The sequence below is a fragment of the Mycobacterium ostraviense genome (assembly GCF_002705925.1).
Classification (GTDB): Bacteria; Actinomycetota; Actinomycetes; order Mycobacteriales; family Mycobacteriaceae; genus Mycobacterium; species Mycobacterium ostraviense.
In genome coordinates, this window is record NZ_NKRE01000001.1 from 4,722,093 (window position 1) to 4,779,763 (window position 57,671).

At 65.6% G+C, this 57,671-nt stretch carries 45 protein-coding genes and 3 tRNA genes (1 of these 48 only partly in view); 38 read left to right on the forward strand and 10 right to left on the reverse strand.

Translation table 11 applies throughout. The features are described from left to right. The first annotated feature begins 133 nt into the window (after positions 1–133). The 11 genes from CDN38_RS22050 to CDN38_RS22100 all read left to right on the forward strand — a co-directional run bounded on the left by CDN38_RS22050 (position 134) and on the right by CDN38_RS22100 (position 13,012). Positions 134–1,720 (forward strand): AMP-binding protein, encoded by a 1,587-nt coding sequence (locus CDN38_RS22050; protein ID WP_180276371.1) that lies wholly within the window; start codon positions 134–136, stop codon positions 1,718–1,720. Between the two features lie 122 nt (positions 1,721–1,842). Continuing rightward, positions 1,843–2,586, forward strand: coding sequence for a CoA transferase subunit A (locus tag CDN38_RS22055; protein ID WP_075512905.1), 744 nt, complete (start codon positions 1,843–1,845; stop codon positions 2,584–2,586). Continuing rightward, complete coding sequence (locus CDN38_RS22060; protein WP_075512906.1) at positions 2,586–3,233, forward strand: CoA transferase subunit B; 648 nt, start codon at positions 2,586–2,588, stop codon at positions 3,231–3,233. The genes CDN38_RS22055 and CDN38_RS22060 overlap by 1 nt, the downstream gene beginning before the upstream one ends. After that, positions 3,230–4,813 (forward strand): carboxyl transferase domain-containing protein, encoded by a 1,584-nt coding sequence (locus tag CDN38_RS22065; protein WP_075512907.1) that lies wholly within the window; start codon positions 3,230–3,232, stop codon positions 4,811–4,813. The genes CDN38_RS22060 and CDN38_RS22065 overlap by 4 nt, the downstream gene beginning before the upstream one ends. Before the next feature lie 4 nt (positions 4,814–4,817). Continuing rightward, a complete protein-coding gene (locus CDN38_RS22070) occupies positions 4,818–6,791 on the forward strand; it encodes an acetyl/propionyl/methylcrotonyl-CoA carboxylase subunit alpha (RefSeq protein WP_099319454.1) in 1,974 nt (657 codons plus the stop codon). Then, positions 6,788–7,954, forward strand: coding sequence for an acyl-CoA dehydrogenase family protein (locus CDN38_RS22075; RefSeq protein WP_075512908.1), 1,167 nt, complete (start codon positions 6,788–6,790; stop codon positions 7,952–7,954). The genes CDN38_RS22070 and CDN38_RS22075 overlap by 4 nt, the downstream gene beginning before the upstream one ends. After that, on the forward strand, positions 7,951–8,508 hold the full coding sequence (locus tag CDN38_RS22080) for a MaoC family dehydratase (RefSeq protein ID WP_099319175.1): 558 nt from the start codon (positions 7,951–7,953) through the stop codon (positions 8,506–8,508). Before CDN38_RS22075 ends, CDN38_RS22080 begins: the two co-directional genes overlap by 4 nt. Beyond that, a complete protein-coding gene (locus CDN38_RS22085) occupies positions 8,505–9,326 on the forward strand; it encodes an HpcH/HpaI aldolase/citrate lyase family protein (RefSeq protein ID WP_075512909.1) in 822 nt (273 codons plus the stop codon). Before CDN38_RS22080 ends, CDN38_RS22085 begins: the two co-directional genes overlap by 4 nt. A gap of 320 nt (positions 9,327–9,646) precedes the next feature. Next, the gene (gene pdhA, locus CDN38_RS22090; protein ID WP_075512910.1) at positions 9,647–10,738 is read left to right on the forward strand and encodes a pyruvate dehydrogenase (acetyl-transferring) E1 component subunit alpha; all 1,092 of its coding nucleotides are present in this window, start codon (positions 9,647–9,649) and stop codon (positions 10,736–10,738) included. 10 nt (positions 10,739–10,748) lie between these two features. Then, the gene (bkdB, locus tag CDN38_RS22095) at positions 10,749–11,810 is read left to right on the forward strand and encodes a 3-methyl-2-oxobutanoate dehydrogenase subunit beta (RefSeq protein WP_075512911.1); all 1,062 of its coding nucleotides are present in this window, start codon (positions 10,749–10,751) and stop codon (positions 11,808–11,810) included. Beyond that, positions 11,807–13,012: a dihydrolipoamide acetyltransferase family protein gene (locus CDN38_RS22100; RefSeq protein WP_075512912.1), complete on the forward strand. Its 1,206-nt coding sequence runs from the start codon at positions 11,807–11,809 to the stop codon at positions 13,010–13,012. The genes bkdB and CDN38_RS22100 overlap by 4 nt, the downstream gene beginning before the upstream one ends. A gap of 104 nt (positions 13,013–13,116) precedes the next feature. Here the strand turns inward: CDN38_RS22100 and CDN38_RS22105 are convergent, their stop codons facing one another. Beyond that, positions 13,117–15,444: a putative transposase gene (locus tag CDN38_RS22105; protein ID WP_142361313.1), complete on the reverse strand. Its 2,328-nt coding sequence runs from the start codon at positions 15,442–15,444 to the stop codon at positions 13,117–13,119. A 473-nt stretch (positions 15,445–15,917) separates the two neighbouring features. Beyond that, a tRNA-Arg gene (locus CDN38_RS22110) sits at positions 15,918–15,991 on the reverse strand. Between the two features lie 187 nt (positions 15,992–16,178). On the opposite strand from CDN38_RS22110, the gene lipQ reads away from it, so the two are divergent. From lipQ to CDN38_RS22155, 9 genes are all read left to right on the forward strand, one after another. Further along, the gene (gene lipQ / locus CDN38_RS22115; protein ID WP_075512914.1) at positions 16,179–17,432 is read left to right on the forward strand and encodes an esterase LipQ; all 1,254 of its coding nucleotides are present in this window, start codon (positions 16,179–16,181) and stop codon (positions 17,430–17,432) included. A 212-nt stretch (positions 17,433–17,644) separates the two neighbouring features. Continuing rightward, positions 17,645–19,117 carry a WS/DGAT/MGAT family O-acyltransferase gene (locus tag CDN38_RS22120; RefSeq protein WP_075512961.1) on the forward strand — a complete coding sequence of 491 codons (1,473 nt, stop codon included), beginning with the start codon at positions 17,645–17,647 and terminating at the stop codon, positions 19,115–19,117. After that, on the forward strand, positions 19,114–20,889 hold the full coding sequence (locus CDN38_RS22125) for an HAD-IB family hydrolase/lysophospholipid acyltransferase family protein (protein ID WP_099319177.1): 1,776 nt from the start codon (positions 19,114–19,116) through the stop codon (positions 20,887–20,889). Before CDN38_RS22120 ends, CDN38_RS22125 begins: the two co-directional genes overlap by 4 nt. Next, a complete protein-coding gene (locus CDN38_RS22130; RefSeq protein ID WP_075512916.1) occupies positions 20,886–23,276 on the forward strand; it encodes a glycerol-3-phosphate 1-O-acyltransferase in 2,391 nt (796 codons plus the stop codon). Before CDN38_RS22125 ends, CDN38_RS22130 begins: the two co-directional genes overlap by 4 nt. Positions 23,277–24,424: 1,148 nt before the next feature. Beyond that, complete coding sequence (locus tag CDN38_RS22135) at positions 24,425–24,952, forward strand: single-stranded DNA-binding protein (protein WP_306316101.1); 528 nt, start codon at positions 24,425–24,427, stop codon at positions 24,950–24,952. A gap of 77 nt (positions 24,953–25,029) precedes the next feature. Then, on the forward strand, positions 25,030–26,706 hold the full coding sequence (gene ettA, locus CDN38_RS22140) for an energy-dependent translational throttle protein EttA (protein WP_036418315.1): 1,677 nt from the start codon (positions 25,030–25,032) through the stop codon (positions 26,704–26,706). Positions 26,707–26,809: 103 nt separating this feature from the next. Further along, positions 26,810–31,621, forward strand: coding sequence for an NAD-glutamate dehydrogenase (locus tag CDN38_RS22145; RefSeq protein ID WP_075512917.1), 4,812 nt, complete (start codon positions 26,810–26,812; stop codon positions 31,619–31,621). Next, entirely contained in the window at positions 31,618–32,034 is a 417-nt protein-coding gene (locus tag CDN38_RS22150; RefSeq protein ID WP_075512918.1) for an acyl-CoA thioesterase, read from the forward strand. Before CDN38_RS22145 ends, CDN38_RS22150 begins: the two co-directional genes overlap by 4 nt. Then, positions 32,031–32,717, forward strand: a complete 687-nt coding sequence (locus tag CDN38_RS22155; protein WP_075512962.1) for a DUF8010 domain-containing protein — start codon at positions 32,031–32,033, stop codon at positions 32,715–32,717. The genes CDN38_RS22150 and CDN38_RS22155 overlap by 4 nt, the downstream gene beginning before the upstream one ends. Before the next feature lie 15 nt (positions 32,718–32,732). On the opposite strand, the gene CDN38_RS22160 is transcribed toward CDN38_RS22155, so the two are convergent. The 4 genes from CDN38_RS22160 to CDN38_RS22175 all read right to left on the reverse strand — a co-directional run bounded on the left by CDN38_RS22160 (position 32,733) and on the right by CDN38_RS22175 (position 36,136). Continuing rightward, complete coding sequence (locus tag CDN38_RS22160; protein WP_075512919.1) at positions 32,733–33,329, reverse strand: class I SAM-dependent methyltransferase; 597 nt, start codon at positions 33,327–33,329, stop codon at positions 32,733–32,735. Between the two features lie 10 nt (positions 33,330–33,339). After that, a complete protein-coding gene (locus CDN38_RS22165) occupies positions 33,340–34,929 on the reverse strand; it encodes a glycoside hydrolase family 13 protein (RefSeq protein ID WP_099319178.1) in 1,590 nt (529 codons plus the stop codon). After that, positions 34,929–35,324 carry a globin gene (locus tag CDN38_RS22170; RefSeq protein WP_075512963.1) on the reverse strand — a complete coding sequence of 132 codons (396 nt, stop codon included), beginning with the start codon at positions 35,322–35,324 and terminating at the stop codon, positions 34,929–34,931. The genes CDN38_RS22165 and CDN38_RS22170 overlap by 1 nt, the downstream gene beginning before the upstream one ends. Positions 35,325–35,398: 74 nt before the next feature. After that, a complete protein-coding gene (locus CDN38_RS22175) occupies positions 35,399–36,136 on the reverse strand; it encodes a hypothetical protein (RefSeq protein ID WP_075512921.1) in 738 nt (245 codons plus the stop codon). A gap of 208 nt (positions 36,137–36,344) precedes the next feature. On the opposite strand from CDN38_RS22175, the gene CDN38_RS22180 reads away from it, so the two are divergent. The 3 genes from CDN38_RS22180 (at position 36,345) to CDN38_RS22190 (ending at position 37,764) form a co-directional block, all read left to right on the forward strand. Beyond that, positions 36,345–37,019, forward strand: coding sequence for an HNH endonuclease (locus CDN38_RS22180; protein WP_075512922.1), 675 nt, complete (start codon positions 36,345–36,347; stop codon positions 37,017–37,019). A gap of 63 nt (positions 37,020–37,082) precedes the next feature. Further along, positions 37,083–37,310, forward strand: a complete 228-nt coding sequence (gene ctaJ / locus CDN38_RS22185; RefSeq protein WP_036418297.1) for an aa3-type cytochrome oxidase subunit CtaJ — start codon at positions 37,083–37,085, stop codon at positions 37,308–37,310. Beyond that, entirely contained in the window at positions 37,297–37,764 is a 468-nt protein-coding gene (locus CDN38_RS22190; protein ID WP_075512923.1) for a DUF5130 domain-containing protein, read from the forward strand. The genes ctaJ and CDN38_RS22190 overlap by 14 nt, the downstream gene beginning before the upstream one ends. 75 nt (positions 37,765–37,839) lie before the next feature. On the opposite strand, the gene pepN is transcribed toward CDN38_RS22190, so the two are convergent. Further along, positions 37,840–40,443 carry an aminopeptidase N gene (gene pepN / locus CDN38_RS22195; protein WP_075512964.1) on the reverse strand — a complete coding sequence of 868 codons (2,604 nt, stop codon included), beginning with the start codon at positions 40,441–40,443 and terminating at the stop codon, positions 37,840–37,842. A 182-nt stretch (positions 40,444–40,625) separates the two neighbouring features. Between pepN and CDN38_RS22200 the strand changes: the two genes are divergently transcribed. The 5 genes from CDN38_RS22200 (at position 40,626) to CDN38_RS33585 (ending at position 44,732) form a co-directional block, all read left to right on the forward strand. Then, positions 40,626–42,347 (forward strand): PE family protein, encoded by a 1,722-nt coding sequence (locus tag CDN38_RS22200; protein ID WP_099319179.1) that lies wholly within the window; start codon positions 40,626–40,628, stop codon positions 42,345–42,347. A gap of 92 nt (positions 42,348–42,439) precedes the next feature. Continuing rightward, positions 42,440–43,051 carry an Rv2466c family mycothiol-dependent reductase gene (locus tag CDN38_RS22205; protein WP_075512925.1) on the forward strand — a complete coding sequence of 204 codons (612 nt, stop codon included), beginning with the start codon at positions 42,440–42,442 and terminating at the stop codon, positions 43,049–43,051. A gap of 46 nt (positions 43,052–43,097) precedes the next feature. Next, a complete protein-coding gene (locus tag CDN38_RS22210) occupies positions 43,098–43,577 on the forward strand; it encodes a ribose-5-phosphate isomerase (protein WP_075512965.1) in 480 nt (159 codons plus the stop codon). A gap of 26 nt (positions 43,578–43,603) precedes the next feature. Further along, complete coding sequence (locus CDN38_RS22215; protein WP_075512926.1) at positions 43,604–44,410, forward strand: Fpg/Nei family DNA glycosylase; 807 nt, start codon at positions 43,604–43,606, stop codon at positions 44,408–44,410. 4 nt (positions 44,411–44,414) lie between these two features. Continuing rightward, positions 44,415–44,732 carry an Mtp family mycobacterial-type pilin gene (locus tag CDN38_RS33585; protein WP_082277368.1) on the forward strand — a complete coding sequence of 106 codons (318 nt, stop codon included), beginning with the start codon at positions 44,415–44,417 and terminating at the stop codon, positions 44,730–44,732. On the opposite strand, the gene CDN38_RS22225 is transcribed toward CDN38_RS33585, so the two are convergent. Further along, entirely contained in the window at positions 44,684–45,886 is a 1,203-nt protein-coding gene (locus CDN38_RS22225; RefSeq protein WP_075512927.1) for a serine hydrolase domain-containing protein, read from the reverse strand. The genes CDN38_RS33585 and CDN38_RS22225 overlap by 49 nt on opposite strands. A gap of 30 nt (positions 45,887–45,916) precedes the next feature. Beyond that, positions 45,917–45,987, reverse strand: a tRNA-Gly gene (locus tag CDN38_RS22230). Positions 45,988–46,133: 146 nt separating this feature from the next. Between CDN38_RS22230 and CDN38_RS22235 the strand changes: the two genes are divergently transcribed. From CDN38_RS22235 to clpP2, 4 genes are all read left to right on the forward strand, one after another. Beyond that, positions 46,134–46,210, forward strand: a tRNA-Pro gene (locus CDN38_RS22235). Positions 46,211–46,246: 36 nt separating this feature from the next. Further along, complete coding sequence (gene tig / locus CDN38_RS22240; protein ID WP_075512928.1) at positions 46,247–47,728, forward strand: trigger factor; 1,482 nt, start codon at positions 46,247–46,249, stop codon at positions 47,726–47,728. 105 nt (positions 47,729–47,833) lie between these two features. Then, entirely contained in the window at positions 47,834–48,442 is a 609-nt protein-coding gene (gene clpP1 / locus CDN38_RS22245; RefSeq protein WP_089024968.1) for an ATP-dependent CLP protease proteolytic subunit ClpP1, read from the forward strand. Then, entirely contained in the window at positions 48,439–49,074 is a 636-nt protein-coding gene (gene clpP2, locus CDN38_RS22250) for an ATP-dependent CLP protease proteolytic subunit ClpP2 (RefSeq protein ID WP_075512929.1), read from the forward strand. The genes clpP1 and clpP2 overlap by 4 nt, the downstream gene beginning before the upstream one ends. A 2-nt stretch (positions 49,075–49,076) precedes the next feature. On the opposite strand, the gene mmuM is transcribed toward clpP2, so the two are convergent. After that, entirely contained in the window at positions 49,077–49,961 is an 885-nt protein-coding gene (gene mmuM / locus CDN38_RS22255) for a homocysteine S-methyltransferase (protein ID WP_075512930.1), read from the reverse strand. Positions 49,962–50,253: 292 nt separating this feature from the next. On the opposite strand from mmuM, the gene clpX reads away from it, so the two are divergent. The 6 genes from clpX to CDN38_RS22285 form a co-directional block, all read left to right on the forward strand. After that, a complete protein-coding gene (gene clpX / locus CDN38_RS22260; RefSeq protein WP_023365883.1) occupies positions 50,254–51,534 on the forward strand; it encodes an ATP-dependent Clp protease ATP-binding subunit ClpX in 1,281 nt (426 codons plus the stop codon). Between the two features lie 377 nt (positions 51,535–51,911). Further along, positions 51,912–53,873 (forward strand): 2-oxoacid:acceptor oxidoreductase subunit alpha, encoded by a 1,962-nt coding sequence (locus CDN38_RS22265; protein ID WP_075512931.1) that lies wholly within the window; start codon positions 51,912–51,914, stop codon positions 53,871–53,873. 68 nt (positions 53,874–53,941) lie between these two features. Then, positions 53,942–55,033 carry a 2-oxoacid:ferredoxin oxidoreductase subunit beta gene (locus CDN38_RS22270; RefSeq protein WP_075512932.1) on the forward strand — a complete coding sequence of 364 codons (1,092 nt, stop codon included), beginning with the start codon at positions 53,942–53,944 and terminating at the stop codon, positions 55,031–55,033. A 1-nt stretch (position 55,034) separates the two neighbouring features. Further along, positions 55,035–55,640, forward strand: a complete 606-nt coding sequence (gene mobA, locus CDN38_RS22275; protein WP_099319180.1) for a molybdenum cofactor guanylyltransferase — start codon at positions 55,035–55,037, stop codon at positions 55,638–55,640. Positions 55,641–56,728: 1,088 nt separating this feature from the next. Then, positions 56,729–57,346, forward strand: coding sequence for a transglycosylase family protein (locus CDN38_RS22280; protein ID WP_075512967.1), 618 nt, complete (start codon positions 56,729–56,731; stop codon positions 57,344–57,346). Between the two features lie 114 nt (positions 57,347–57,460). After that, positions 57,461–57,671 carry the 5' portion of a saccharopine dehydrogenase family protein gene (locus CDN38_RS22285; RefSeq protein ID WP_075512933.1) on the forward strand. It continues 1,046 nt past the right edge of the window, so 211 of the gene's 1,257 nt are visible here — the first part of the coding sequence; it begins with the start codon at positions 57,461–57,463; its stop codon lies beyond the right edge, outside the window.

The following is a 57,671-nucleotide window of genomic DNA, read 5'->3' on the forward strand; positions in this document are numbered from 1 at the left end:
GTGGCATGGTCGAGCTTACGACCATCGTTGTCCCGCATAGTAATAAGTCAACACGACCGCCCCGGAAAGACGGTGCACCGTACACCGTGTGTCGCCTTATTTATGCGCGGCTTAGTATGAGCGCGGTCCCAACGTGCCCGCCCTGCTGGAGACCACCATCGGCGGCAATCTCGCCGAGACCGCCTCCCGGCACGGACAGCGGGACGCGCTGGTCGACGTGCATGCCGGGCGGCGCTGGAACTACGCCGAATTCGTGCGCGACGTGCGGAGATTGGCGACGGGACTGGTGCGCGCGGGCATCAGGGTGGGTGACCGGGTAGGGATTTGGGCCCCGAATCGGTGGGAGTGGGTACTGGTTCAGTACGCGACCGCAGAAATCGGCGCCATCCTGGTGACCGTGAACCCGGCCTACCGGTCCAGCGAGTTACGTTATGCGCTAAGGCAATCCGGAGTCTGCATGATCATTGCCGCGCCGGGCTTCAAGGACGCGGATTACCGGGCGATATTGGCCGAAGTGACACCTGATTGCCCGGACCTGCGGGAAGCGGTGTTCATCGACAGCGATCGCTGGGACGAGCTGGCCGGTACGCGGGCCGATTTGGCTGCGCTGCAGCAGATCGCGGCGACACTGACCGGTAGTGATCCCGTCAACATCCAATACACCTCTGGCACAACGGGTCATCCGAAAGGCGCAACACTTAGCCACCGCAACATCCTCAACAACGGTTATTTCGTGGGCGAGCTGCTCGACTACACCGCCGACGATCGGATCTGCGTGCCAGCGCCGTTCTATCACTGCTTCGGCATGGTGTTGGGCAATCTGGCGGCCACCAGCCACGGCGCCGCGGTGGTGATCCCGGCACCGGGATTCGACGCTGCCGCCACCCTGCGGGCCGTCGAGGCCGAACGGTGCACCAGCCTCTATGGCGTGCCGACCATGTTCATCGCCGAACTCGGACTGCCCGACTTCGCCGGCTACGACCTCACCAGCCTGCGAACCGGGATCATGGCCGGCTCGACATGCCCGGTCGAGGTGATGCGAACGGTAATGGAACAGATGCACATGCCCGCGATCTCGATCTGCTATGGCATGACGGAAACATCTCCGGTGTCCACCCAGACCCGTACCGATGATTCCCTGGAGCGGCGGGTCAGCACAGTCGGCCGGGTGGGGCCGCATCTGGAGATCAAGGTGGTGGACCCGGTAACCGGGGAGATCGTGCCCCGCGGCCTCCCCGGTGAGTTCTGCACCCGCGGGTATTCGGTGATGGCCGGTTATTGGAATGACCCCGAACGGACCGCAGAAGTGATCGACGCCGACGGCTGGATGCATACCGGAGACCTGGCCGCCATGGACCCATGCGGGTACGTGCAGATCACCGGCCGGATCAAGGACATCGTCATCCGCGGCGGTGAGAACATTTCGCCCCGCGAGATCGAAGAGTTCCTGCACACCCACCCCGACGTCGTCGATGCCCACGTCATCGGCGTGCCCGACGAACGCGTGGGCGAAGAGGTCATGGCGGTGGTCAAGCTGCGGGACGGCGCACCGCAGTTGACCATCGCGCGACTACACGAATTCTGTGCAGGCCGAATCGCCAGGTTCAAGATTCCGCGGTATCTGCGGATCGTCGACGAGTTCCCCGTGACCGTCACCGGCAAGATCCGCAAAGTCGAATTGCGTCAACAGGCAATCGACTACCTGCGAGGTCGAGGGTGAGGACCCGGATGCTGGTTAGCGTCCCTTTACCCGCCGCGCGGGCGATGGTATTGTCATGCCCCGGTTAATGAAGATTAACTGAAGAATCCAGCCGGCCGGACAGCGAGGAGACTCTGCGGGTAATGGACAAGGTGGTGGCTACCGCCGCCGAAGCGGTAGCGGACATAACCGACGGGTCCTCCCTGGCGGTCGGCGGGTTCGGGCTGTGCGGCATCCCGGACGCGTTGATCTCGGCGCTGGTGGACAGCGGTGTAACTGACCTGGAAACGGTGTCGAACAACTGCGGAATCGACGGGGTCGGGTTAGGAGTATTGTTGGAACACAAGAGAATTCGTCGGACCATCTCGTCGTATGTGGGGGAGAACAGGGAGTTCGCTCGGCAATTCCTGGCCGGCGAACTCGAGGTGGAACTCACCCCGCAGGGCACGCTGGCCGAGCGGCTGCGCGCCGGCGGAATGGGCATCCCGGCCTTCTACACGCCGGCCGGCGTGGGCACCCAGATCGCCGACGGCGGGCTGCCGTGGCGCTACGACGCGTCGGGTGCGGTTGCGGTGGTTTCTCCTCCCAAGGAGACTCGCGAGTTCGACGGTGTCACATACGTTTTGGAGCGGGGAATCCGCACCGACTTCGCGCTGGTGCATGCCTGGAAAGGGGACCGGCACGGCAACCTGGTGTACCGCTACGCCGCCGCCAACTTCAACCCCGAGTGCGCGCCCGCGGGGAGGATCACGATTGCCGAGGTGGAACACCTCGTCGAACCGGGTGAGATCGACCCGGCGATGGTGCACACCCCGGGTGTGTTCGTGCAGAAGGTGGTACACGTGCCCAATCCCACCAAGCGGATCGAGAAGGAGACGGTGCGCTGATGACGTGGAGCAGAGACAGGATGGCCGCACGGGTCGCCGCCGAATTCCGGGACGGCCAGTACGTCAACCTCGGCATCGGAATGCCCACCTTGATTCCCAACCACATTCCCGAGGGCGTGACCGTTGTGCTGCACTCCGAAAACGGGATCTTGGGCGTCGGGCCATATCCCAAGCCCGAGGACCTCGATGCCGACCTGATCAACGCCGGCAAGGAGACGGTGACCACGCTGCCGGGCGCGGCGTTCTTCGGCTCGTCGACCTCTTTCGGCATCATCCGCGGCGGCCATCTCGACGTCGCGGTGCTTGGCGCCATGCAGGTTTCGGTCACCGGCGACCTCGCTAACTGGATGATCCCGGGCAAGATGGTCAAAGGCATGGGCGGCGCGATGGACCTGGTGCACGGCGCCCGCAAGGTGATTGTGATGATGGAGCATGCGGCCAAAGACGGCAGTCCCAAGATCGTAGAGCAGTGCACTTTGCCGTTGACCGGTGTGGGCTGCGTGGACCGCATCGTCACGGAATTGGCGGTCATCGATGTCTGCGACGACGGCCTGCATTTGATCGAGACCGCGCCAGACGTGACGGTCGACGAGGTCGTGTCGAGAACCGAACCACGGCTCATATTGCGGGATCTGGTTACCCCGTGACCGCCGTCGCCGCCGCGCCATCCTTCGCCGACGAGCACCGCCGGCTGGTGGCAGAGTTGAACACCAAGCTCGCCACTGCTGCATTGGGCGGCAGCGAACGCGCCCGAGAGCGTCACGTCAGCCGTGGCAAGCTGCTGCCCCGGGAACGGGTGGATCGGCTGCTCGATCCGGGCAGCCCGTTCCTTGAGTTGGCGCCCTTGGCTGCCACCGGGATGTACGACGACGAGTCGCCGGGCGCGGGCATCATCACCGGAATCGGCCGGATATCCGGGCGCGAGTGCGTGATCGTCGCCAACGACGCGACGGTCAAGGGCGGCACCTACTATCCGATCACGGTCAAGAAGCACCTGCGCGCCCAGGAAATCGCGCTGCAGAATCGACTGCCGTGCATCTACCTGGTCGACTCCGGCGGCGCCTTCCTGCCGCGCCAGGACGAGGTGTTTCCCGACCGCGAGCATTTCGGGCGGATCTTCTACAACCAGGCGACCATGAGCGCCAAGGGAATTCCGCAAGTGGCGGCGGTCCTCGGTTCGTGCACGGCCGGCGGCGCCTATGTGCCGGCGATGAGCGACGAGGCCGTCATCGTCCGTGAGCAGGGCACCATCTTCCTGGGCGGTCCGCCACTGGTCAAGGCCGCCACCGGCGAGATCGTCACGGCCGAGGAACTCGGCGGCGGCGACTTACACTCGCGGACATCGGGTGTCACCGACCATCTCGCCGACGACGACGAACATGCGTTGCGGATCGTGCGCTCCATCGCGGCCACCTTCGCGCCCCGCGATCCGGCTCAGTGGGATGTGGCAGGTGCGGTGGCCCCCACATACCCGCAGGCCGAGCTTTACGACGTCGTGCCCCCCGACCCGAGGGTGCCCTATGACGTGCACGAGGTCCTCCTGCGACTGGTCGACGGTAGCGAATTCACGGAATTCAAGGCGAAATACGGCAAGACCTTGGTGACCGCCTTTGCGCGCATCCACGGACACCCGGTCGGTATTGTCGCCAACAACGGCGTATTGTTCAGCGAATCCGCTCTCAAGGGAGCGCATTTCATCGAACTGTGCGACAAGCGCAAGATCCCGTTGCTGTTCCTGCAGAACATCGCCGGTTTCATGGTGGGCCGTGACTACGAAGCCGGCGGTATCGCCAAGCACGGCGCCAAAATGGTCACCGCCGTGGCCTGTGCCCGGGTGCCGAAGCTGACCGTCGTGATCGGTGGATCCTATGGCGCCGGCAACTATTCGATGTGCGGACGGGCGTACTCGCCGCGCTTCTTGTGGATGTGGCCGAATGCGCGGATCTCGGTTATGGGCGGTGAGCAGGCGGCGTCGGTGCTGGCCACCGTCCGCGGCGAGCAGCTGTCCGCGGCCGGCACGCCCTGGTCTGCTGACGATGAGGAGGCGTTCAAGGCGCCGATTCGTGAGCAGTACGAGTACCAGGGCAACCCCTACTATTCGACCGCCCGCCTGTGGGACGACGGCATCATCGACCCGGCCGATACTAGAACTGTTGTCGGGCTTGCTCTTTCGGTGTGCTCTCGGGCACCGCTGGAACCGGTCTCCTACGGCGTCTTCCGGATGTGACGTGATGTTTGACACGGTATTGGTGGCCAACCGCGGCGAGATCGCGGTACGGGTGATCCGCACCCTGCGCCGGCTGGGTATCCGTTCGGTGGCCGTCTACAGTGACCCCGATGCCGGGGCGCGGCATGTGCTGGAGGCCGATCAGGCGGTACGGCTGGGGCCCGCCGCGGCGCGTGAGAGTTACCTGGACATCGACAAGGTGCTCGACGCCGCCGCGCGCACTGGATCGCAGGCGATCCACCCTGGTTACGGATTCCTTTCCGAGAACGCCGATTTCGCGGCGGCCTGTGAGCGTGCCGGGGTCGTCTTCCTCGGGCCGCCGGCGCGGGCGATCGAGGTGATGGGTGACAAGATCACCGCCAAGAACGCGGTCGCCGCCTTCGACGTGCCCGTGGTACCCGGCGTTGCGAAGCCGGGGCTCAGCGACAACGACCTGGTGGCGGCGGCCGACGAGGTTGGCTATCCGGTGCTCATCAAGCCGTCCGCCGGTGGCGGCGGCAAGGGTATGCGGTTGGTCGAGGACCCGTCGCGGCTGCGTGACGCGTTGGTGAGTGCACGTCGCGAAGCAGGCTCCTCCTTCGGTGACGACACGCTGTTCCTGGAGCGATTCGTATTGCGGCCCAGGCATATCGAGGTGCAGGTGCTTGCCGACACGCACGGCAACGTGGTACATCTGGGCGAGCGTGAATGCAGCCTGCAGCGCCGCCATCAGAAGGTCATCGAGGAAGCGCCGTCCGCGCTGCTCGACACGCAGACGCGGGCGCGAATCGGCGCCGCCGCCTGCAACACCGCCCGCAGTGTCGACTACGTCGGCGCCGGAACGGTGGAATTCATCGTCTCCGCCGAACGTCCCGACGAATTCTTCTTCATGGAGATGAACACCCGCCTGCAAGTGGAACACCCGGTAACCGAGGCGGTCACCGGGCTGGATCTCGTCGAGTGGCAGCTACGGGTGGCTGCCGGCGAGAAGCTGCCATTTGCACAGGACGACATCGAACTTTCCGGACATGCGATCGAGGCACGGGTGTACGCCGAGGATCCCGCACGCGGCTTTCTGCCCACCGGCGGGCGGGTGCTGCGGGTAATCGAACCCGCCGGTGCCGGCATACGGGTGGACTCGTCGCTGCTGGCCGGCACGGTGGTCGGCAGTGACTACGACCCGATGCTGAGCAAGGTGATCGCGTACGGGGCCGATCGCGAGCAGGCGCTGGCGCGGCTGGACCAGGCGCTCGCGCACACCGCGGTCCTGGGCGTGCAGACCAACATCGAATTCCTGCGCTTCCTGCTCGCCGACGAGCGGGTGCAGTCCGGGGACTTGGACACCGCACTGCTGGACGAGCGGGTTGCCGACTTTGCGCCGCTGGCGGCGCCCGACGACGTGTTCGCGGCGGGTGGCCTCTACGTGCAGTGGGCGTTGGCTCGCCAAGCTGCGGGCGACCTGTGGGCCGCCCCGAGCGGATGGCGGGTGGGCGGCGGCAGCGCCCCGGTGCGAACCGCGATGCAGACTCCGCTGCGTACCGAGACGGTGTCGGTGTGGGGCTTGCCGGAGGCGGCCCGGGTGCAGGTCGGCGACGGTGAAACTATGGGCGCCAGTGTGCAACTCGAGTGGGACCGGATGAGTGTGACGCTGAACGGGGTGCGCCGTGACCACCGTTGGGCCGAGGCCGACCGGCACCTCTGGATCGCCGACGAGCGCGGAACCTGGCATATCCGCGAGGCCGAAGAGCGCAAGATTCATCGCGCTGCCGGCGAGCGGCAAGCCGAGGTGGTCAGCCCCATGCCCGGCAACGTCATTGCGGTGCAATCTGCCTCCGGCACCGAGGTTGCCGAGGGCGACGTGGTGGTGGTGGTCGAGGCGATGAAGATGGAACACGCGCTCACCGCGCCGGTTTCGGGGCAGCTGGAGGTGCTGGTGTCCGTCGGGGAGCAGGTGAAGGTCGACCAGGTGTTGGCCCGGATCAAGGATCAAGGATCATGACGACAATGATTACCGCGGGAACGCTGCCCAAGGAATATCAAGACCTTCGTGACACGGTGGCCGACTTCGCGCGCAGCGTGGTAGCGCCGGTATCGGCCAAACACGATGAGGAGCACAGCTTCCCGTACGAAGTCGTCGCCAAGATGGGTGAGATGGGGCTGTTCGGCTTGCCGTTCCCCGAGGACTACGGCGGCATGGGCGGCGATTATTTCGCGTTGGCGCTGACGCTGGAAGAACTCGGAAAAGTCGACCAGTCGGTGGCCATCACGTTGGAGGCCGCGGTGGGTCTGGGTGCCATGCCGATTTTCCGGTTCGGCACCGAAGAACAGAAACGCAAGTGGTTACCGGATCTGACCGCCGGCCGTGCGCTGGCCGGTTTCGGACTGACCGAGCCCGGTGCGGGCTCCGACGCGGGCAGCACCCGCACTACCGCTCGCCTCGAGGGGGACGAGTGGATCATCAACGGCAGCAAGCAGTTCATCACCAACTCGGGCACCGACATCACCTCGCTGGTCACCGTCACGGCGGTCACCGGAAGCGTGGCGGACGGCAAGAAGGAGATCTCGACGATCATCGTGCCCAGCGGCACACCGGGATTCACCGTCGAGCCGGTCTACAACAAGGTCGGCTGGAATGCGTCGGACACCCACCCGCTGACGTTCACCGATGCCCGCGTGCCGGCCGAAAACCTGCTGGGCGCCCAGGGAACGGGTTATGCCAACTTCTTGTCCATTCTCGACGAGGGCCGTATCGCAATTGCCGCGCTGGCGACCGGGGCGGCGCAGGGCTGCGTCGACGAGAGCGTCAAGTACGCCAAGGAGCGTCAGTCGTTCGGCCAGCCAATCGGTTCCTATCAGGCGATCAGCTTCAAGATCGCGCGGATGGAAGCCCGGGCCCACGTCGCGCGCACCGCGTACTACGAGGCCGCGGCAAAGATGTTGGCGGGCAAGCCGTTCAAGAAAGAGGCGGCGATCGCCAAGATGATCTCCTCGGAAGCGGCGATGGACAACGCGCGCGACGCCACCCAGATTCACGGCGGCTACGGTTTCATGAACGAATATCCGGTGGCGCGGCACTACCGCGACAGCAAAGTCCTCGAAATCGGTGAGGGCACCACCGAGGTGCAACTAATGCTGATCGCACGATCCCTGGGGCTGTCGTGAGCGGACCGGCCGGCGAGCGTGAACCTGGCGACGCCACATCGGCGGGTCGCGTCGCAGAATCCACAGTCGGCGCAAGGATTGTCCAGAGAGGTTTGTGGTTCGAAGAGTTCGAGATCGGCACCACCTACCTGCACCGGCCCGGACGCACCGTCACCGAGGCAGACAACGTCGTGTTCACCACGCTGACGATGAACACCCAATCGCTGCATCTCGACGCGGCCTGGGCTGCCGAGCAACCGGGTTTCCGCGGTGAGCGGCTGGTGAACTCGATGTTCACCCTGTCGACGATGGTCGGGCTGTCCGTGTCGCAGCTGACGCTTGGCACCATCGTGGCCAACCTGGGCTTCTCGGAGGTGTCGTTTCCCAAGCCGGTTTTTCACGGCGACACCCTGTACGCCGAGACGGTGTGCACGGGCAAGCGCGAGTCCAAAAGCCGTCCCGGCGAAGGCATTGTCACCCTGGAGCACACCGCCCGCAACCAGCACGGCGAGATAGTCGCCCGCGCGGTGCGCACCACCTTGGTCCAAAAACGGCCGGTCGAGGAGGCGCGATGAACCTGCGCGCCGCGGGCCCGGGGTGGCTGTTCTGCCCGGCCGACCGCCCGGAGCGCTTCACCAAGGCCGCCACTGCCGCCGACGTGGTGATCCTCGATCTCGAAGACGGTGTGGCCCAAGCGGAGAAGTCTGCTGCGCGTCAAGCGCTGCGCGACAACCCGCTGGACCCCGAACGCACCGTGGTGCGCATCAACGCGGCCGGTACCGATGAGCAGGTCCGTGACTTGGAGGCCTTGGCCGCCACCGCGTATCAGACGGTGATGCTGCCCAAGGCCGAGTCGGCGGCACAGGTGGCCGCGCTCGCACCGCGCGACGTCATCGCGCTGGTGGAGACGGCGCTCGGTGCGGTACGTGCCGCCGAGATCGGCGATGCCGACGGCACCGTGGGAATGATGTGGGGGGCCGAGGACCTGATCGCCACCCTGGGCGGCATCTCCAGCCGGCGCGCGGACGGCGCCTACCGGGATGTGGCCCGCCACGTGCGGTCAACGATCCTGCTGGCGGCGTCCGCGTTCGGCCGTTTGGCCCTGGATGCCGTGCACCTGGATATCCGCGACGTCGACGGCTTGCAGCAGGAGGCGATCGACGCTGCCACGGTGGGTTTCGACGCGACAGTGTGCATTCACCCGAGCCAGGTCCCGGTGGTGCGCAAGGCGTATCGACCCAGCGACGAGAAGCTTGACTGGGCGCGGCGAGTGCTGGCGGCCTCGCGAAACGAGCGTGGGGTGTTCGCGTTCGAGGGGCAGATGGTCGACTCACCGGTGCTGCGGCACGCGGAAATGCTGTTGCGGCGGGCGGGGGAATCCGCGCTCGGGTGACGACGGCTTTGCTGTCGGCGGTCCCGGGGCGCGGCCGTCGGACCGCGCCCGGCCGCCTCGTCTGACCAGTTGGGGTGCTCCCGACGCGTCCGCACCGGCGCCGCCGATCAGCCCGGTGTCTTCGGATTTGGGAGCATAATGGGAGAAGCGCCAGTGTTGCGGCGATCCGAGCCGAATGTTCAGCCAGCTGCTGACTCCGGCTCGAAGCAGTTGCTGGCTCAGCTTTGCTATTGACCCGCCGCACCACGCGCGCCGACGTGAAGATGCGGCCTGCCCGACGGCATCCTCAACGGCGTGACGGCGTGAGCTGAGGAGGCGGTATGGCTCGCAAGTGTCAGACACCGATGACGGTCGACCTCGAGCCGGTGCAACTCGTAGGCCCAGACGGCACACCGACCGCGGAAGAGCGTTACAGCCGTGATCTGTCCACGGAAACACTGTGCTGGCTCTACGAAATGATGGTGGTCACGCGGGAGCTGGACGACGAGTTCGTCAACCTGCAGCGCCAGGGTGAATTGGCGCTGTTCACACCTTGTCGCGGCCAGGAGGCCGCCCAGGTGGGAGCGGCCGCATGCCTGCGCGCGACCGACTGGTTGTTTCCGCAATACCGCGAATTGGGCGTATACCTGGTGCGCGGCATCCCGCCCGGATACGTGGGCGCCGCATGGCGCGGAAGCTGGCATGGCGGGCTGGAATTCACGACGAAATGCTGCGCTCCGATGTCCGTTCCGGTCGGCACCCAGACATTGCACGCCGTCGGCGCCGCGATGGCCGCCCGACGCCTCGGCGAGGACTCGGTGACTGTCGCCTTCCTGGGCGACGGCGCCACCAGCGAGGGCGACGTCCACGAGGCGCTGAATCTCGCGGGCGTATTCCGGGTGCCGTGCCTGTTCTACGTGCAGAACAACCAGTGGGCGATATCGACGCCAGTCCGAAAGCAGACGGCCGCTGTTTCCATCGCGCACAAGGCAATCGGCTATGGCATGCCCGGCATCCGAGTGGACGGCAACGATGTGCTGGCGTGCTATGCGGTGGTGGCCGAGGCCGCCGCGCGAGCCCGAGCCGGTAACGGTCCCACCCTGATCGAGGCGGTGACCTATCGCCTCGGCCCACACACCACCGCCGACGATCCCACCCGATATCGCGACCAGCAGGAGCTGGATCGGTGGCTGGATCTGGACCCGATTCCGCGCTTTCGGCGCTACCTGCAGGGCCTGGGGCTGTGGTCGCAGAGTCTCGAGGACCGGGTCGCCGCCCATTCGGCGGGGCACCGGGCCGAACTGCGCGATGCCGTGTTTGACGCGCCCGATTTCGACGTCGACGAACTCTTCACCGCGGTCTACGCCCACATCACCCCGGAGTTGGATGCGCAGCGCCGGCAGTTGCGTGCCGAATTGGCGCGGACCGACTAGGGAGGCGTCCATGACTCAGATTGCCGATCGCCCAACCTCCTCGGAAGAAAGGCTGCCGTTGTCGCGGTTAGCCCAACCGCTGGGGCCGACGCCGCAACCGATCACGATGGTGCAAGCGATCAACCGCGCGCTGCATGATGCGATGGCCGCAGACGAGCGGGTGCTGGTTTTCGGTGAAGACGTCGCGACCCAAGGTGGAGTTTTCCGGGTGACCGAGGGATTGGCCGAAACATTTGGCGAAGCCCGTTGTTTCGACACACCGCTGGCGGAGTCCGCGGTGATCGGGATCGCCGTGGGGTTGGCGTTGCGTGGGTTTGTGCCGGTGCCCGAGATTCAGTTCGACGGCTTCACCTACCCGGCGTTCGAACAGATTGTCAGCCATCTGGCGAAGTATCGCTTCCGGACGCGCGGTCAGGTGGACATGCCCGTCACGGTCCGGGTTCCGTCGTTCGGCGGTATCGGCGCGGCCGAACATCATTCGGAGTCCACCGAAACTTATTGGGCCCACACGGCTGGTCTGAAGGTGGTCGTTCCGTCGGAGCCTTCGGATGCCTACTGGCTGTTGCGGCATGCCATCGCGTGCCCGGACCCGGTCATGTACTTGGAGCCGAAGCGCCGGTATTGGACTCGCGGGGTCGTCGATACCGGCCGGCCGGAAGCGCCGATTGGGCAGGCCGGCGTGCGACGGGCTGGTGACGACGTCAGCGTGTTGACCTACGGAGGCTTGGTGGGTACCGCCCTGGCTGCCGCGGATCTGGCTGAGCAGCAATGGGGTTGGAGCCTTGAGATTGTTGATCTGCGTTCACTGGTGCCGTTGGACTTCGCCACGATCGCGGAATCAATCCGCCGTACCGGGCGGTGCGTGGTGATGCACGAGGGGCCCCGAAACGGAGGTTATGGTGCGGAGCTGGCCGCTCGTATCCAGGAAGAGCTGTTCTACGACTTGGAGGCTCCCGTGCTGCGCGCCTGCGGCTTCGATACTCCGTATCCACCGGCACGGTTGGAGAAGGTGTGGCTTCCCGGCCCGGATCGGTTGCTGGACTGCGTGGAGCGGGTTTTGGGGCAGCCATGAACGCCGAACCACAGCGGATCAAGGACTTCCTGGTTCCCGACCTTGGGGAGGGACTCGACGAAGTCACGGTGACGTGCTGGAACGTCTCAGTGGGCGAGGATGTGCAACTCAACCAGACGCTGTGTTCGGTAGAGACCGCCAAGGCGCAGGTAGAGATCCCCAGCCCCTACGCCGGGCGGATCGTCGAGATCGGTGGCGCCGAAGGCGACGTCCTCCAGGTGGGCGCGATGCTAGTGCGCATCGATACCGCGCCCGACCGGGCGATGGCGGCAGCGTCGGTTGGCGATGGCGAGGCCGGTGCACCGATGCTGGTGGGGTATGGGGCCGACGGGGATTTCGACAGCAGCAGGCGAGCCACTCGGCCGTCGCGGCCGCGCGCGGTGCCGTCGGCGCGCAAGCTGGCCAAGGAGTTGGGTGTTGATCTGGCCGCACTGCAGCGTAGGCCGGACGCCGCCCGGGTGATCAGCCGCGCGGACGTGCTTGCCGCAACTCAAGTGTCCGGGATCGACGCGGACGTACGACCGGTGCGTGGTGTGCAGGCCCGGATGGCGGAACGAATGATTTTGTCTCACAAGGAAATCCCCGACGCGCTAGCCAGCGTGCAGGTCGACTGCAGCAGTTTATTGCAGCTGTCTGAGACGCTTCGCGGCGGCCGCGGGGGAGACGTCACGCCATTTGTGCTGTCATTGCGGTTTGTCGTTATCGCTTTGACCCATAACATGATTCTCAATTCGACGTGGGTTGACTCGGCTTCCGGGCCGCAGGTGCATGTCTACCGTCGTGTGCATTTGGGTTTTGCCGTTGCCACCGAGCGGGGACTGCTGGTCCCGGTGATGACCGACGCGCAACGGCTGACCACCCGCGAACTTGCTTGCCGCACAGCCGAATTGATCAGCGGTGCGCGCGAAGGCACGCTCACCCCGGCCGAGTTGAGTGGGTCGACGTTCACCGTGTCGAACTTCGGGGCGTTGGGTGTCGACGACGGTGTGGCGGTGATCAACCATCCTGAAGCGGCCATCCTGGGGATGGGAGCTATCAAGGCGCGGCCGGTGGTCGTCGGCAACGAGATCATCGCCCGGCCGACGATGACATTGACATGCGTCTTCGACCACCGCGTGGCGGACGGCGCCCAGGTGGCCCGGTTCCTGTGCGAACTACGTGACCTGATCGAATCGCCGGCGACAGCTTTGTTGGACCTGTAACGAAAAGTCGGGGGGTTTCGTTATTTCAATCACCAACCCTAATTGGCCGAGCAAACCACATTCGGATTCCAACACGCCGGCAACATCAGGACTCCTGACATAGCTCAGTAATTGGTGTGCGGTCCTCGGTGGCGTTTGACGCTGTAGGACAGGGTCAGGCCGGTGCCGGGGTAGACGGTGTTGGTGTCGTTGAGGACCTGGCAGAGTTGGTCGATCGCGGCCGTGTGACGTGGTGCGGGCAGCGGGTCGAGCCGGATGTGCACGGTGTCGGTGTCGGTGTCGGTGTCGGGGATGATGTCGCCGGAGCCAGCCAGAGCGGTACGGACCAGGGCGTGGGCCTCATCATCGGCGCGGGTGTAGCCGGTGTCGGTGACGATCGCGCGGGCCAGGGATCGGGTCGTGTTGTAGGCCGCGATGCGGATGGCATGGTGGATCAGCTTGGTCTCGGTGTCTAGCTTCGCTTGCTGGCCGGGGTTGACCTGCGCGAGGGGCACTCGGGCGGGGATGGTTTGGTGGGTGGCCAGTGCGGCTTCGGCGGCGTGGGCGTCGGCGTTGATGGCGTTGACCATCGCGTTGGTGAGCACGGTGGTGGCGCCCGGTGGCGGGGTGGATGCCGCCAATAGTTCACGGTCACGGGTGGTTTCGGCCGAATGTAGTGCGCTGCGGGCTTTTTCGACCTGGACGTAGGCGGATTTCTTGGCTGGGTTGGGGACCGTGCGCTTCAGATCGTCGTCGCCGGCGCGGTAGGTGTCATGCGAGTCGAAGTCGAAATGGATACGCGCGTAACGGTAATGGTTCTCCTGGCGCCAGCGTGAACCCATCCGGTAGCGGATTTCGGCGGCGGGCAGGTCGCCGCGGGTGGTCAAGATGTGCATCTGCCGTGTTGCGGCACTGTCGTGCAGGCTGATCTGGCGCATCGCGAACACCTCGCCCGCGCGGGGCCCCTCGGCGATGTCGAGGGTGACCTCGGTGTCGGCGAGCCGCCAGGTGTGGGTGCGGCCATGCTCGTCGGTGTGGCTGCACTGGGCAAAGCACGCCTCGTCGACGTCGGCGGTGTGGCCTTTGCGCCAGGTCAAGGTGTCAAAACCGGCTGCGTGCAGGTCGGCGAACAGCGCCGGCGACCAGCCGCCGCGGTCGAATCCGACCAGCACGCGGCGGTCCTCGCCGACCAGTGTCCGCAGCTCGGGCATCAGCCGGCGCAGTTCGCCGGCTAGTGAGGTGGCCGGTTCGGCCATCACCACTAGCAGCGGATCTCCGGCGGAGTCAGACACCCAGGTTTCCACTGTGGCCGGGGCGGGGAACTTTAACCGCGGCACATGGGTTTTGGCGATTTTGCGGGTGCCTTGATAGGCGCGCACATGCCCATCGACGTAGCACACCGCGGCCTGCTCGGGGCGGGCTTCGACCTGACGGCGTGCCATCGCGGTGATCCAGTCGCCGGCCTTGCCCACCTTGGCCAGCAGCCCGACCTTGCGGCGAATCGTCTTGACCTCCGGTGCCCGGTCCAACCCCAGTACCCGCCCCAGTGCCGCAGGGTCGATGCGGGCTGAGCCCTCGGCGCGGGCTTCGCCTAGCAGGGCGCGAAACACCGCTTCGCACAACATGGTGTCCAGCGAGTAGAACCCGTTGGGCAACTCGCCGTAGATGCTGTGCGCGCACTCGAGCAGACCGGTCGCGGCCAGCGCGGGCAACCCCAGCAACAATCCCGCCAGCGGCACTCGGGCGCACGGCGTGAACACCGGCGGCGCCGAGGCGATTAACCCCAACCGCGCCAACACCCGCTCGGCCTCGCGCGCCGCCGGATTCGCCAACACCGGCACCTCCACCGCCGACGGCCCGACCGCGCAAGCCGTTGCTGCACAATCATCCTCGGCGCCGTCATCGACTTGGGCCTCCGACTCTACGTCGACCTCCTGCTCCTGCTCCTGCTCCTCACCGAGTGGATCGTCGCAACCGGTTGGGGTGCGAGGCTCATCGGACTCAACGTCGGCGGCTGCGGGTCTCAGGGCATTGCGCACACTGCCCTCCGACACCCCGGTGGCGGCGGCGACCGCCCGATACGACGCCCCACCCTCGCGCAGCCGATAAATCGCCGCGACCGTGTCGGCGCTCAGTTTCGACTTGCGCTTGGGGCCCTTGCGTTCCGGCAACAGCCCGGCCACACCCGCATCGGTGAGCGCGGCATCCCAGCGCCGTAGCGTGGCCGGGCGCACCGCGAACGCCTCGGCAACCTGCACCTGGGTGGCGGCCTTGATCCGCACCAGCGACACCGCCGCGAACCGGCGTCCGGCGGGGTCGCCGGGCTCCCAGGCATAGGCCAGGTTGCCATGCACGAACACCCGCCCACCGTCGTCGTCCTCAACGATCGCCGCCGCCGCGCTGACCGGGCTGGCGTCCGCGGGCAACAGCGGAAGCGGCGGCTGTGCGGTCATCACGGCCATCTTCCACCATCCCCGAATTGCGCCTAAATAGCTCTACTCATTATTTCGCACTCGGGCCGCGAACCACTCAACGACACGCCGGAAATCCGCAGATCAAACCACAAATTACCGACCGAACACCGACTCCATGTCAGGAGTCCTGGTGTCGAACTATTCGTCATTGTGAATGCGGCCGAAATGATCGCTTCCGAGTTCTCGGGGTCGGCGGCATGAGTGGTCGAGCCGCTTCACGACCGCTGGTGGACGCCGGACGGCGGCGCTTGGCTGAGATGGCGCCCTGGTTGTCCGCATCGCGCTAGCAAACATCTGAACGGTCAGCAAACGCTGAGCTGACTGGCGCACCGGCACCGTTGGTCTGGGCCGGGGTCAACAGCAAACGAAAATCACCGGAGGTGCGCGATGGGGTCGAGCCGACCACCCACTCAAGTCACGCCTGACACAAAAACAACAAAGGTCACAGCCGGTGCCCCCGGCACGACTCGAACGTGCGACCTAGGGATTAGAAGGCCCTTGCTCTATCCACCTGAGCTACGGAGGCAATGCGCAGGTCAGTCTATCCAAACCGGGATTCAAGATCAGTCCCGGCGACACGACGGATCTGAAAAGTCTTCCGCTACGCCGAAAATCGGTTATGGTGTGAGCCTCGACACACGTACAACACCGGCCGGTAAGCGGCCGTTAACCGCAACGACGCGTGTGCCCGACGTCGAGGGGTGGGCTTTGTTATGTGCATGGCCAGTGTGACTTCGCGGTGCTCACGTGCTGGTGCCGAGGCGTTACGGCAGGGAGCGCAGCTCGCGGCAGACGCCAAAGACACCATCCGGTCCGGTGCGGTGCTGCTTCGGGGTTCGCCGTTCGCGCTCGGTTGGGTCGCGGGTTGGGTGTCCACAGAGTTTCCCTTGCACGTATTGACCGGACATGCGCTGTCTCGGGTGTCGCCCCCGGCGATCGGCCGATTCGGCACCGCCTGGGCGGCGCAGCGAGCGGACCTGGCGCTCACCGCGGCTCTCGAGGAGTCTTTTGGTCCGGACTTCCGTGACCTGGTATCGCACCCGAGTGGGGATCCTTCCGCGTTCACCCGGCGGGGCAGCCTGCTGCCGTCGGGGCCTCGCCGCCGCTACGCTGCCCAGACCTCCGACATTTCCTACGGTCCCGGTGGTCGGGCGCATCTGCTCGACATCTGGCGGCGTCCCGACCTGGCGCCGGGGCGCCGTGCGCCGGTGCTGATCCAGGTTCCCGGGGGTGCGTGGACGGTCAACGGCAAACGTCCGCAGGCGTACACGTTGATGAGCCGGATGGTGGAACTGGGTTGGATCTGTGTGTCGATCAACTACAGCAAAAGCCCACGCTGCAGTTTCCCGGCACACGTCATTGACGTCAAAAGGGCCATCGCCTGGGTCCGTGAGAACATCGGTGACTACGGTGGCGACTCCGACTTCATCGCACTCACCGGCGGGTCAGCCGGCGCGCACCTGGCCTCCTTGGCGGCGCTCACTCCCAACGATCCGATGTTTCAGCCCGGGTTCGAACACGCCGACACGACAGTTCAGGCGGTCGCGCCGTATTACGGGGTGTACGACTTCACCGACTTCGACAACATGCACGAGATGATGCTGCCGTTCCTCGAGCATTTCGTGATGAAGACCCGATATGCCCAAGACCCGGAGCGATTCACCTCGGCTTCACCGATTTCCTATGTGCACCGGGACGCGCCCCCGTTCTTCGTGCTGCACGGCGACAAAGATCCGCTGGCGCCGTGCGCGCAAGCACGGGCCTTCTGTGCGGCATTGCGTGGTGCGGGAGCTGCCACGGTGGCCTACGCCGAGCTCGCCAACGCCCACCACGCTTTCGACATCACCCCGACAGTCCGATCCCGGCTGGCGGCCAATGCCGTCGCTGATTTCCTCGGGGTTGTGTACGGTCGGCGGGCCAGCTCGTTGCTGAGCACGTTGGCCCTGCAGGCGACTCCGGCCAGCTGAACTCACCGGCGCGAGCCGAACTCGTGCGCCACAAGAGGTCGCGCCGCGCGGGTCTCCGGGCACCCGAGCCGACGTGTGGATCCTCACTTTCACCGCCGCTGCAACCGGACTAGCGTTGTGTCTGCATTTCGGTTGACGGTCTGACGCAGGAGGCTTGATGGCGGTGACAGGGTTGGCGCGTCGAGTTATCCCGTCCTGGTGGGGTCGTGACCATGGCTGAGCCGGTCGAGGCCGCCGCATTGTCCGACGAGCTGGGACCGGTCGACTATTTGCTGCATCGCGGCGAGGCCAATCCGCGGACCCGTTCGGGGATCATGGCGCTGGAACTACTCGACACCACGCCGGACTGGGACCGTTTCCGGACCCGCTTCGAAAACGCCTCCCGGCGGGTGTTGCGGCTGCGGCAAAAGGTCGTCGTTCCGACGCTGCCGACTGCGTCGCCGCGTTGGGTGGTCGATCCCGACTTCAACCTCGACTTCCATGTACGCCGGGTGCGCGTCGCCGAACCCGGCACGCTGCGCCAGGTTTTCGATCTCGCCGAGGTGATTCTGCAGTCGCCGCTGGACATCTCGCGGCCATTGTGGACGGCCACACTGGTCGAGGGCCTGGCCGATGGCAAGGCCGCGATGCTTCTCCATGTCAGCCACGCCGTCACCGACGGTGTCGGTGGTGTCGAGATGTTCGCTGAAATCTACGATTTGGAACGCGAACCACCACCCAGGCCGACGCCACCGCAACCCATTCCGCAGGATCTTTCGCCTAATGACTTGATGCGTGAGGGCATCAACCATTTGCCCATGGCCATCGTCGGCGGCCTTTTGGGCGCGCTGTCCGGGGCGGTGTCGGTGGCCGGGCGAGCGGTTCTGGATCCCGTCTCCACGGTGTCGGGAATCGTGGGCTACGCGATGTCGGGCGTGCGGGTGTTGAACCGCGCCGCGGAGCCCTCGCCGCTGCTGCGGCGGCGTAGCCTGACCACCCGCACCGAGGCGATCGACATCCGGCTCTCCGAACTGCACCGGGCCGCCAAGGCGGGCGGCGGGTCGATCAACGACGCGTACCTCGCGGGTCTGTGCGGCGCGCTGCGGCGTTACCACGAGGCCCACGGCCTGCCGATCAGCACCTTGCCGATGGCGGTGCCGGTGAACTTGCGGGCCGAAGGCGCTGCGGCCGGCGGCAATCAATTCACGGGAGTCAACTTGGCGGCCCCCATCGGCACCGTCGATCCGGTGACCCGGATGAAGAAGATTCGTGCCCAGATGACGCAGCGCCGCGACGAGCCCGCGATGAACATCGTCGGTTCCATCGCGCCGGTGTTGAGCATCTTGCCCACAGCCGTGCTCGAAGGGATTACCGGCTCGGTGGTGGGCTCGGACGTGCAGGCCAGCAATGTCCCGGTCTACCCCGGCGACACCTTCGTGGCCGGTGCAAAGATATTGCGGCAGTACGGCATCGGCCCGCTACCGGGTGTAGCCATGATGGTGGTCCTGATATCGCGGGGCGGGTGGTGCACCATCACCGCGCGCTACGACCGGGCATCCGTGCGAAACGACGGGTTGTTTGCCCAGTGCCTGCTCGAGGGTTTCGACGAGATCTTGGCGCTGGCCGGTGAGCCGGCACCGCGGGCGATCCCGGCGTCCTTCACCGCCCCGGCCGGTGCGGCGTCTCGTTCGGTGTCGGGCTCATGAGCACGTCGCAACAGCAAGGCGAACAGCGCGAGACCGGCAAGCCCGGTGGCGACTTGCGGCTACCCGGATCGGTGGCCGAGATCATGGCCAGCGCTCCGGGGCCGAAGGTTGGTGCGTTTTTCGATCTCGACGGGACGTTGGTCGCGGGCTTTACCGCCGTCATCCTCACCCAAGAACGGCTGCGGCGCCGCGATATGGGTGTCGGTGAGCTGCTCAGCATGGTCCAGGCCGGTCTGAACCATACGCTGGGACGCATCGAGTTCGAGGACCTCATCATCAAGGCGTCCTCGGCGCTGCGGGGACGGCAGTTGAGCGATTTGGAGGAGATCGGCGAGCGGCTGTTTCACCAGCGAATAGAGCCCCGGATCTATCCGGAAATGCGTGAGCTGGTCCGGGCCCATATGGCGCGAGGGCATACCGTGGTCCTCAGCTCGTCGGCGCTGACCATCCAGGTCGAACCGGTGGCCCGCTTCCTGGGCATCACCAACATGCTCACCAACAAGTTCGAGGTCAATGACGACGGATTGCTCACCGGCGATGTGGTGCGGCCGATCTTGTGGGGGCCCGGCAAAGCCGCAGCGGTACAGCGTTTTGCGGCCGAGCACGGCATCGACCTCAAGGACAGCTACTTCTACGCCGACGGGGACGAGGACGTCGCCCTGATGTACTTGGTCGGCAATCCGCGGCCGACCAACCCCGAAGGCAAGATGGCTGCCGTCGCCAAACGCCGCGGCTGGCCGATTCTGAAGTTCAACAGCCGCGGCGGTGTGGGTCTGCGGCGGCAGCTGCGAACACTCGCCGGTTTCAGCACGATGTTCCCGGTAGCGGCCGGGGCGGTAGGCCTCGGCGTGCTGACCGGTAGCCGGCGGCGTGGGGTGAACTTCTTCACCTCCAACTTCTCCCAGTTGTTGCTCGCCACCAGTGGCGTACACCTGAATGTGATCGGAAAGGAAAACCTGACCGCGCAGCGTCCAGCGGTCTTTATCTTCAACCACCGCAACCAAGTTGACCCGGTTATCGCCGGAGCGCTGGTGCGCGACAACTGGGTTGGCGTGGGCAAGAAGGAACTGCAGAACGACCCGATCATGGGCACCCTCGGCAAGCTACTCGACGGGGTGTTCGTCGACCGCGACGATCCGGTGGCCGCGGTGGAGACGCTGCACACCGTCGAGGATCGCGCCAGAAAAGGGTTGTCAATCGTGATCGCCCCCGAGGGCACCCGGTTGGACACCACCGAAGTCGGGCCCTTCAAAAAGGGGCCCTTCCGGATCGCGATGGCGGCGGGGATCCCCATCGTGCCCATCGTGATTCGCAATGCGGAGATCGTCGCCTCGCGAAACTCCACGACGATCAATCCCGGCACGGTCGATGTCGCGGTCTTTCCGCCGATCCCGGTCGACGACTGGTCTCTTGACACACTCCCGGACCGCATTGCCGAGGTGCGCCAGCTGTATCTGGACACCCTGAAGAACTGGCCGGTCGACAAACTGCCCGAAGTCGACTTGTTCGCAGAGCAAAAGGCGGCGAAGAAAGCACAGGCCGCGAAGAAGCAACCGGCCAAAAAGGCCCCGGCCAGAAGCGCCGCGAAGAAGAAACCAGCCAAGAAGGCTCCGGCCAAGAGCGCTGCCAAGAAGGCCGCGAAGACCACATCGGGCAAGGCGAATCCCCGCGAGTCGAAAGTCGCCGTCACCGATGGTGAGGTTCAACAGCCGGGCACCGACCAAGCCGATGCCCGCGGATCGTCGAGCTCTGGGCCCGAAGGACTGCCGTGACCGAACCGGTCGCCGACACCAGCGCAGTCCTCACTGCTGAAGACACGCTGGTGCTGGCTTCGATGGAGTCGCCGGTCGAGATGCAGCTGATCATGCGTTGGCTGGATGAACAGCGCACCCGTCATCCCGAGGCGAAATTCGACGTTCTGAGGCTGCCGCCCCGCAATGCTCCACCGGCGGCGCTGACCGCACTTGCCGAGCAGCTCGGGTGTGGGCCCGAAGCTGACTCCGAATGTCTCGAGGACCGGTCGATTGTGCCGGTGCGGGTGTTTTGGCTGCCGCCACCGGATCGCAGCCGAGTGGCCAAGGTGGCAGGGCTGCTTCCCGGCCGGGATCCCTACCGCCCCAACCCACGTCAGCAGCGCCGCATCCTGCGCTCCGACCCCCGGCGGGCCAGGGTGATGGCCGGGGAGTCTGCCACGGTCTCCGAATTGCGCCAGCAGTGGCGCGACACCACCGTCGGCGAGAACAAGCGCGATTTCGCCCAGTTCGTCACCCGAAGGGCAATCCTGGCGTTAGCACGTGCCGAATACCGGATCCTCGGACCGCAATACAAGTCTCCCCGGTTGGTGAAGCCAGAGATGCTGGCGTCAGCGCGGTTTCGTGCCGGGCTGAAGCAAATACCCGGTGCCACCGTCGAAGAGGCTGGGAGAATTCTCGATGAACTGGCCACCGGTTGGAGCCAGGTGTCGGTAGACCTGATTTCGGTCCTGGGCAAGCTGATCAGCCGCGGATTCGATCCCGAATTCGACTACGACGAATACCAGGTCGCGGCCATGCGCTCCGCGCTGGAATCGCATCCGGCGGTCTTGCTATTCTCCCACCGGTCTTATATCGACGGCGCGGTGATACCGGTGGCCATGCAGGACAACAGGTTACCGCCGGTGCACATGTTCGGCGGCATCAACCTATCGTTCGGCGTGATGGGTCCGCTGATGCGCCGTTCGGGGATGATCTTCATCCGGCGCAATATCGGCGACGATCCGCTGTACAAGTATGTGCTCAAGGAATACGTCGGCTACGTCGTCGAGAAGCGCTTCAACCTGAGTTGGTCTATTGAAGGTACGCGGTCTCGCACTGGAAAGATGTTGCCGCCCAAGCTGGGACTGATGAGCTATGTGGCCGACGCCTACCTTGACGGCCGCAGCGAAGACATTTTGCTGCAAGGGGTGTCGATCTGCTTCGACCAGTTGCACGAGATCGCCGAATACGCCGCCTACGCGCGCGGTGCGGAGAAGACGCCTGAGGGTTTCAGCTGGCTCTACCGGTTTATCAAGGCGCAGGGGGAGCGCAACTACGGCAAGATCTATGTCCGTTTCCCCGAAGCGGTTTCGATGCGACAGTATCTCGGCGAACCGAAGGGGACGCTAGCTCATGATCCGGCCGCGAAACGGCTTGCGCTGCAGAAGATGACGTTTGAGGTGGCGTGGCGGATATTGCAGTCGACGCCGGTGACCGCGACCGGGTTGGTGTCTGCGTTGCTGCTTACTACCCGCGGGACCGCGCTGACGCTCGATCAGCTGCACCACACCCTGCAGGATTCACTTGACTACTTGGAGCGCAAGCAGACCCCGATGTCGACAAGTACGCTGCGGTTGCGTTCGCGCGAAGGAGTGCGCGCAGCGGTCGATGCATTGTCCAACGGACACCCGGTCACCCGGGTGGACAGCGGCCGGGAACCGGTGTGGTACATAGCGCCCGACGATGAACTCGCGGCGGCGTTCTATCGGAACTCGGTGATCCATGCTTTCTTGGAGACTTCGATCGTCGAATTGGCACTCGCCCATGCCCGGCATACCGACGGTGACCGCATGGCCGCTTTCTGGGTCCAGGCGATGCGGTTGCGCGATCTGCTGAAATTTGACTTCTACTTCGCCGACTCGGCAGCGTTTCGCGCCAACATCGCCGAAGAGATGGCCTGGCACCAAGATTGGGAGCGCCAAGTCGCAGCAGGCGCCGACGGGATCGACGCGATCCTTTATGCCAAGCGGCCATTGATGTCGGATGCGATGTTGCGGGTGTTCTTCGAAGCGTATGAGATTGTCGCCGACGTGTTGCGTGACGCTCCTCCCGATATCGGGCAGAAGGAACTGACGGAGTTGGCGCTCGGAGTCGGCCGTCAGTACGTGGCCCAGTCACGGGTGCGCAGCAGCGAGCCGGTGTCGACGCTGCTGTTCGCCACTGCGCGCCAGGTTGCCGCCGACCAGAACTTGATCGCGCCGGCTCCGGACCTGCTGGAACGCCGGATCGCTTTCCGGCGCGAACTGCGAAATATTCTGCGCGACTTCGACTACGTCGAGAAGGTTGCGCGCAACAAGTTCATCGCCCGCGAGTTCCAAGCGCGTCGGGGACACGCCGAAGAGAAGTCGTCGAGCACCGCCCAGTAGCTGGCGGGACGGCGGCGCCGGGCCCGGCACTGAATCCGCGGGCGCAGTCCCGCGTCGCGGCAGTCGCACCAGTTCGTCCCGCTTGGCTCAAATCAGTGCATACCGTGGGGGCCACGTCGCATTGGTCGCAACTGTCACATGTGTCCCTGCGTCGGTCGACTCGCGATGTGCCCCGGCTCACTCGGAAATTCATGGTGACCACGAATGCGGCTGGTCAACGATGTCTTCTTGCGCAGCCTTGGATGCCCGGCTCTGTTTTCGGCACACCTTGGCTCTTTTCGGCACGCCGATACCGCACCTTCGCTCAAACCGCTTGTGATGGCAGGCGTTCGGGGGATGTTTTACGTGCTCACCGAATCGGCGGTCATGCCGCCGCATCGAGTGTGCAGTGACGGCTTTGACTGTGTATGCAGGGCGGGAATGCCCACGATCGGCCGCCCTGACGGCACAGTCGGCGCCGCCAGCGCACAGTCGGCGCCTTCAGCCGCCGAGGCAACCGCATCAGCACGCGATTTCCATCTCCCCACACCGGGGCCGCAGCCCCACGACCGCTCTGCGCGACAGTTTTAGGGCCGGCCGTGCCGTGAATGAGGTTGTCGCGCAGGTGGGTACGCCGAGCCTCTGCCTCCGACAGAGGCCAGTGTTGCGGACGTGGCTATACAGCGATATGGACCGGAAGGCCCAACCAGCACAGCGCCCCGGGCCACCTGGAAGGCCCAACGGCGTGTTCTGGCTCTCGGTTCAGTGCACAATATTCGGCGCATCAGCAAGCGAATCCGCGATCAACGGACTGCAGCGACCCGGGTGCTGCGAATCGTGAGCTAACTCGGGTCGCAGCTGTCCCACTGTTTGTGATTGGCTCCGGTACGCGTCTTGCCCGGCAAACAGCGACAAGTCAACGTGCACAACGGAATTACCGCTAATCGTCGGGCACGACTCATTGCGGGGCCGGTGGCGAGCGGGTGACTGGTGGGCAGTCGGGCCATGGCGATAGCGGGGCTGTTATCCCCAGTTATCCCCAGTCCCGACCTTTTCCACTGGCCTACCTCGCCCGGGGCCCCCCGGGGGCCCGTTTGTCACTGACTTGTCGGTGACCCGGGGCTCAATGGGCATCAGCACGAGCACCACCTCGCACGAATGGGAAAGGAATGTGGAGTCACATGTTTGAAACGCAGCTGACCGTCGTCGGTCACATCGTCAACGACCCTCAGCGCCGGAAGGTTGGCGACCAAGATGTCGTCAAGTTCCGGGTAGCCAGCAATTCACGCCGACGGACCAGCGACGGCGGTTGGGAGCCGGGCAACTCGCTGTTCATCACCGTCAACTGCTGGGGCAGGCTGGTCAGCGGCGTAGGCGCGGCGCTGGGCAAGGGCGCGCCGGTGATCGTGGTGGGCCACGTGTACACCAGCGAGTACGAGGATCGCGACGGCAATCGCCGGTCCTCGTTGGAGATGCGGGCGACGTCGGTCGGGCCAGACCTCTCGCGGGTTTTCGTGCGGATCGAGAAGCCCAGCTACACTGGCCCGAGTTCCGAGAACGCTCCGGCAGCCGGAATGACAGGGCAGTCCGGGATCGTCGTGAGCGACGACTACCTCGCGGCCCGGGTTGATCCCGTCCCGGACGCGGCTGCCGCCGAGAACGCCGCCGACCACACCGCGCTACCGCTGTCGGCTTGATGCCGGTAGGCGGTGCCTAGGATGGTCGGCGGGATAACCCGGATAACCCGGCAAGACCAGAAAGGCAATACCGCGGCATGGCTGAGTTCATCTACACGATGAAAAAGGTCCGCAAGGCGCACGGCGACAAGGTGGTCCTCGACGACGTCACGTTGAGTTTCTACCCCGGCGCCAAGATCGGTGTGGTCGGCCCGAACGGGGCCGGTAAGTCGAGCGTCTTGCGGATCATGGCCGGTCTGGACAAGCCGAACAATGGTGACGCTTTCCTGGCTACCGGGGCCACCGTCGGCATCCTGCAACAGGAGCCGCCGCTGAATGACGAGAAGACAGTTCGGGGCAACGTTGAAGAGGGCTTGGGGGACATCAAGGTCAAGCTCGATCGATTCAACGAGGTCGCCGAATTGATGGCTACCGACTACTCCGACGAGTTGATGGAGGAGATGGGCCGACTCCAGGAGGTATTGGACCACGCCGACGCGTGGGACCTGGATTCGCAACTGGAGCAGGCCATGGACGCCCTGCGCTGCCCGCCACCCGACGAGCCGGTGACCAACCTGTCCGGAGGTGAACGGCGCCGCGTCGCGTTGTGCAAGCTATTGCTGTCAAAGCCCGACTTGTTGTTGCTCGACGAGCCCACCAACCACCTGGACGCAGAAAGCGTGCAGTGGCTCGAACAGCATCTCGCCGTCTATCCCGGCGCTATTTTGGCCGTCACTCACGACCGCTACTTCCTGGACAACGTCGCCCAATGGATCCTGGAACTGGATCGGGGCCGTGCCTACCCCTACGAAGGCAACTACTCGACCTACCTCGAGAAGAAGGCCGAGCGGATCGCGGTGCAGGGCCGCAAGGACGCCAAACTGCAAAAGCGTCTGCAAGACGAGCTGGCCTGGGTCCGCTCCGGCGCCAAGGCGCGCCAGGCCAAGAGCAAGGCGCGCCTGCAGCGCTACGAGGAGATGGCCGCCGAGGCGGAGAAAACCCGCAAGCTCGACTTCGAAGAGATTCAGATCCCGGTGGGACCGCGACTGGGCAGCGTGGTCGTCGAGGTCGATCATCTCGACAAGGGCTATGGCGGACGCACGCTGATCAAGGACCTGTCCTTCACTTTGCCGCGCAACGGCATCGTCGGCGTCATCGGTCCCAACGGCGTCGGCAAGACCACCCTGTTCAAGACCATCGTCGGGCTCGAAGAACCGGACAGCGGCACTGTCAAGATCGGCGAAACCGTCAAGCTGAGCTACGTCGACCAGGCCCGGGCCGGCATCGATCCGAAGAAGACCGTGTGGGAGGTCGTGTCCGACGGCCTGGATTACATAGAGGTCGGTCAAAACGAGATTCCGTCGCGAGCCTATGTGTCGGCGTTCGGGTTCAAGGGCCCGGATCAGCAGAAGCCGGCCGGGGTGCTTTCGGGTGGCGAACGCAACCGGCTCAATCTTGCGCTGACCCTCAAGCAGGGCGGCAACCTGATCCTGTTGGATGAGCCGACCAATGACCTCGACGTCGAGACCCTGAGCTCTTTGGAGAACGCCCTGGTGAACTTCCCCGGCTGTGCTGTGGTGATCTCGCACGATCGCTGGTTCCTCGACCGCACCTGCACGCACATCCTGGCGTGGGAAGGTGATGCCGACAACGAGGCCAAGTGGTTCTGGTTTGAGGGAAACTTCGGCGCCTACGAGGAAAACAAGGTGGAACGGCTCGGTGTCGAAGCTGCGCGTCCACACCGAGTTACCCATCGGAGGCTGACGCGCGACTAGTGTCAGGTCTGCCGGCCCCACGACGATGCGGCCGGTACGGCTGTTGAGGAGTGGGGCCAATCGAACAGCGCGCGGTATCGGTGGCGAGTTGGGAGCAGTCGGTATGACGAGCGATCCCGAAGTTAAGCAGGATGTCGGGGCGTGGACAACGTTCACCCGGCCGGCTGACGTCCCTGACTGGATCTCGCAGGCCTATCTGGATAGCTACCGCGGCCAATCGGACGACGAGTCGCAGACCCCCGGCTCGCTGCTGACGCCGCGCATGTTGGGTGCGCACTATCGGCTCGGTCAGCACCGCGCGGCCGGTGAGAGTTGTGTCGCGGTGTACCACGCGGACGATCCGGCGGGGTTCGGGCCGGCGCTGCAGGTGGTCGCCGAGCACGGCAGCATGCTGATGGATTCGGTGACGGTGCTGCTGCACCGGCTCGGGGTGGACTACACCGCCATCATGACGCCGGTGTTCGATGTGCGCCGCAGCCCCGCCGGTGAGCTGTTGCGCATCGAACCCAAAGCGGCCGGCACGTCACCGTATACCGGCGAGGCCTGGATTTTCGTTCAGCTCGCGCCCTCGGTGGACCGCAACGCCCTGACCGAAGTCGAACGGCTGTTACCGAGGGTCTTGGCCGACGTCCAGCGGGTCGCGACGGATGCGGCGGCGATGATCGCCACCCTGAGCGAATTGGCCGCGGCAGTTGACACTGATCCCGAAGGCCACTATGCAGCGCCTGACCGTCAGGAGGTCGCGGCGTTGCTGCGCTGGCTGGGCAATGGCAACTTTCTGCTGCTGGGCTACCAGCCCTGCCGGGTCGACGACGGGATGGTCATCGGCGACGGGTCCAGCGGCCTCGGCGTCCTGCGGGCGCGGGCAGGCATCCGGCCCCGGCTGACCGACGAAACCAAAATGCTGGTCTTGGCCCAGGCACGTGTCGGCAGCTACCTGCGTTACGGCGCTTACCCGTATGCCATCGCGGTGCGCGAGTACGTCGGGAATGGCAGCGTAATCGAACATCGCTTCGTCGGGCTCTTCACGGTCGCCGCCATGAACGCCGATGTCCTGGAAATCCCGGCGATTTCGCGCCGGGTTCGGGAGGCGCTCGAGTTGGCCGGCAGCGACCCCAGCCACCCGGGTCAGCTGTTGCTCGATGTCATCCAGACCGTCCCGCGCCCCGAGCTTTTCACCCTGAGCGCCGAGCGGCTGTTGGAGATGGCCAAAGCCGTGGTGGATCTTGGATCACAGCGACGCGCTTTGTTGTTCCTGCGGGTGGATCGGCTGCAGTTCTTCGTCTCGTGCCTGGTCTACGTGCCCCGGGACCGTTACACCACCGCGGTGCGCTTGCAGATCGAGGACATCCTGGTCCGCGAGTTCGGCGGGACGCGACTGGAATTCACCGCTCGCGTCAGTGAATCGCCTTGGGCGCTCATGCATTTCATGGTCCGACTGCCCGAAGATTCGCCCCCGGGCTCGGTCGATGTCTCCGAGGCCAACCGCCTGCGGATCCAGGCGTTGCTGAGCGAGGCCGCGCGAACCTGGGCCGACCGCCTGATCAGCGCCGCGGCAGACGGCTCCGTCAGCCACAACGACGCCGAGCATTACGCGGCGGCCTTCTCCGAGGCCTACAAACAGGCGGTCAGTCCGGCCGATGCCATCGACCACATCGCCATCATCAACAAGCTGACCGACGACTCGGTCAAGTTGGTGTTCTCCGACAGCGACGAACAGGGTCACGGCCAGCTGACCTGGTTCTTGGGCGGCTGCACCGCATCGCTTAGCGAGTTGCTGCCCATGCTGCAGTGCATGGGTGTCGAGGTCCTCGAAGAGCGGCCGTTCACCGTGACCCGTCCCGACGGACTGCCGGTCTGGATTTATCAGTTCAAGATCTCGCTGCATCGCGCCATCCCGAAGGCCACCAACGCCGCCGAGCGGGACGCGGCCGCGCAACGGTTCGCCGATGCCGTCACCGCCATCTGGCAGGGCAGGATCGAGATCGACCGGTTCAACGAACTGGTGATGCGCGCAGGGCTGACCTGGCGGCAAGTTGTCGTGTTGCGCGCTTACGCCAAGTACTTGCGGCAGGCAGGCTTCCCCTACAGCCAGTCCTATATCGAATCGGTGCTCAACGAGCATGCCTGGACCGCGCGCTCGCTGGTGACTCTGTTCGAGGCAATGTTCGATCCCAGGCCGGCGGGCTCGCGGCGCGATGCCCAAGCGGCCGCGGCCGCCGTCGCCGCCGACATCGACGCAGTGGTGGGTCTGGACACCGACCGCATCCTGCGTGCCTTCGCCTCGCTGGTTCAGGCCACATTGCGGACCAATTACTTTGTGACACGCGAGGGTTCGGCCCGAAGCCGCAATGTGCTGGCGGTCAAGCTGGACGCGCAGTTGGTCGACGAGCTGCCGCTGCCGCGTCCCAAGTTCGAAATCTTCGTGTACTCGCCGCGGGTGGAAGGCGTGCACCTGCGGTTCGGTCCGGTCGCACGCGGCGGCCTGCGCTGGTCGGATCGCCGCGACGACTTCCGCACCGAGATCCTGGGCCTGGTCAAGGCGCAGGCGGTGAAGAACGCCGTCATCGTGCCGGTCGGCGCCAAGGGCGGATTCGTCCTCAAGCGGCCGCCGCTGCCCACCGGCGACGCGGCCGCCGACCGCGATGCCACCCGCGCCGAGGGTGTGGCGTGCTACCAGCTGTTCATTTCCGGATTGCTCGACGTCACCGACAACGTCGACCACGCGACCGGAAAAGTCAGCCCACCGCCGGAGGTGGTGCGCCGCGACGGCGACGACGCCTACCTGGTGGTGGCCGCCGACAAAGGCACCGCCACGTTCTCCGACATCGCCAACGACGTCGCCAAGTCCTACGGGTTCTGGTTGGGCGACGCGTTCGCGTCCGGCGGATCGGTGGGCTACGACCACAAGGCCATGGGCATCACCGCCCGGGGTACCTGGGAGGCTGTCAAGAGACACTTCCGCGAAATCGGGGTCGACACGCAGACCGAGGATTTCACCGTCGTCGGCGTCGGCGACATGAGCGGCGACGTGTTCGGCAACGGCATGCTGCTCAGCAAGCACATCAGGCTGGTGGCGGCCTTCGATCACCGGCACATCTTCCTCGACCCGGATCCGGACGCCACCGCCTCCTGGGCGGAACGGCGGCGGATGTTCAAGCTGCCCCGATCAAGCTGGGACGACTACGAAAGGTCGCTGATCAGCGAGGGTGGCGGCGTCTACAGCCGCGTGCAGAAGGCCATTCCGATCAGCCCGCAGGTCCGTGCCGCGCTCGGCATCGACACCGACGTCACCGAGATGTCCCCGCCCAACCTGATCCGCGCGATTCTGCAGGCGCCGGTCGACCTGCTGTTCAACGGCGGCATCGGCACCTACATCAAGGCCGAGTCGGAATCGGACTCCGATGTCGGCGATCGGGCCAATGACCCGGTGCGAGTCAACGCCAACCAGGTGCGGGCCAAGGTGATCGGCGAAGGCGGCAACCTGGGGGTGACGGCGCTGGGACGCGTCGAATTCGATCTGTCGGGCGGCCGGATCAACACCGACGCGATGGACAACTCCGCCGGCGTGGACTGCTCCGACCATGAGGTCAATATCAAGATCCTGATCGACTCGCTGGTCACTGCGGGCAAGGTCAAAGCCGACGAACGCAAACAGCTGCTGGAGTCGATGACCGACGAGGTGGCTCGGCTGGTGCTCACCGACAACGAGGATCAGAACGACCTGATGGGTACCAGCCGCGCCAACGCGGCCAGCCTGTTGCCGGTGCACGCCGACCAGATCAGGCACTTGGTGGCCGAGCGGGGACTCAACCGGGAATTGGAGGCGCTGCCGTCGGAGAAAGAGATTGCGCGGCGGGCCGAGGCGGGCATCGGGCTGACCTCGCCCGAGTTGGCGACGTTGATGGCACACGTCAAGTTGGCGCTCAAAGAGGAGGTGCTGACCACCGAGCTGCCCGATCAGGACGTGTTCGCGTCCCGATTGCCCGATTATTTTCCGCGGCCGTTACGGGAACGGTTCACCTCGGAGATCCGCTCGCACCAGCTGCGTCGCGAGATCGTCACCACGATGCTGATCAACGACCTGGTGGACAACGCCGGTATCAGCTACGCCTTCCGGCTCGCCGAGGATGTCGGCGTAACTCCGATCGACGCCGTGCGTACCTACGTCGCCATCGACGCCATCTTCGGGGTGAACCATCTCTGGCGGCGCATCCGCGCGGCGAATTTGCCGGTCGCACTGTCGGACCGGCTGACGCTTGATACCCGTCGGCTGATCGACCGGGCGGGACGCTGGCTGCTCAATTATCGTCCGCAGCCGCTGGCGGTCGGCGCTGAGATCAACCGCTTCGCCGCGAAGGTCAAGGCCATGACGCCGCGCATGTCGGAGTGGTTGCGCGGTGACGACAAAGCCATCGTCGAGAAGGAAGCGGCTGAGTTCACGACTCAAGGCGCGCCCCACGACTTGGCCTACCGGGTCGCGGTGGGCCTGTACCGCTACAGTTTGCTCGACATCATCGACATCGCCGACATCATCGAGATCGACACGGCTGAAGTCGCCGACACCTACTTTGCCCTGATGGACCGGTTGGGCACCGACGGGCTGTTGACCGCGGTCTCCGAGCTTCCCCGCAACGATCGCTGGCAAGCGTTGGCGCGGTTGGCGATCCGCGACGACATCTATGCCTCGCTGCGGGCATTGTGTTTCGACGTACTGGCCGTCGGCGAACCCGACGAAAGCGGGGAGCAGAAGATCGCCGAGTGGGAGCACATCAGCGCATCCCGGGTCGAGCGGGCTCGCCGCACGCTCAACGAAATTCGGGAATGCGGCGCGAAAGACCTTGCGACGCTGTCGGTGGCGGCACGCCAAATCCGCCGGATGACCCGCACCAGCGGGCGCGGGGCGTCCGCATGAGTGTCGGTTTCGTAGCGCCGGTGGCGGTGCGCTGGTCCGACATCGACATGTACCAGCATGTCAACCACGCCACCATGGTCACCATCCTGGAAGAGGCGCGGGTCCCGTTTCTCAAAGACGCGTTCGCCGCCGACATCACCACCACCGGCCTGCTCATCGCCGACGTCCGGGTTAGCTACAAAGGTCAACTGCGGCTTTCCGATTCGCCGCTGCAAGTGACGATCTGGGTGAAGCGGCTGCGCGCGGTCGACTTCACCCTGGGTTACGAAGTACGGTCGGTCAACGCGGAACCGGACTCGAAACCGGCCGTCCTTGCCGATTCGCAGCTAGCCGCGTTCCATATCGAAGAACAGCGGTTGGTCCGCCTGTCGCCACATCATCGGGAGTATCTGCAACGGTGGCTTCGCGAATAGGGGGCGCATTAACGGAGGGAACCGGGGGCGGAGCCGAGCGCGGCCTGTGGCTGACCGACCCGGCTCACCGCGCGGATCTGGCCACGTTCGTCGAACGTGCGATGCGACTCGACGACGCGGCGATCATTCGTATCCGGGCACGGTCGGCCGGATTGCTGACAGCTTGGGTGGCAACGGGTTTCGACGTGCTGGCCAGCCGGGTGGTGGCCGGCAGGGTGCGGCCCGACGATTTTTCGGTGGGGGCAGCAGGATTGGCGCGCGGACTGGAAGCGATGGACACGTCGGGCTATGTCGATCCAGGCTATGGGATGGACTCGGCGTGGCGGGGTGCGCTGCCCCCGGAGTCCGGTTTCGTCCACCTCGATGACGTGCCGGCCCGGGTGATGCTGGATCTGGCGGCGACCGGCGCACGGCTGGCCAAGGAATACGGCAGTTCTCAGGGTCCACCGGCGTCGCTGCTGGATCAGGAGGTCATCCAGGTCAGTTCCGGCGACGTCGTCGTCGGGCTACCGATGCGCTGTGTGTTCGCTTTAACCGCAATGGGTTTCCTGCCGCAGCCCGCGGAGGTGATCGACGCCGACGAGATGATCCGGGTCCGGATTCTGCCGACCTGGTTGCGGCTCGACGCCCGCTTCGGGTCTGTGTACCGGCGGCGCGGTCATCCCGCTCTGGTCCTGCGCTGACGCGAGATGGTTTTGCTATCGCGGGTCTCGCCAGTGCAAGCGATACCGGTAGTAGAGGCCCCGTCGGACTTCGGCGTTGGGCAAAACCTCGGTGGCTACCTGTCGGATCTGATCGAGGTTTTCATGGGGCTCGGTGACCGGTACGCCGATGTCACGGGTCTCCCGATGAAGCAGCGATCCTATGCGGACCCAGGGGGTGCAGAGCAGCGACCACGCCCAGTCGCGGATCGTCGTGTTCGCCGCAAGCCCCACGACGGCCAGCTCGCCGCCGGGCTTGAGTAGCCGGCGCGCTTTGGCCAGCGCTTCTCGCAGCGGCTGGTGATGAATGCTGGCCACGAATGCGATGACATCAAAGCTTCGCTCGGGCGCGGTATAGCCCTGAAAGTCGCAGCGATCGAACGACGTGTTGGCCATCGAGTGCAGCCGGAGACGTGCTCGCTCGACTGTGGCAGCGTCAGGATCGATGCCGACCACCCGGCGCGATACCGATGCCAGCCGCTGCACCAGCAGGCCCTCACCGCACCCCACATCCAAGACGTCGCCGTGGTGTCGCGCTGCGATATCGACCAGCCATGGGTGATAGGCGGTGTTGTGGTTCCAGTAGTCCGCCACGCTGTGCGGGCTAAACCAACCAGGCCGCGGTGTCCGGCGGCAGCTGTCCGGCGACCAACGGCCCGCTCGCCATCAGCAGCTCGCCCGGGGGCAGGGTGATCGGGTGAGGGCCCGCATTCAATGCGCACACCAGCCCGCCGCCGCGGCGCCGAAATACCACCGCGTCGCCTGGTGCCGGCAGCCAATCGATCTGGCTGCCACCGAATTGGGCGTGCTCCCTTCGCAATTCGAGCGCACGACGAAAGAACGACAACGTCGAATCGGGATCTGCACGCTGCTTCTCGACGGTCAACGCGGCCCATTCCCGCGGCATCGGTAACCAGGTGTCGGCGCACGTCGAAAACCCGAACGGGGGAGCGTCGCCCGACCACGGCAGCGGCACCCGGCACCCGTCGCGGCCGCGTTCGGTGTGGCCGGAGCGTTTCCACGCCGGATCCCGCAGCGCCTCGTCGGGCAGGTCCACATCGGGCAGCCCGAGTTCCTGACCGTTGTAGAGAAATACCGCCCCCGGCAGGGCGAGCATGACCATCGCCATTGCCCGCGCCCGGCGCAGCCCAGTCACGCCGCCGCCGTAGCGGGTGACCTCCCGTCCCACATCATGGTTGGCCAGCGTCCAGGTCGGCGTGGCGTTTTCTATTGCCGCAGCCGCCAGCGAGTTCTGCACGGCGCCGTGGATCTCGGTGGCGTCGAACTCGGTCCGGGTCAGCCGGAAGTTGAAGCCGAGGTGCAGTTCGTCGGGCCGTACATATTCGGCCCATCGGGTGTTGTCCTGCACCCAGACCTCGCCGACGGTGACCGCCCCCGGGTAGTCGTCCATAACTGCGCGGATATCGCGGTGGATCGCATGTACCTGCGGGCGGTTGAAGCGTGGGTCGTCATCGGTGTGGCGCAAGATCTTGGCTTCGTCGGCGGCGTCGGGCAGCCCAGCGGGCTTGGCCATGCCGTGGGCCACGTCGATGCGGAACCCGTCCACCCCGCGTTCCAGCCAGAAGCGCAGTGTCTTCTCGAAGTCGTCGAAGACCTCTGGGTTGTCCCAGTTGAGGTCGGGCTGCTCGGCGTCGAAGAGGTGCAGATACCACTGGCCTGGGTTGCCGTCCGGTTCGGTCACCCGAGTCCATGCCGGTCCGCCGAAGACGGACTCCCAATTGTTCGGCGGCAGCGACCCGTCCGGGCCCCGGCCGTCGCGAAAGAAATAGCGGTCCCGCGCGTCGGTGCCGGGGCCGGCGGCCAGCGCCGCCTGAAACCACGGGTGCTGGGAGCTGGTGTGGTTGGGCACTACGTCCATGGTGACCTTGATGCCCCGTTGATGTGCAGCCGCGACCAGTCGTTCGAACGCTGCCATCCCGCCGAAAAGCGGATCGATGTCCCGAGGGTTGGCAACGTCATAACCGTGGTCGGCCATCGGCGAGACGGTGACCGGGTTGATCCAGATCCCGTCGACGCCGAGCTGCTGCAAATACTCCAAGCGGGCCGTAAGCCCGTCGAGGTCGCCGACCCCGTCGCCGTCGCTGTCGGCGAACGAGCGCGGATACACCTGGTAGAACACCGCGTCCGACCACCACGGCCGTGGCTGATCTTCTCGATCCACTGCGGCGGCCATCAAAACGCGGAATTCACCAACGAGTGGGCTGCCATCTCGAGATAGGCGAGCAACTCGCGGCGGCGCTCGTCGTCCAGGGTCTGTGCATCGATGGAGGCGATCGCGGTGTGCATGCACCGCAACCAGGCGTCGCGCTCGATGGGCGTGATCCGAAACGGCATGTGCCGCATCCGCAGCCGGGGATGCCCGCGCTGTTCGGAGTAGGTTCGCGGGCCGCCCCAATATTGCTCGAGGAACATCCGCAGTCGCTCTTCGGCGCCGGATAGGTCCTTCTCGGGATAGAGCGGACGCAGGATTTCGTCTTCTGCGACTTGTTCGTAGAAGCGTGACACGATCGCGTCGAACGTCTTGGCGCCGCCGACGGCGTCGTAGAAGGATTGCTGTTGCGGTTCCATTGCTTCCATTGTGGTCTATGAATCGCCGACGCCGCGTGATGTCGATCTCACCTTCGGCTCCGGTCCGACCATCCCTAGCGGTTGGGGCCGAATCGTCGCTTGGCGCTCGCCATGTCGGCAGCAAGCCGGTCCAACAGATCGCGCAGCGGCGACGGCGGCAGGCCTGCGCCACCCGTTTCGAAGGTGCTCAGCTCGACGCCGGCCTTGGCGCACTCGATGAAAGACCAGGGTATCCCCGGTTCGTCGGCGCCCAATCGTTCGGTGATCGTGGCCACGGAGCGCTCCTGCAGCGCGGCCATCTCCGCGAGCACCGACATGAGGCGATGCTCGTAGCGGGCGCGGCACATGGTGGCCTCGTCACCCACCGAGCGTTGAGCTGCTGTCCCGATGCTGACGCAGCCGTCTGATGCCACTACGAAGCCTTCCTGGCGTGCGGCGCCGGCGATCTCCAACCTTTTCCCGTCGAGGTGCTGCATCCCGGAAATGCAGTCGTCAATCGCGCGCAAAGCGGTCTGGAGCCGTTCGGGCAGTTCCCGGCGCCGAGGCTCGGCGCGATCGGCGGCATCTCGTTCAGCCAAACCTTTCGCGATCCCGCGCTTGGCGGCCAGCGCGGCTTGCCTGGATCGCGAGAAACTCAGCGCTGCCGGCAACTGTGGATCTGGCTCGATGATTTCGATGACGCGGTTCATCGAGGCGAGCAGCTCAGCCACGGCGGCACGCGGGGTGAGCGGGTTTCGCGCGATGCGGCGATAGCGTTCTGCCGTCGTGTCCTCATTACCGGGATCACCTGGCGGACCCGCACCACCCGGCATGTCGACAGCTCCTCTTGTTGAGCGCCGGATGGCGCAGCGGGATCGCGACCAGTGATGCCAGTGTTGCACTCCGCTACCGCCGCTGCCGACGCCTAGCGGCAGTACCGTCGGTTCGGTACCCCGGTGTTCACCCGATCGACACGGCGTGGTCCAGGCAATTGGCGTGCGGTCGGCAAAAAATCATGGTGGACTGTTCCGCGGAGGATCTATGGCGCAGGGCAAAAAGCGCCGCAGCCATCGCAATAGCGGTGCCGCGGCAGGTGGAACAGGGCCTGCAACCGCAGCATGCCTGCACAGTGCCCACCCCCACCGACCCGCCCTGGGGGTCGAAACCCATCCGCCCAACCGCTCGGAGAGCGCATCGGTCTGGAACCGCCGGCGGGTGCTGCTGCTGAACTCCACCTACGAGCCGCTCACCGCGTTGCCGATGCGGCGGGCGGTCGTCATGGTGATCTGCGGTAAGGCCGACGTGGTGCATGACGATCCCGCCGGTCCGGTCATCCACTCGGCGACCAGCTCGATCGTGGTGCCGTCGGTCATCCAGCTGCGAACTTACGTCCGGGTTCCTTACCGGGCGCGGGTCCCGATGACCCGTGCTGCGTTGATGCACCGCGATCGCTTCTGCTGCGCCTATTGCGGGGCCAAGGCCGATACCGTCGACCACGTGGTGCCACGCAGCCGTGGGGGCGAGCACTCGTGGGAGAACTGCGTCGCGTGCTGCTCGACATGCAATCACCGCAAGGGCGACAAGCTGCTGACCGAAATCGGCTGGTCACTGCGCCGCAGGCCGCTGCCGCCGACCGGGCAGCACTGGCGGCTGCTGTCCACGGTCAAAGAGCTGGACCCGTCGTGGGAGCGATACCTCGGTGAAGGCGCGGCCTGATTTTCTGCCGTCCTCGGTGCCCTGAGGGGCCCTCGGTGGGATACGGTTTGCGTCGTGAACGCTATGGAGATTCACCTCTTGTTCGTCGGAATCCCGCTGTTGCTGGTGGTCGTGCTGGCATTGATGATCTTCACCCGCAAGGGACCGCACCCCGCAACCTACGAAATGTCGGAGCGTTGGACACATCCACCGATCCTGTGGGCCGCGACCGACGAAGCTGTCGGCGGCGCCCACGGCGGGCACGGTTCGTCAGAGTTCTCGGTTGGAGGTGGCGCCAGTGGCACATGGTGACGTTGCGACGATTGAACCCACCGATCTGGCGAAGGGCTGGGTGATCACCAGCAGCGGCCGGATCTCCGGGGTCACCGAGCCCGGGGAACTGTCGGTGCACTATCCGTTCCCGACCAAGGACCTCGTGGCTCTGGACGACGCGCTGGTCTACAGCTCGCGGGCGTCCAGGGCTCGCTTCGCCGTCTACCTGGGTGATCTGGGTGATGACACCGCCGCACGGGCGCGGGAGATTCTGGCGAAGGTACCCACACCTAACGACGCGGTGCTGATCGCGGTTTCACCCAACCAGTCCGCCATCGAGGTGGTCTACGGCTCGGCGCTGCGGGGCCGCGGTGCCGAGTCGGCAGCTCCCCTGGGCGTGGCCGCCGCGTCGTCGGCGTTCGAGCAGGGTCACCTGATCGACGGGCTGATCAGCGCGATCCGCGTCATCAGTGCCGGGATCTCGGCGGCATAATTCCACCCGGGCGCGACCGTGCGCGGTCGTACACCCGCGGCGGTTCGCGTTGCAGGCGCAGACGCGACGTTCGCGCTATTCGGACGCGTCGAATCGCCGGGCCCGCAGCGACCGTTTGACGCCGGCTTGGCCCTCCAGCACCAACCGGCGCAACGGCGGCGGTAGCTCGGAGTCCGGGGCGGACAGGAAGCTGTCGGCGGCGGCGATGCCTTCCTCGCTGATGTCGGAACCGGGATACAGCCCTATTACCACCGATTGCGCGACCTCGCTGGATCGCCGTGCCCACACTCCCGGGATCGCCTCGAAATAGCGTGCGGTGAACGGCTTGAGCAGCTCAGCTTGCCCCGGCGCGGCGATGCCCGCGATGATCGCGCGGCTGGTGGCGTTGGCCAGGGTGTCGTCTTCGACCACGGTGGTGAAGGCGCTCTCCTTGACCTCGAATTGCGGCCGCGCCGCGCGGGCCTGGGCGGCGTACCGCTTGCCGGTGGCGGTCGGGTCGCGCTGTTCTTCGGCATCGATCCTCGGTGACTGCGGCCCGTCGGCGTCAACGGCGCCCGCGGTTGCCAGCGCGATCACGATGCGCCAGCGCAGGTCGGCGTCGACGTCCAAGCCCGCCAGTCCCAATTCGGCGGGGTCACCGTCGAGCAGCGCGACCACGGTTTCGACGTGGCGGGGCGACAGCACCGACCCGCACAACGCGTTGACGAAGGCCAGCTGATGATCGGAGCCGGCCGCGGCGTCGCGGGCCAATTGCAGTAGCCGGTCGGCGAACTGCGGCCAACCATGCTCGCGGGCCCAGCACGGCTCGGCGTAGGAACCCAGCGCGGTCTGCGCCTGCATCAGCAACCGCTGCGCCACGCCGACCTCGGTCTCGGCCTGCACGCCGGCCGAGACCAGTGCCACGAAGTCGCGGGCGCGCAATTCGGCCTCGCGGGTCATCTCCCACGCTGCCGACCACACCAGGCTGCGCGGCAGCGGCTCGGCGATGCCGGCGATGCACTGCAGTGCTGTCTGCAGTGACTCGGCGTCCAGCCGCAGCGAGCAGTAGGTCAGGTCGTCGTCGTTGACCAGAATCAGCTTGCCGCGCGGAACACCAACCAGCGCAGGCACTTCCGACTCCGGGCCGGCGACGTCTAGTTCCTCGCGGTGGACCCGGACCAGTTTGCCCGACCCGCTGGAGACATCGTCGTCATAGATACCCACCGCCAGCCGGTGCACCCGGGTCTCACCCGCGCCCGGCGCGGCCCCGCTCTGCTGCACCGTAAACCGGGTGAACCTACCGTCCTCGTCGACGTCGAAGTCCGGCCGCAGCGTGTTGAGCCCGGTGGTCTTCAGCCACTGTTGACCCCAGGTCGACAGGTCGCGGCCGGAAGCCTTTTCCAGCGCGGCAATCAGATCGTCGAACGTGGCGTTGCCGAACGCGTGGCTGCGGAAGTAGTCGCGCAGCCCGGCCAGGAAATGCTCCAGCCCGACGTAGGCGACCAGCTGTTTGAGCACCGACGCACCCTTGGCGTAGGTGATGCCGTCGAAGTTCACCTCCACCGCGGCCAGGTCGGGGATGTCGGCGGCGATCGGGTGCGTCGACGGCAGTTGGTCCTGGCGGTAGGCCCATGACTTTTCGACGGTGGCGAACGTCGTCCAGGCCTCGGTGAACTCGGTCGCCTCGCTTTGGCACAGCACCGATGCGAAGGTGGCGAAGGACTCGTTGAGCCACAGGTCGTCCCACCACTTCATGGTGACCAGGTCGCCGAACCACATGTGTGCCATCTCGTGCAATACCGTCTCGGCGCGCCGCTCGTAGGCGGCGCGGGTGACCTTGCTGCGGAACACGTAGTCTTCGAGGAAGGTCACCGCGCCGGCGTTTTCCATCGCACCGGCATTGAATTCGGGCACGAACAGCTGGTCGTATTTACCGAACGCGTAGGGCAGCCCGAAGTGCTTGTGGTAGAAGCCAAATCCCTGCTTGGTCTGGGTGAACAACCGCTCGGCGTCCATAAATTGCGCCAACGACGCCCGGCAGTAGAGCCCCAGCGGGATCTCGCCGTGCTCGTCGCGGTAGGTGTCATGCCAGGCGGCGTACGGTCCGGCGATCAGCGCCACCAGATAGGTGCTCATCGGCGGGGTGGTGGCAAAGGTGTGCACCCCGTTGTCCACCCCTTTGTCCAACGAGGTGGCAGCGGCGTTGGAGATCACCTTCCAGTGCCCGGGCGCGGTGACCCGCAGCTCGAACGTGGCCTTGAGGTCGGGCTGGTCGAAGCAGGCGAACATCCGCTTGGCGTCGGCGGTTTCGAATTGCGAGTACAGGTACGTCTCGCCGTCGACGGGGTCGACGAAGCGGTGCAGACCTTCGCCGGTGTTGGAGTACCGGCAGTCGGCGTCGACGATGACGACGTTGCGGTTGGCCAGCCCTCGCAGCGGGATCCCGGTCGACTCGTCATAGCCGGAGACGTCCAGTTCTGCGCCATTGAGGCTGGCGTTGCGGACGGTCTCGGCGGCGATGTCGATCACCGTGTCGGCGCCGGCGAGCGCGTCGAATACCACCGTGGTGGTGGACCGGAAAGTCTGTTCGCCGGGGCCGCCACGCCCGTCGGTCACATCGAGGTTGATCTGGTAGCTGTCGACGGTAACCAGGGCGGCGCGCTCGATTGCCTGTTCGCGGGTGAGATTCGGAAGGGCCACGGGCTCCAACATATCGACAGCCACGCAACACGGGGATCTCGGTCGCGGTGTCATCGTTGGCCAAAGGCCTGCACCCAAGATTTGACGCAAACGCACCATCTCTCGGGTGCTGTCTCGGTAGCGTGCAATGCAGCAGTCCCGAGGTGTTGACCTGCACTAGTCCGGCAGCGGGAGGTTGGGCGATGCCATTTGTAATCGCGGCACCAGACACGATGGCGACGGCCGCGGAAGGGTTGGCGACTATCGGTTCGACGATCGCCGCGGCCAACGCCGCAGCGGTTGCCCCGACGACCGGGTTGGTCGCCGCGGCCGCCGATGAGGTGTCGACGGGCATCGCCGCACTGTTCGGCGCGCACGGACACGCATATCAAGCCCTCAGCGTCCAAGCGGCGGCGTTTCATGACCAGGTTGTGCGCGCCTTGACCGCGGGTGCGGGCTCGTATGCCAACGCCGAGGCGGTCAACGCCTCGCCTATGCAGGCGGCGTTGGGCGCGGTGAACGCGCCCGCCCAGGCGTTGTTGGGGCGCCCGCTGATCGGCAACGGCGCTAACGGCGCGCCCGGCCAGCCCGGTGGCCCCGGCGGCTTGTTGTACGGGAACGGCGGCAATGGTGGGGCTGGCGGGCCCGGCCAGTCGGGCGGGGCCGGCGGGGCGGCCGGGCTGGTCGGCAACGGAGGTAACGGCGGCGCGGGCGGTCCAGGTCAGTCGGGGGGCGCCGGCGGAGCCGGTGGGGTGCTCGCTGGCAACGGCGGCAACGGCGGCGCTGGTGGCGCCGGCGTCGCCGGCGGGCTTGGCGGTAACGGTGGTGCCGGCGGCAACGCCGGGCTGTGGGGTATGGGCGGCAACGGCGGTGTCGGCGGAGATGGTGGGGCCGGCGTCGCCGGTGTCAACCCCGGCCCTGCCGGTGCGCCATACACGTACGCCGGGAACGGCAGCGCGGGTCTGGATAAGACCAATGCCAACGGCCTCGCCGGCGGCAACGCCAGTAGCGGTACTGCCGTCGGAGAGATCGGCGGTGTCGGCGGCCACGGCGGAGCCAGCACCACCTCGTCGACCACTGTTACCGGCATCACAGGTGGTAACGGCGGTCTCGGTGGCAACGGTGGCGACGGCGCGATGGGCGGCACCGGTGGCACCGGCGGCACCGCCACCGTCACGGGTGCGTCGTCAGCAACCGCTATTGGTGGTGACGGTGGCGACGGTGGTGCTGGCGGCGCCGGGGCGATGGGCGGCACCGGTGGCGCCGGTGGCACTGCCAATACCCAGCTGTCAACAAGCGGAAGGGCCAACGCGATCGGCGGTCAAGGCGGTGCGGGCGGGGCAGGCGGAACCGGCGCCGCCGGCGGCGCAGGTGGCGCCGGTGGCACCGCCGATGGGTCCGGGACCTTTGGAACCACCTTCAAGGGCGGCGACGGTGGGGTCGGAGGGCGGGGCGGTGACGGCATTGCTGGCGGCCTCGGCGGCAACGGCGGCACAGGGGGTGTCGGCGGCCGTGGTGGCTGGTTGATCGGAGACGGTGGTAGCGGAGGTGTCGGAGGTGCCGGTGGCGCCGGCGGCACCGGGTCTCTGGGCGGATTCGGCGGGGTCGGCGGAAACGGCGGCAGCGGCGGCACCAATGCCCAGTTGGCGTTTATGGGTGCTGGGGGAGCCGGCGGTGATGGCGGTACCGGTGGTGGCGGCGGCGACGGTGGCGACGGCGGCAACGGCGGCGCTGGCGGAGCCGGCGGACTGATCGGCCAATCCGGTGTGTCCGGCCTCGGTGGTGTCGGCGGTAGTGGCGGCACGGGCGGGTCCGGCGGTTTGGGCGGCCCCGGTGGAGTTGGCCAGAGCGGGCCCGCCGCGGCTGGCCAGAACGGCGCAACCGGTGCGACGGGCGGCTCCGGCAATTCCGGTCAAGCCGGCTGACGGGCTGAGGCGATCGGGCTAGGGCGACGCGGGAACAATCCTGCCGGTACCGCGGTTGCGCCTATCTGACCGTCAACGAGAGGAAGTTCGCGATGCCCGAGAGGTCTGTTGCCGATTTCTGGTTCGACCCGCTGTGCCCGTGGGCGTGGATCACGTCGCGCTGGATTCTCGAGGTGGAAACAGTCCGCGATATCGAGGCGAACTTCCACGTCATGAGCCTGGCCATACTCAACGAAAGCCGCGAAGACCTACCCGAGCAGTATCGCGAAGGTCTGGCGAAGGCCTGGGGACCGGTGCGGGTGGCGATCGCCGCCGAGCAGGTTCACGGCGCCGCCGTGTTGGCCCCGCTGTACACCGCGATGGGCACCCGGATTCACAACGAGGGCAACAAGGACCTCGAGGACGTCATCACCCAATCGTTGGCGGAGGTCGGTCTGCCGGCCGAACTGGCCGCAGCCGCTACCACCGATGCCTACGACGACGCCCTGCGCAAGAGCCACCACGCCGGGATGGACGCCGTGGGTGACGACGTGGGCACGCCGACCATTCACGTCAACGGGGTGGCGTTCTTCGGGCCGGTGCTATCGAAGATTCCGCGCGGCGAGCAGGCCGGCAAGCTCTGGGACGCGTCTTTGACATTCGCCGCCTACCCCCATTTCTTCGAGCTCAAGAGGACTCGCACCGAGCGCCCCGAGTTCGATTAGGCCGGGCGACGACGACCCGCGGCGGGTGTCGGGCACAATGACGGGCATGCGCGTCTACCTGGGGTCTGACCACGCCGGATTCGAACTCAAGCAGCACATTATCGAGCACCTCAAGATGTCGGGACACGAACCGGTCGACTGCGGCGCCTTCACCTACGACGCCGACGACGACTATCCGGCGTTCTGCATCGCCGCCGCGGAACACACGGTGGCCACTCCGGGCAGCCTGGGCATTGTGTTGGGGGGATCCGGCAATGGTGAGCAAATTGCGGCCAACAAGGTCCGCGGCGCGCGCTGCGCGCTGGCGTGGAGTGTGGAGACGGCGTCGCTGGCCCGGGAACACAACAACGCTCAGCTGATCGGCATCGGCGGCCGCATGCACACCGTCGCCGAGGCGCTGGCGATCGTCGACGCCTTTGTGTCCGCGCAGTGGTCCAAGGCCGAACGCCATCAGCGCCGAATCGACATTCTCACCGAATACGAACGCACCCACCAAGCGCCGCCGGTGCCCGGCGCGGTGGTCTGAGAGCCTGAGACCAGAAAAGGACTGCTGTGCCCGAGGGGCATACGTTGCACCGGTTGGCCCGGCTGCATCAGCGCCGGTTCGCCGGTGCGCCGGTGGCGGTATCCAGCCCCCAGGGCCGCTTCGCCGATTCGGCGACCACGGTGGACGGCCGGGTGCTGCGGCGAACCAGCGTCTGGGGCAAACACCTGTTCCATCACTACCAGGGCGGCGGGATCGTCCATGTCCATCTCGGGCTCTACGGCACGTTCACCGAATGGGAACGTCCGGCGGCCGATCGTCTTCCCGAGCCGGTGGGACAAGTGCGGATGCGCATGGTCGGCGCCGAATACGGCACCGACCTACGCGGCCCGACGGTATGCGAGGTGATCGACGAGAGCCAAGTCGCCGACGTGGTTGCCCGGCTCGGGCCCGACCCGTTGCGTCCGGACGCTGACCCGTCGTGGGCGTGGGCGCGAATCATGAAGTCCCGCAGGCCTATTGGTGCGCTCCTGATGGACCAGACGGTGATGGCAGGGGTGGGCAATGTCTTCCGCAGTGAGTTGTTGTTCCGCCACCGCATCGACCCCTACCGGACCGGGCAGCAGATCACCGAAGCAGAGTTCGACGCGGCCTGGACCGACCTGGTGGCGTTGATGAAGGTGGGCCTGCTGCGCGGCAAGATCATTGCCGTCCGCGCCGAGCACGACCACGGCGCACCGTCGTACCGGCCGGGCCGGCCACGCACCTACGTCTATCGGCGTGCGGGCGACCCGTGCCGACTGTGCGGGACGACGGTGCTTACTGCCGAGCTGGAAGGCCGCAACGTGTTCTGGTGCCCGGTTTGCCAACGGTGACGAAGTGCCCAGCCCATCGCCCATCCCGCAATGGTGGTGCCCGGGCGACTTCTGGGATCCCGGCTGGGGCAACAACTGGGACTGGAACCACTGCCACGACAACTGGCGTGGACCGGGAACTTACCCGAATGGCGGGCCCGGCTGGGGGCCCGGCCCGGGCGGAGTCGGTGGACCCGGGCCTGGCCCGGCAGGGCCTGCCGGACTAGGCGGCGGGCCGGGGGCGGACGGTAAGTCCTTCGGTCAAACCGCATGCTGCCTAACGGCTTTCGCGGCCTATGGTCGGCCAAACTGCCAGCCCGGGGTGACACCGAGCGTCGCATAGACTTCGTTGCTCAGGGCGACGCTGCGAGGGTCGGCGTTGGCCTTACTGGCGTCGTAGCGGTTCATCACGTACGCGTAGCCGATCCCGTGTTCAAGATCGACAAACCCGAATGAACCGCCCAGGCCGCCGTGGCCGAATGTTCGCGGATTAGGGCCATTGACGGCGCGCTGGTTGAGCATGTAGCCCAACCCCCAGCCGTGATCGGCCACCCGGGGACCGAGCACCAGATCGGTGTCGAAGCCGCCTTGCGACACCCGGACCAGGTCCATGTGTTCACGGCTGAGCAGCTTTTCTTGGGCGAGCGCGTTGTAGAACGTCGCCAAACCCAAGGCTGAGACCAGGCCGTTGGTGCCGGGGAACTCCAGCTCACGCCACAGTTGCATGTCGTTGTTGCCGACTTCATCGGCGGGGGCGAATCCCATCGAGACCGATAGCGCGGCTTTGGGGTGTTCGTCCAGGCTGGCCGGACAGCTCGGGGCTTGCACGTCGGCGAGCATCCCGCGGACCTTCGGCTCGTTCACCATGTCGGCACAGCGATACTGTTCGTACCGGGGCAGGCCGATGTGGATGTCGGCGCCGATCGGTTCGGCGATCTCGGTGCGCAAATAGTGGCCGATCGTGCGACCGGTGATCCGGCGGAACACTTCGCCGAGGATGAAACCGAACGTGGTCATGTGGTAGCCCTGAGCAGTCCCCGGCTGCCACCACGGTTCCGCCGCCGCCAGTTGCTCGCAGACAAAATCCCAATCGGTGACTTGCTCCCAGCTCAGTCGCTTGTTCGGTCCGATCACGCCGGATCGGTGGCTCAGCACCATGGCGACGGTCACGGCTTCCTTGCCCTTTTGCCCGAACTCGGGCCAATACTGGGCCACCGGCGCCTGCAGGTCCAGCTCACCACGATCGGCGAGTTGGTGGATGCAGGTGGCCGCCAGGCCCTTGGTGCCGGACAGCACGTTGGTCAGGGTGTCTTGTCGCCAAGGCCGGGTACCGGCAGCGTCGGCCGAACCGCCCCAGAGGTTGACGACGAGATCGCCGCCCACCCACACGGCGACGGCCGCGCCCACTTCGTGACCCGACCTGAAGTTGCGCTCGAACGCGTCACGTACTTTGGCGAAGTCGGGTGCGCATGTGCCTTTGACGTCGGCAGTACACATGGCGCATTCCCCCCGGGGCAGCGAAGTCTGAGCGGGCGACGGGAATCGAACCCGCGTCGCTAGTTTGGAAGACTAGGGCTCTACCATTGAGCTACGCCCGCATGCATCAAGTCGAGCGAAACTCTACGTGGTGGCCGAGATCAAATCTAATCGACGCAGTGATGTGACGTGCGTCGCGGATGCCGTCGAGTCCCCGGAGGTCGCTGCGGGCCCGGTGTCGCCGGGCCGTAGGATCGCGAGGTCAGCGCGGGGTGTAGCGCAGCTTGGTAGCGCATCCGCTTTGGGAGCGGAAGGCCGCAGGTTCAAATCCTGTCACCCCGACCAGCCGACCGTCCGGAACGACCATCGAGGAGCACATCCGTGAAGAGCAGCGTCGAGCATTTGAGCCCTACTCGGGTTCGTATCAATGTGGAGGTGCCCTTCGAAGAGCTCGAGCCTGATTTCCAGCGGGCCTACAAGGAGCTGGCCAAACAGGTTCGGCTGCCTGGGTTCCGGCCGGGCAAGGCGCCGATCCGGCTCCTCGAGGCGCGCTTCGGTCGAGAGGCGATGCTCGATCAGATCGTCAACGATGCCCTGCCCAGCCGGTATGGACAGGCGCTGGCCGAGTCGGAAATCCAGCCACTGGGAAGACCCGACATCGAGGTCACCCGAAAGGAGTATGGCCAGGATCTGGCTTTCACCGCGGAGGTCGACGTCCGCCCCAAGATCGCGCTGCCCGACCTGGGCCAGTTGGCGGTCTCAGTGGAGTCCATCGAGGTCAGCGATGACGACGTCGAAGCTGAGCTGCAGTCGCTGCGCGTCCGCTTCGGCACGCTGAACCCGGTCGAGCGGCCGGTGGCGGTCGGTGACTTTGTCACGATCGACCTGTCGGCAACCGTCGATGGGGAGGAGGTGCCCAACGCCGCCGCTGAGGGACTGTCACACGAGGTCGGCTCCGGTCGCCTGATCGCAGGGCTCGACGACGCGATCGTCGGCCTGTCCGTCGACGAGTCCCGGGTTTTCACCGCCAAGTTGGCAGCCGGCGAACACGCCGGGCGCGACGCGGAGGTCACCGTCACTGTCAAGTCCGTCAAGGAGCGCGAGCTACCCGAGCCCGCCGACGAGTTCGCCCAGTTGGCCAGCGAGTTCGACACCATCGAGGAACTGCGAGCCAACCTGCGTGAGCAGGTGCTGCAGGCAAAGCGCGCCCAGCAGGCGGAGCAGATCCGCAACGCCACCATCGACACCCTGCTCGAGCGGGTCGACGTGCCGGTGCCGGAGTCCTATGTCCAGGCGCAGTACGACAGCGTCATCCATAGCGCACTGAGTGGCATCAACCACGACGAGGCCAGGTTCAACGAGCTGCTCGCCGAGCAAGGCTCGTCGCGTGAGGCATTCGACGCCGAGGCCCGCAGCGCATCGGAGAAGGATGTCAAGAGGCAGCTGCTGTTGGATGCCCTCGCCGATGAGCTGAAAGTCCAAGTGGGTCAGGAGGACCTCACCGAAAGACTGTTGACGACGTCGCGGCAGTACGGTGTCGAACCGCAACAACTGTTCGCCTACCTTCAGGAGAACAATCAGCTGCCGTCGATGTTCGCCGACGTTCGGCGCGAGTTGGCGGTACGGGCCGTCGCCCGGGCCGCAACGGTCACCGATAGCGACGGCAATACGATCGACACCGCCGAGTTGTTCGGCACGAGCCCCGAGGTTTCGGAAGAGCCCGACGCGGGCGCCGAAGAGACCGAGGCGGGCGCCGAAGACTCCAACGTCCCGGCCGAGACCGCCGACGCCTCGGCCGAGACCGCCGACGCCCCGGCCGAGACCGACGCGACCGATCCGCCCGGCCACGAACACCGCGCGTGACGCTGTGAGCGAACGCGCCCATTTCAGGGGTGCGGGAGCGCCACACAGCCAGCGCGGTTGGTTAGGGTCGGTTCATACGGAACTCAAGAAAGCAGGTGTCCCACTGTGAGCCAAGTGACTGGCATGCGTTCGAACTCGCAGGGCCTTTCCCTCACGGACTCGGTCTATGAGCGTTTACTCTCCGAGCGCATCATCTTCCTGGGTTCAGAGGTGAACGACGACGTGGCCAACCGGTTGTGTGCGCAGATTCTGCTGCTCGCGGCCGAGGACCCCACCAAGGACATCTCGCTGTACATCAACTCCCCGGGCGGATCGATCAGCGCCGGCATGGCGATCTACGACACCATGACCTTGGCGCCCTGCGACATCGCCACCTACGCGATGGGGATGGCCGCCTCCATGGGCGAGTTCCTGCTGGCCGCGGGCACCAAGGGCAAGCGTTACGCGCTGCCGCACGCCCGCATCCTCATGCACCAGCCGCTGGGCGGCGTCACCGGCAGTGCGGCCGACATCGCCATCCAGGCCGAGCAGTTCGCGGTCATCAAGAAGGAGATGTTCCGGCTCAACGCCGAATTCACCGGCCAGCCGATCGAGCGCATCGAGGCGGACTCGGATCGCGATCGCTGGTTCACCGCCCCCGAAGCCCTGGAATACGGTTTCGTCGACCACATCATCACCCGCGCCGCAAGCGTCACCAATGGAGAAATGCAATGAATCCTCAGAGCCAGCCCCAGGCGCGGTACATCCTGCCGTCGTTCATCGAGCACTCCAGCTTCGGTGTCAAGGAGTCCAACCCCTACAACAAGCTGTTCGAGGAACGCATCATCTTCCTTGGTGTCCAGGTCGACGACGCATCGGCCAACGACATCATGGCGCAGCTGCTCGTGCTCGAGTCGCTGGACCCCGACCGCGATATCACCATGTACATCAACTCGCCCGGCGGTGGGTTCACCTCCCTGATGGCGATCTACGACACCATGCAGTACGTGCGGGCCGACATCCAGACGGTGTGCCTCGGTCAGGCCGCCTCGGCGGCGGCTGTGCTGTTAGCTGCCGGGACGCCGGGTAAGCGGATGGCGCTGCCCAACGCGCGGGTGCTGATCCACCAGCCGTCATTGTCCGGGGTGATCCAGGGTCAGTTCTCCGATCTGGAGATCCAGGCCGCCGAAATCGAGCGGATGCGCACGCTGATGGAGACCACGCTGGCGCACCACACCGGCAAGGACGCCGCGGTGATCCGCAAGGACACCGACCGAGACAAGATCCTGACCGCCGAGGAGGCCAAGGACTACGGCATCATCGACACCGTTCTGGAGTACCGGAAGCTGTCGGCGCAGAAGGCCTGAACTTAAACCTCAACGGTCAGTGCCCGCCGGATCTCGGCAATGTCGGCCGGCCCCACCCGGCAGCATCCGCCGACGATACGCGCTCCCGCGGCAACCCACTGCGCGGCGAGTTCACCAGAAAACCGCCGCGGGCCTACCCAGGCACGGCGCCGGCTGTCCCAATGCTCGCCGCTGTTGGGGTAGACGATCACCGGCTTGCCCACCTCGGCGCAGGCGATTGCGGCCAACACGTCGTCGGGAGCGCAGCAATTGACGCCCACCGCGACGATCTCCGGAACTCCAGCGGCCACCGCGAACGCGTCGGCCAGCGGTTGCCCGGCTCGGGTTCGGGTCCCCTCGATCGTGTAGCTGAGCCACGCCGGCACGCCCACCTGGCGCACCAGGTTGACGAGTGCTTCGGCCTCGTCGACATCGGGGATGGTTTCCAGTGCCAGCACGTCCGCGCCGGCGGCGGCCAACACCTCCAGCCGGGGGCGATGCCACCTGGTTAGAGCCCTGACGCTGAGTCCGTAGCGGCCTCGATATTCCGACCCGTCGGCGAGCGCGGCGCCGTAGGGTCCGACCGAGGCGGCCACCCGAAGGCCGGCCGCGCCGACCTCGTCGCGTGCGCTCGCGGCGAGTTCAACACTGCGGCGCAGCAACGCGACCGCTTCGTCGTGGCCGATCCCGTGTGCCGCGAATCCCTCGAACGACGCCTGGTAACTGGCTGTCGTGGCGATCGCGGCGCCGGCGCGAAAGTACGCCGCATGTACCGCGGTGATCTCCTGCGGCGCGTCGGTCAGCAGCCGCGCCGACCACAACCGGTCGGTGAGGTCATGACCGCGGGCCTCGAGCTCGGTGGCCAGGCCGCCGTCGCTGATCACCACGGAATCGGCAGCCAACCGCACAACGTCACTGTAGGGTGGTCGCCTGGGGTGTGGGCTGCCACCGGGTGCCAGTTGATGAGCATCGGTTGCATCACGACTGCGACACGCCAGAGACACCGATTGCGCGTCTCGACGAGTGCCGGGCGCCGCCGGGCGATATGTTTCCTTCAGACACGAGGCTATGAATACCCAGGAATATCAAAGACGCTATTCGGCGCCAACAGTCGCGGTGGGCCGCAGCAAGCGGGTAGCGTCGGGGAGTACACGCGGCACGGTAAGACGAACGGCGAACAGGAAGTAGGCCCTCACCATCATGGCGCGCATAGGAGACGGCGGTGACCTGCTGAAGTGCTCGTTCTGCGGGAAGAGTCAAAAACAGGTCAAGAAGCTCATCGCCGGTCCCGGAGTGTACATCTGCGATGAGTGCATCGACCTTTGCAACGAGATCATCGAAGAGGAACTCGCCGACGCCGACGATGTGAAACTCGATGAACTGCCCAAGCCTGTTGAAATCCGGGAATTTCTCGAGGGCTACGTCATCGGACAGGACACCGCCAAACGGACCCTGGCCGTCGCGGTCTACAACCACTACAAGCGCATCCAGGCAGGCGAGAAGAGCCGCGACTCCCGGCACGAGCCGGTCGAGCTGACCAAATCCAACATCTTGATGCTCGGGCCTACCGGTTGCGGTAAGACCTACCTGGCCCAGACGCTGGCCAAGATGCTCAATGTGCCGTTCGCCATCGCTGACGCCACGGCGCTCACCGAGGCCGGTTATGTCGGTGAAGACGTCGAGAACATTCTGCTGAAACTGATTCAGGCCGCCGACTACGACGTCAAGCGCGCCGAGACGGGCATCATCTACATTGACGAGGTCGACAAGATCGCCCGCAAGAGCGAGAACCCGTCGATTACCCGCGACGTCTCGGGAGAAGGCGTTCAGCAGGCCCTGCTGAAAATTCTCGAGGGCACCCAGGCATCGGTTCCCCCGCAGGGCGGCCGCAAGCACCCGCACCAAGAGTTCATCCAGATCGACACCACCAACGTGCTTTTCATCGTGGCGGGCGCGTTCGCCGGGCTGGAGAAGATCATCTACGAGCGGGTGGGCAAGCGCGGCTTGGGCTTTGGCGCCGAAGTCCGCTCCAAGGCCGAGATCGACACCACCGATCACTTTGCCGAAGTGATGCCCGAGGACCTGATCAAGTTCGGTCTGATTCCCGAATTCATCGGCCGCCTGCCGGTGGTTGCCTCGGTCACCAACCTGGACAAGGAGTCGTTGGTCAAGATCTTGTCCGAGCCGAAGAACGCTTTGGTCAAGCAGTACACCCGGCTCTTCGAAATGGACGGCGTGGAGCTGGAGTTCACCGACGATGCGCTGGAAGCGATCGCGGACCAAGCGATCCACCGCGGCACCGGCGCTCGCGGCTTGCGGGCGATTATGGAAGAAGTTCTGCTGCCGGTCATGTATGACATCCCCAGCCGCGACGATGTCGCCAAAGTGGTGGTCACCAAGGAGACCGTGCAGGACAACGTGCTGCCGACGATCGTGCCGCGCAAGCCGTCCCGTTCCGAGCGCCGCGACAAGAGCGCCTAGCGTCGCGAAGATACGGGCCCGGCACCACGAACCGGGCCGTCGCGACCAAGCTCGGTACCCGCGTCGCCTGGCTTCGACACGATCGAGCGGTCTTAGACGGTCCTGGACGCGGTGGGTGAGAAAGTGACCAAGACCACAGTTAGGGTTGCCATCGCAACCGTCCCCGCCCTGACGTCGGCTTTTAGCAAATCGACCGCCCTCGGCCGAGGTTCGGTGACGGCCAAACGCGCAGGAACAAGTGTCATACTTGATACCGCCAGTGACACCAAATCGTGAGGTGGGGGAGCCATTCCGACGGCGTAACCTGAAACCGCACCGGAGTGCTTCTCCTGATTAGGGCCTGATTAAAAGCCTGATTATGGACGGAAGGCGGAGACGTGGATCCGAATGGCAGCGGAGCCGAGTCAGAGTCTCATGCGGTGGCGTCGCATGCCCGGCATGAGCGGCGGCGCCTGGAACATGTCGTCATCCGTTTCGCCGGGGACTCCGGCGACGGGATGCAGCTGACCGGCGACAGGTTCACTTCAGAAGCGGCCATCTTCGGCAACGACCTGGCCACCCAGCCGAACTATCCCGCCGAGATCCGAGCCCCGGCGGGCACCCTGCCCGGGGTGTCGTCCTTTCAGATACAGATTGCCGACTACGACATCCTGACGGCCGGTGACCGGCCGGACGTGCTGGTCGCGATGAACCCGGCAGCGCTGAAGGCCAATGTCGGTGACCTGCCGCGCGGGGGCATGGTGATCGCCAATTCGGACGAGTTCACCAAGCGCAACTTGATGAAGGTCGGCTATGTCACCAATCCGCTGGATTCCGACGAATTGGACGAGTACGTCGTGCATTCCGTCCCGATGACCACGCTGACCCTGGCGGCAGTGGAAACCGTCGGCGCGTCGAAGAAAGACGGCCAGCGCGCCAAGAACATGTTCGCTTTGGGGTTGTTGTCGTGGATGTACGGGAGGCCGATTCGGAGCAGTGAAAACTTCATCAGAGAGAAGTTTGCGCGCAAGCCCGGGATCGCCGAGATCAATGTGCTGGCCCTCAAGGCGGGGTGGAACTACGGCGAGACCACCGAGGCGTTCGGCACCACGTACGAAGTTCCGGCGGCGGCCTTGCCGCCCGGTGAATACCGGCAAATCTCGGGAAACACCGCTTTGGCGTACGGGATCGTTGCGGCGGGTCAGCTCGCCAATGCTCCGGTGGTGCTGGGCAGCTATCCGATTACGCCGGCGTCCGACATCCTGCACGAGCTGTCCAAGCACAAGAACTTCAATGTCATCACCTTCCAGGCCGAAGACGAGATCGGGGGCGTCTGCGCGGCCCTGGGCGCGGCCTACGGCGGTGCGATCGGTGTCACCAGCACGTCGGGGCCGGGTATTTCGCTGAAGTCCGAGGCACTAGGCCTTGGCGTGATGACCGAACTGCCATTGATCGTCATCGATGTGCAGCGCGGTGGGCCGTCGACTGGCCTGCCCACCAAGACCGAGCAGGCTGACCTGCTGCAGGCGTTGTATGGCCGCAACGGTGAGTCGCCGGTTGCGGTGCTGGCGCCGCGGTCGCCGGCCGACTGCTTTGAGGTCGCCGTCGAGGCGGTGCGGATTGCGCTTGCCTACCAGACCCCGGTGATCGTGTTGTCCGATGGGGCCATTGCCAACGGCTCGGAACCGTGGCGAATTCCCGACATCACCACCTTTGAGCCCATCGTGCACAAGTTCGCGAAACCGGACGAGCCTTTCCAGCCGTACAACCGCGACCCCGAGACTCTCGCCCGTCAGTTCGCCGTGCCTGGCACTCCCGGTCTGGAGCACCGCATCGGCGGGCTGGAAGCTGCCAATGGCTCCGGTGCCATCTCCTACGAGCCGATGAATCACGACCTGATGGTTCGAATTCGCCAAGCCAAGATTGACGGAATCCGAGTTCCCGACCTCGAGGTCGACGACCCGACGGGGGACGCTGAGCTGTTGTTGATCGGCTGGGGTAGTTCTTACGGGCCGATCGGCGAGGCATGCCGACAGGCGCGGCGCAGGGGGGTCAAGGTCGCGCATGCCCACTTGCGGTACCTCAGCCCATTTCCGGCGAACCTGGGTGACGTGCTGCGACGTTACCCGCAGGTAGTGGCGCCCGAGATGAACCTGGGCCAGTTGGCGCTGGTGCTGCGCGGAAAGTATCTGGTCGACATTCAATCGGTCACCAAAGTTCAAGGGTTGTCGTTCTTGGCCGACGAAATTGGCCGAGTTATCCGCGCCGCATTGGGCGGGACACTGGCTGAGATTGAGCAAGACAAGACGATGGTCGCCAAATTGGGGGCGGCCCCCATCGGAGCGGGAGCTGTCGAATGACCGGCGCCAAGACTCAGTGGGGTACCGCCCGTCAGCGCGGGACCAGGCAATGAGGAGGAGCGGCGCTCATGACTAGCGCGACCGGCGATCGGGCGGGCACAGACCTCGGGCTAACCCCGAGTTTGACCAAGAACTCGCGGGTGCCCACGACGGACCAACCGCAGAAGGCCAAGGATTACACCAGTGACCAGGAGGTCCGCTGGTGCCCGGGGTGCGGGGACTACGTCATCCTCAACACCATTCGCAACTTTCTGCCCGAACTCGGATTACGCCGCGAGAACATCGTGTTCATCAGCGGCATCGGATGTTCCAGCCGCTTCCCGTACTACCTCGAGACCTATGGATTCCACTCGATCCACGGCCGCGCGCCGGCGATCGCGACCGGGCTGGCGCTGGCCCGCGAGGACCTGTCGGTGTGGGTAGTCACCGGAGACGGTGATGCGTTGTCGATCGGTGGTAACCACCTGATCCACGCAATGCGCCGCAACGTCAACATCACGGTTCTGCTGTTCAACAACCGGATCTACGGGCTGACCAAGGGTCAATACTCACCGACATCGGAAGTCGGCAAGATCACCAAGTCGACCCCGATGGGTTCGCTGGATACTCCATTCAACCCGGTCTCGCTGGCCTTAGGTGCCGAGGCGACGTTCGTCGGCCGCGCGCTGGATTCCGACCGCGCCGGGCTTTCCGAGGTGCTGCGCGCTGCCGCCCAGCACCGCGGTGCCGCGCTGGTCGAAATCCTGCAGGACTGCCCGATATTCAACGATGGCTCCTTCGACGCGCTGCGCAAGGAGGGGGCGGAAGAGCGGGTGATCAACGTCCGCCACGGTGAACCGATCGTGTTCGGCGCCAACGGTGAATACTGCGTCGTGAGGTCCGGCTTCAGCCTCGACGTAGCCAAGACCGCCGACGTTGCTGTCGAGGACATCGTGGTTCACGACGCGCACGCCGACGACGCGGCGTATGCGTTCGCGTTGTCTCGGCTGTCCGATCAAAACCTTGAGCACACGGTGCTCGGAATCTTCCGCCACATCAGCAGGCCCACCTACGATGACGCGGCGCGTTCTCAGGTCAGCGCCGCCCAGAGTGCGGTTTCGTCCGACACCACCGCGCTGCAAGCGCTGCTCCGCGGGCGTGACACCTGGACTGTCGGCTGACGTGGGCGAACCGGTGCCGGGAGCAGCGTCACTGGCCGGGGTCGTTCTGGCCGGCGGAGAGTCGCGGCGGATGGGTCGTGACAAAGCCACGCTGCCGCTGCCAGGAGGGACCACAACGCTGGTCGAGCACGTGGTGGGTGTTGTCGGACAGCGCTGCGATCCGTTATTCGTGATGGCGGCTCCTGGGCAGCCATTGCCCCCGTTGCCGGCTGCCGTGCTGCGCGACGAAGTGCGGGGGCTCGGTCCGTTGCCGGCGACTGGGCGCGGCTTGCGTGCGGCCGCCGCGGCCGGCGCGCGGCTTGCGTTCGTGTGCGCCGTCGACATGCCTTTGCTGACAGTCGAATTGATCGATGATCTGGTGCGCCGTGCGGTGCAGACCAATGCCGAAGTGGTGCTGCCGTGGGACGGTCGCAGCCACTACTTGGCGGCGGTATACCGGACCGAGTTGGCCGATCGGGTTGATGCATTGGTTGCCGCCGGTGAGCGCAGGATGAGCGCCCTCGTCGATGCGTGCGACGCTCAACGGATCGTGATGTCGAATTCCGGGCCGCTGTCGAATGTCAATACCGCGGCCGACTTGCGCGTACCAGCACAGCTTCGGCGCTGACCGCTAGCTCTTACCGTGTGCCCATGCGACGGGCTGCAGAATTCGCTCGCGGTTTGCGTCGGTTTGCTCCCGGATTCAGCGCAACAGAATTCTTGTGCCGGGCCGGCGTCTTTTTTCTGTCGGTTTTCTCATTTGAAAATGAGATTGGCGCGAAGCTAAATAGATCTGTTATTCCAGGGTTTGCTCGGTGGAGAAAGTCCTGACCGTTGTGCCGCGTACCTCTATGTTGTTGCCACGCAGTGCATTTCGGCCGTTAGCTACCTGTACAACCGTTCCGGAGTCATCGACGGCAGATGTGGTCTATGCAAGCAAACCAACGTGTGCGGCCAACAGTGGATACCTGATCCGGGTGCAATCACCCGTTGCGCGGCTGCGGCTTGCCCGGGTGCGCCGCTAACGCTCCGGACCCGCCGTATGAGGCCGAACGGCATGAAAATCGTTAGAGTAAACGGTATTTCGTTCAACTATGAGTTGTGTCGCGGGGTCCTGCGATGTCTTCCGGGATTGTCATTTCGCTGCCGCTTCCTTGGTGGCGAGGTCTACCGCCGATAGCGGGGAGCGGTGCGCTATGAGCTGGGTCACGTCATCTTGCCGACGGATCCGTCGAATAGACCGTTACCGACATCGGCAAATGCGTGGCGCAGCTCACAAAATACGCGTGATTCGGCTCACCGTGGCTCCGAAGGCACGAAGGTCGGGCCGCAGCTATAAACATGCGCTTGACCTGCGGAGACCATTGTGCGACCGTGTCGTGATCCGCTCGTTATAGAACCGAAATATCAGTTCGGCCGGGATGACGAATCCAAATCGTTATCGTACGGTGCGTTTAGCCCGAAATCGGGCATCAGTAGTTAAACACAATTGAATCCACGGATCCCGCGTGTGAGCGGAGCTGAGGGCGGCACGGATCTAGCACAGCCGTCGCAGCAGTCGGGCATAGGAACCCCCGACGGGCAACTCGGGCCCTCCGCTGTCGTGCCTAAACGAGACGGCACGTCTCAAAGCAGCAATTCCACCTGGACATCGCATCCAACCCACCGCCGTGGGCTGGCTCGCTTTGGCGCGCGCGCACCGCGAAAGGAACAATGTTGAAGAACGTCCGTAAGACGCTCATCGTCGCCGCGATCACCGGGACGCTCGTGACTGTGCCGTCCGGTACCGCCGCTGCGGACGAGGGCCTTGACCCGAACGCGGCGCCCGGCCCCGGTGCGGTGGGCTTCGACCCGAACGTGCCTCCGGCCCCGGACGCCTTTGCTCCGGGCGCCCCGGACGCCGCACCGGCCCCTGAGCTCGTGGGGTTCGACCCGAACGTGCCCCCGCCTGCGGCTCCCGACGCCGTGATCGCGCCTGTCGACCTGCCGGATGGGCCGGCCCCGGACGCCGCGCCGCCGGCCCCGGAACCGGTGGACTTCGACCCGAACATAGCGCCACCGCCGGCCCCGGACGTCCCGCCTCCGCCGCCGGCTCCCAAGGCCTACAGCGTGAACTGGGACGCCATCGCGCAATGCGAGTCGGGTGGCAACTGGGCCATCAATACCGGTAACGGCTACTCCGGCGGCCTGCAGTTCACCTCCGGCACCTGGCATGCCAACGGCGGTTCAGGCTCGGCGGCCAGCGCCAGCCGTGAGGAACAGATCCGCGTGGCCGAGAACGTACTGCATTCGCAGGGGATCGGCGCCTGGCCGGTCTGCGGTCGTCGCGGCTGACCACACCGCCAGGCGATATAGCCGAACACCGGGTGCCGGGCCTTCGGGCCCGGCACCCGGCGTATTCGGGGTCGCGTGCGCGCTGGGCCGCGCACCGCGAGTAGCGTCTGGCCAGTGACCGCAGCGCCGCGTGAATTCGACATCATCCTCTACGGGGCCACGGGTTTTGTCGGCAAGCTGACCGCCCAATACCTGGCTCGAGCCGGCGGCGACGCGCGAATCGCGCTGGCCGGCAGGTCGACCGAGCGATTGCTCGCCGTTCGCGACACGTTGGGAGAACCCGCGCGGTCCTGGTCGGTCGTCGCCGCCGACGCCGGGTCGCCCG

Coding starts and splice junctions, on each gene's coding strand:
- CDN38_RS22270 (WP_075512932.1), top strand. CDS start 53,942: ATGACTAGCGCGACCGGCGATCGGGCGGGCACAGACCTCGGGCTAACC.
- CDN38_RS22150 (WP_075512918.1), top strand. CDS start 31,618: ATGAGTGTCGGTTTCGTAGCGCCGGTGGCGGTGCGCTGGTCCGACATC.
- CDN38_RS22205 (WP_075512925.1), top strand. CDS start 42,440: ATGCCCGAGAGGTCTGTTGCCGATTTCTGGTTCGACCCGCTGTGCCCG.
- clpX (WP_023365883.1), top strand. CDS start 50,254: ATGGCGCGCATAGGAGACGGCGGTGACCTGCTGAAGTGCTCGTTCTGC.
- CDN38_RS22060 (WP_075512906.1), top strand. CDS start 2,586: ATGACGTGGAGCAGAGACAGGATGGCCGCACGGGTCGCCGCCGAATTC.
- clpP2 (WP_075512929.1), top strand. CDS start 48,439: ATGAATCCTCAGAGCCAGCCCCAGGCGCGGTACATCCTGCCGTCGTTC.
- CDN38_RS22175 (WP_075512921.1), bottom strand. CDS start 36,136: ATGCCGGGTGGTGCGGGTCCGCCAGGTGATCCCGGTAATGAGGACACG.
- CDN38_RS22170 (WP_075512963.1), bottom strand. CDS start 35,324: ATGGAACCGCAACAGCAATCCTTCTACGACGCCGTCGGCGGCGCCAAG.
- ettA (WP_036418315.1), top strand. CDS start 25,030: ATGGCTGAGTTCATCTACACGATGAAAAAGGTCCGCAAGGCGCACGGC.
- lipQ (WP_075512914.1), top strand. CDS start 16,179: ATGTGCATGGCCAGTGTGACTTCGCGGTGCTCACGTGCTGGTGCCGAG.
- CDN38_RS22225 (WP_075512927.1), bottom strand. CDS start 45,886: ATGTGTACTGCCGACGTCAAAGGCACATGCGCACCCGACTTCGCCAAA.
- bkdB (WP_075512911.1), top strand. CDS start 10,749: ATGACTCAGATTGCCGATCGCCCAACCTCCTCGGAAGAAAGGCTGCCG.
- CDN38_RS22125 (WP_099319177.1), top strand. CDS start 19,114: ATGAGCACGTCGCAACAGCAAGGCGAACAGCGCGAGACCGGCAAGCCC.
- CDN38_RS22180 (WP_075512922.1), top strand. CDS start 36,345: ATGGCGCAGGGCAAAAAGCGCCGCAGCCATCGCAATAGCGGTGCCGCG.
- CDN38_RS22135 (WP_306316101.1), top strand. CDS start 24,425: ATGTGGAGTCACATGTTTGAAACGCAGCTGACCGTCGTCGGTCACATC.
- CDN38_RS22120 (WP_075512961.1), top strand. CDS start 17,645: ATGGCTGAGCCGGTCGAGGCCGCCGCATTGTCCGACGAGCTGGGACCG.
- CDN38_RS22105 (WP_142361313.1), bottom strand. CDS start 15,444: ATGACCGCACAGCCGCCGCTTCCGCTGTTGCCCGCGGACGCCAGCCCG.
- CDN38_RS22055 (WP_075512905.1), top strand. CDS start 1,843: ATGGACAAGGTGGTGGCTACCGCCGCCGAAGCGGTAGCGGACATAACC.
- pdhA (WP_075512910.1), top strand. CDS start 9,647: ATGGCTCGCAAGTGTCAGACACCGATGACGGTCGACCTCGAGCCGGTG.
- CDN38_RS22210 (WP_075512965.1), top strand. CDS start 43,098: ATGCGCGTCTACCTGGGGTCTGACCACGCCGGATTCGAACTCAAGCAG.
- CDN38_RS22200 (WP_099319179.1), top strand. CDS start 40,626: ATGCCATTTGTAATCGCGGCACCAGACACGATGGCGACGGCCGCGGAA.
- ctaJ (WP_036418297.1), top strand. CDS start 37,083: ATGGAGATTCACCTCTTGTTCGTCGGAATCCCGCTGTTGCTGGTGGTC.
- CDN38_RS22085 (WP_075512909.1), top strand. CDS start 8,505: ATGAACCTGCGCGCCGCGGGCCCGGGGTGGCTGTTCTGCCCGGCCGAC.
- CDN38_RS22070 (WP_099319454.1), top strand. CDS start 4,818: ATGTTTGACACGGTATTGGTGGCCAACCGCGGCGAGATCGCGGTACGG.
- CDN38_RS22100 (WP_075512912.1), top strand. CDS start 11,807: ATGAACGCCGAACCACAGCGGATCAAGGACTTCCTGGTTCCCGACCTT.
- CDN38_RS22145 (WP_075512917.1), top strand. CDS start 26,810: ATGACGAGCGATCCCGAAGTTAAGCAGGATGTCGGGGCGTGGACAACG.
- CDN38_RS22075 (WP_075512908.1), top strand. CDS start 6,788: ATGACGACAATGATTACCGCGGGAACGCTGCCCAAGGAATATCAAGAC.
- CDN38_RS22165 (WP_099319178.1), bottom strand. CDS start 34,929: ATGGCCGCCGCAGTGGATCGAGAAGATCAGCCACGGCCGTGGTGGTCG.